This window comes from Phreatobacter cathodiphilus, assembly GCF_003008515.1.
GTDB lineage: Bacteria > Pseudomonadota > Alphaproteobacteria > Rhizobiales > Phreatobacteraceae > Phreatobacter > Phreatobacter cathodiphilus.
In genome coordinates this window covers 4,354,715-4,410,145 of the sequence record NZ_CP027668.1, presented here as the reverse complement: position 1 = coordinate 4,410,145, position 55,431 = coordinate 4,354,715, and the positions used below count along the sequence as shown (strand labels likewise).

Below are 55,431 nucleotides of genomic sequence, written 5' to 3'. Positions count from 1 at the left end.
GTGGGCCGGGAAGAGCTCGATGGTGTCGCCGCGCACCCGGAACGTGCCGCGGGAGAAGTCCATCTGCGTGCGCTTGTACTGGAGCGCGATGAGGTCGGCGATGAGCTGGCGCTGGTCGAGGCGCTCGCCGACCTTCACGCCGAAGGTCATGGCCGTGTAGGTCTCGACCGAGCCGATGCCGTAGATGCAGGAGACGGAGGCGACGATGATGACGTCGTCGCGTTCGAGCAGGGCGCGCGTCGCCGAGTGGCGCATGCGGTCGATCTGCTCGTTGATGGAGGATTCCTTCTCGATATAGGTGTCCGAGCGGGGAACGTAGGCCTCCGGCTGGTAGTAGTCGTAGTAGGAGACGAAATACTCCACCGCATTGTTGGGGAAGAAGCTCTTGAACTCGCCGTAGAGCTGGGCGGCGAGCGTCTTGTTCGGCGCCAGCACGATGGCGGGGCGCTGGGTCTCGGCGATGATCTGCGCGGCGGTGAAGGTCTTTCCCGAACCGGTGACGCCGAGCAGGACCTGGTCGCGCTCGCCGGCGCGGATGCCGGAGACGAGCTCGGCGATGGCCTGGGGCTGATCGCCGGCGGGGGTGAAGTCGGAGACGATCTCGAAGCGCTTGCCGCCCTCCCACTTTTCCGGGCGCGGCGGCTTGTGCGGCACCCAGGTGCGGCCGTCGACCTCGGGCCGGCCCTCCTGGATCAGCTTCTCCAGCGCCTTGACGGTGGCGGTGACGCCGGAGGCGCCGATCTCGCTCTCGATGTCGAGGGCTTTCGCCTGATCGACGCCGATGCCGAGGCGGTGGGCGAGGGCCTTGTCGGCCATGGTCGCCTCGCCGGCGAAGGCGGCCTGCGGGGCCTCGGCGAAGCCGCCGGTGGGGCCGGTGCCGGAGCCGAGGCCGGCCGTGCCGCGGTTGATGGCGGGGTTGAGCAGCTCGGCCAGCGCCGGCCCGAGGGGCTGCAGCTCCGGCTTGGAGGCTTTGGACTTCGGCGCGCGCGCCGGCTTCGCGGAGGGAGACGCGGAGGCTTTGGGGCTTTTCGGCATCCCGGCAATATGGGCGCGCCGGGCCGGACGGGAAAGGGCGGCGAGGGTCTTCCCGCCATGCTGCTGCCAGCCTGTGGCAGCGGGGCGGCGCTCAGGCCGCCCGGCGCGCCACCGCCTCGCTGATCGGCACGTCGAACTGCAGGCCGCTGGAGCCCTCGCGGCTCCAGACGACGCGGCCGCCGATCTCCGCGCCGTCGGAGAAGCGCAGCGTGACGCGCTGCCCATCCTGCAGCGGCGCGACGCCCTGCACCCTGGCGCCGGTCTCCGAGATGTCGGCGAGGCGGGCGTTCATGCTGCGGCCGTCGCTGAGGACCAGGATGGCCCGTGTGCTGCGCCGGCGCACCGCGCCGCGGCGGTCCTTCACGTCCTTGGCGAGGTCGACCAGGAAGCCGTCGACGCTGTCGATGAGGCGGCGCGTCGCCCCGGACAGGAGCTCGCCGGCGGCGCCGACCTTGCGGGCCTCCTCGTTGGTCTCGCCGACCACGCCGGAGACGTCGGTGATGGCGCGGAGGACGCGGTCCGAGCCGCCGGAGGCGCGGGCGATGGCGGCGGCGATCTCCTGGGTGGCGGCGGTCTGTTCCTCCACCGCGGCGGCGATGGAGCCGGTGAGGTGGTCGATCTCCGAGACCGTGCTGCCGATGCCGCGGATGGAGGCGACGGTGCGCTGGGTCGCCGCCTGGATGGCGTTGATCTGGGTGGCGATCTCGTCGGTGGCCGAGGCCGTCTGGCCGGCGAGCGCCTTCACCTCGGAGGCGACGATGGCGAAGCCGCGGCCCGCCTCGCCCGCCCGCGCCGCCTCGATGGTGGCGTTGAGGGCCAAGAGATTGGTCTGTTCGGCGATGCCGCGGATGATGTCGACGATGGTGCCGATGCGCTGGGCGAGCTCGGCGAGGCCGGAGACCTCCCGGTCGGTCTCGGTGGAGCCGGCGGTGGCGCGGCCGATGCAGCTGCTGGTGGTGTGGATGCGGCTGGAAATCTCGCTGATCGAGCTGATCAACTCCTCCGCCGCGGCGGAGACCGACTGCATGTCGGAGGAGGAGGTGGCCGAGGCCTCGCGGCCGACGTCGACGCCCGTCGTCGCCTGGCCGGCGACGCCCTTCAGCGCCTCGGCCGTGCGCTGCATGCCGGAGATCTCGGTGTTCACGGTCTTCACCACGTCGCCGACCGTGCCGCGGAAGGAGACGATCATCTCGTCGAGGACCGACTGGCGCTGCAGCTCGCGCTGGCGCTCCACCTCGGCCTCCTGCTCCAGCCGCTCGCGGGCGATGGCATTGTCGCGGAAGACGGCGACGGCGCGAGTCATGGCGCCGATCTCGTTGGTCAGTTCGGCGCCCTCCAGCTCGCCGCCGGTGTCGCCCTCGGCGAGCTTCTCCATGTGCAGGGTGAGGGCGCGCAGCGGACGGGTGATGGAGCGGGCGGCGAGGAGCGCGGCCAGGGCGGCGAGAAGCGTCACGCCGAGGACGAGGCCGGAGGCGATGACGAGCCTGTTGCGGGCCTCGTCCGCAGCGGCGCCGACGATGACGGTGAGATCGCGGGCGAACTGATCCTCGACGGCCTTCATCGCATTGACGCGGGCGGTGGCGGTGCGGAACCATTCGAGGCCCTCGACGCCGCCCTCCCCCGCCAGGGCGGCCCGCGCCGCCAGCACGCGCAGGCGCTGCACGGCGGCCGTCTCGGCCGAAGTGACCAGCGCCTCGATCTGCCGGGCCTGCTCGGGCGAGCCGTAGCGGCGGGCGACGGCGAGATAGCTGTCCTGGACGGCGGCGAGTTCGGCGAAGCGCTGGAAGCGCTCCTTGGCGAAACCCGACGGCGAGAAGGCGCCGCCGCCGGTGGCGCGCTCGAGGCCGGCGGCCTCCTTGGCGCGTAGGATGCTCGCATAGGCGACGACGGCCCGCGCCGTGGCGCCGACCCGGCCGTGGCGGGCGAGGTTCTCCACCGGCTGCATGAAGGCGTCGATCATGGCGGTGTAGCGGGCGACCGCCGCCTCCGCCGTCACGCTGCGCGCCTGGACGGCGGCGCGCAGGGCCGCGAGGTCGTCGGCGCGGGCGACGGCCTCGCGGGCGGCGGCGGCGTCCTGCGGTGCCCCGGCTGAGACCTGGGCCACCGCCTCGCGCAGGGCAGAGAGGGCCACGTCGACCTTCGGCAGCTGCGCGGCCCGGGCCTCGGCGGCGCTCTGGTTGCCGGGATTGTTGAGGACGGTGTTGGTGAGGCCGCGCTCGGCCTGGAGTTCATGAACCACGGCGCCGAACTGCGGGCCGGAGGCGGCAACCGTCGCCATCTGGCGGGCCGAGCCCGCCTCGAACCAGCTTTCGATCACGATATCCCCGCCGAAGCCTATGGCCGCGAGCAGCGGCACGATGACGGCGACGGCGATGCGCTGGCTGATGGTCGCGTTGCGGACAAAGGACATGATTGCACCCCTCGGGCTCTGCAACCCTTGTCGGTGCTCCATCCCTAATTTCACGTTAACTTTAAGTCTAATTCGCACTTTTGACGGACCCGGAGAAGGTCATGGTACTTTTTTACCTGATACATGCCGCAGTACCGGGTCCGAATGTGCTGCTGAAGAATATTTCTCTACTACGGCTGCGGTGCGCCGGATCGCCTCCTGAAGAGGAACGCGGGCCGGAGAAGGCACCGCATGCCGTCGCCGGCAGTTCCCGCAAGCAAAACGCCCGGCCGCGGGCCGGGCGTTTGGAGGGTCGGAGGGCGGGAGGGCGGCCCGCCGTCGGCTGTTCAGGCCCGCTTCGCCGCCATCCGCTCGATGGTGACGAACAGCGCCACCGCCACCGCCGCGAGGACCGCGAAGATCGCCCAGGGGCTGACGCCGAGCAGGGTGTGGAGCTGCACCCTGCCCATGGCGCCGACGGGCAGGATCACCGCCTTCACCCAGTCGAAGACCAGGGCATAGAGGATGCCGCCGACCAGCATGCCGCCGGCGCCGACCAGCGCGTGGAGGCTGCCGCCGCCGATGGCGGCCAGCGCCGTGCCGGGGCAATAGCCGTAGAGCACCATGCCGACGCCGAAGAGCGCGGCGCCGAGGGAGACGGCGAGCAGATCGGCCGGCTTGATGTGGAACTTCACCCAGCCGAACTGCGCCATGAGGAAGACGCCGACGCCGCCGACGACGATGGCCGTCATCATGATCTTGAGGACGGTGAAGTCCTCGAACAGGAACTGCCGGACGATGGTGTTGTAGTCGGCGACCCGGCCGCGGTGCAGCAGGAAGCCGAAGGCGAAACCGAAGACGAGGGCGAGAGCGAGAGCGGCGGTGCCGGTGACGGGAAGGGTCATGGCGGGTGTCCTGATCAGCGGGCGGTGCGGAACATGGCGAAGGCGGTGGCGGTTCCGGTGGCGAACATCACGGCGAGGAAGACCCAGCCGCTGAGCGCCAGTTGCAGGCCGCCGGAGATGCCGTTGCCGCTGGTGCAGCCGTTGGCGAGGCGGGCGCCGACCATGGCGACGATGCCGCCGAGGAAGGCGACGGCGTAGCGCTTCATCGGCGAGGGGCCGAAGCGCCCGGCCCAGACCTCCGGCACCTGCTCGATGCGGAAGGTGCCTGCGAGAAGGGCCGAGCCGAGGCCGCCGAACAGGGTTCCGACGAGGAACAGCGTGCCGTAGTCGAGGGCGGGCAGGTTGCGCGCCCAGTAGCTGTTCTTCGCCACGGCCTCGGCGCCGAGGAGGGGCGTGGCGACGGCGCCCGACACCTGCGACAGGGCGGTGGTGATGCCGAGCGGATTGTTGACGACGAGGAAGACGATCCAGCTCAGCACGCCGATGCCGACGCCGATCGCATAGGGCGTCCAGTCGATGCGGGCGGCGGCGCCGGCGGCGGGGCGGGCGCCGTCATAGGTGGCCTGAAGGGTCATGGTGCCATCTCCGAGGGCGCGGGACCACCGCGCCGGATGGCATTATCATATTCGCATTTTTCTATGTTTCAAGATGGGGCGGCGACGACCGCTTCAGGTCCCGTGGTGCGCCCCGCGTCGTGAACACCGGAAGCGGGGTCCCACCCGCACCGGGCGCCGGGGCCGAAGGGCCCCACCCGCACCCTCCCCGCGCTGCGCGCAGGGAGGATGACGTCGATCGCGCGCCAGGCTTCGATGGTCGGACCAGGCGCCAGGGCTGAGGTCGAGCGGGGGACTTCGACCGCGCCAAAACCTCATCGGTCGGGCCAGGCGCGGAGGGCGGAGGCGGGACGGGCGGTGGAAGTCCCCCTCCCCTCGCCCCGGCGAGGGGAAGGTTCAGGTGGGGCATGGGCCCGATACCTCACGCCGCGGCGAGCTCGCGGATGCGCCTCATGTCCTCGCAATACCGGCGGAACCCCTCCTCGCGCGCCTGCGGATCGGGCTCGCGCAGCAGCGAGGAGGGGTGGACGGTGAGGAAGCCCGGCCGGTCGCCGAAGCGGAAGAGGCCGCGGTTGCGGCCGACCGGTACGGCCTTGCCGGCGAGTGCCAGCGCGGCGGTGGCGCCGAGCGCCACGACGAGGCCCGGCCGGACGAGATCGAGCTCGCGCTCCAGCCACCAGCGATAGTGCTTCACCTCGCCGGCGGTGGGCGATTCATGGATGCGGCGCCGGCCGCGCTGCACGAACTTGAAGTGCTTCACCGCATTGGTGAGATAGGTGGCGGACCGCTCGATGCCGGCCTCGGCCAGGGCGCGGTCGAGAAGCTGGCCGGCGGGGCCGACGAAGGGGCGGCCCTGGAGGTCCTCCTGGTCGCCCGGCTGCTCGCCGACGAAGGCGATGGCGGCGCCCACCGGCCCCTCCCCCAGCACGGCGCGGGTGGCGCCCGGCACGAGCGGCTCGGAGCCCGATATGATGCGGTTCAGCTCCTCGAGCGAGTGGGGCCCCGCCTCCTGCATGGCGGCGACGGCCTTGTCCGGATTGCGTCTCGTCGGCATGGCGGGCTCCCTCTCCATCATGCCGTCAACGCGCGAGAGGGCGGCGCGCACCATGCCAGGGATGGCCGCCGTCTCCGGCATGTTGCGCCAGTATTTCTTCGGCATCTCGGCGCGCATCGCCGTGGTGTTGAGGCGGGCGGGGTTGAAGGTGCTCTCGTAATAGTCGCGCCAGCCCTCCTCGAAACCGTCGCCGGCCGCCGCCTCGTCGCGGGTGGCGGCCGGGCCGAAGACGAGCGCGCCGCCGGTCCAGCTCACCCGGCCCTCGGGGGTGAGGATGGTCCAGTCGAGGCTGCCGAAGCGGTTGCGGAAGAAGGGCGCGGCGGCGGCGAGGATGTGGTGGTCGGGCTCGAACCAGGCGACGAAGCGCTCGCCCTTCGCGGTCTCGACGCGGCGGAAGCGCAGGAAGGCGTGCATCTTGTGGAGGTCGCGGCGGATGGCCTTGCCCATCATGGCGAGGCGGTGGACGAGCGGGTCGCTCATCACCTCGAGCAGCGCCTTCTCGCCGTGGGTGAGGCGCCAGATCAGCCGGTAGAGGAGGCCGAAGCGCTCGGGATCGCGGTGGCAGACGACGAGCTGGACGAGGTCGGCCGCGGCCCGCGGCAGGCTGAGCGGCGGCCCGTCGGGAAGGACCGGCGCGCCGAAGAGATCGGCCGCCCCGCCCTGCGTCCAGACCACCGCCTCCGGCGGGGTCCCGGCGGCGACGAGGCTGCGGGCGGCGGCGCGGAAGCCGTCGAGATCGGCGCCCGGCCCAAGACGGATCTGCACCATGGAGGCGGCGTTCATGAGCATGGCGGGTCAGCCGAAGAGTTCGAGCTGCGCCGGCTTCGGCGCGATGCGGGCGCGCAGGTCCTGCCGGTCGATGAGCCGGGTCGGCCTGTGGTCGGGGGTGACGAGGAAGGGCCGCGCCCGTTTCAGGCCGGGAGTGAGCCGCGCGAGATCGTCGAGCCGCAGCGTGGTGTGGCGGCGCGCGGCGACGATGCGGTCGACGACGCGGGTGCCGAGGCCGGGCACGCGCAACAGCAGCTCGCGATCGGCGGTGTTGACGTCGACGGGAAAGCTTTCCCGGTGCTTGAGCGCCCAGGCGAGCTTCGGGTCGATGTCGAGGTCGAGCATGCCGGCATCGCCCCCGGCCGCCACCTCGTCGACGGAGAAGCCGTAGAAGCGCAGCAGCCAGTCGGCCTGGTAGAGGCGGTGCTCGCGCTGCAGCGGCGGCGCCTTCAGCGGCAGCACCTTGCTCGGCTCGGGGATGGGGCTGAAGGCGGAATAGTAGACGCGGCGCAGGGCGTAGCGGCGGTAGAGCCCGTCGCTGGTTCGCAGCACGCCCTCGTCGGTGGTGGCGTCGGCGCCGACGATCATCTGCGTGCTCTGGCCGGCGGGGGAGAAGCGGCGCTTCTCGGCCTTGGCCTCGACGATGCGCTCGTGCATCTGGCCCATGGCGGCGCGGATGGTGCCGCCGTTCTTCTCCGGCGCCAATTCCTCGAGGCTCTGCTGGCTCGGCAGTTCGAGATTGATCGAGAGGCGGTCGGCCCAGAGCCCGGCCTGCTCGACGAGCCAGGGGCTCGCCTCGGGGATGGTCTTGAGGTGGATGTAGCCGGCGAAGAGGTGGTCGCGGCGCAGGCGCTTCGCCACCTCGATCATCTCCTCCATCGTGTGGTCGGGGTTCTTCACGATGCCGGAGGAGAGGAACAGGCCCTCGATGTAGTTGCGCTTGTAGAAATTGACGGTGAGGTCGACCACCTCCTGCACGGTGAAGCGGGCGCGCCGCACGTTGGAGGAGCGGCGGTTGATGCAATAGGCGCAGTCGTAGAGGCAGTAGTTGGTCAGCAGGATCTTCAGAAGCGAGATGCAGCGCCCGTCCGGCGTGTAGGCGTGGCAGATGCCGGCCCCCGTGGTGGAGCCGAGGCCCTTGGCGCCGGCCGCCCGTTTCGGCGCCCCCGAGGAGGCGCAGGAGGCGTCGTATTTGGCCGCATCGGCGAGGATGCGGAGCTTGGCGGCGACCTTGGTGTCCATGGGACCTCTCGTGTTCCCTTTATGTTCACATCTGCACCATGGCAATTCAAGGGCGGCGGCCTGCCGCAGGCGGCAACGCTTGATCCATGACATGGCAGGGCGCGGCCTTTCGCCGTCTCCTCACCCCACCGCGATACGGGAGGGAGAGCCATGATGCAGGACGCCATTCACCCCGAAGGATCGGCTCCGACGGAGCCGCAGACGGCCGCGGCGCCGCCCGCTCCCGCCGAGATCGCGACCCCGGAGGGCGCGGCGGCCATCGCCCAGGCGGCGGGGGAGACGGAGGCGGAGGCGAAGCCAGGCCGCACGGCCCGCGGCCGCCACCAGCTCGCCCAGATGAAGCGCGACCCGGCGACCATCCGCCGGCTCTTCGAGAGCGGCGAATACCCCTATGTGACGCGCATGGCGGCCAAGCCCTACGAGGCGCACATGGTCCAGCTCCAGCGCGAACTGCTGAAGGCGCAACGCTGGATCGAGGAGACGGGCGAGCGCATCGTCGTGCTGTTCGAGGGTCGCGACGCCGCCGGCAAGGGCGGCACGATCAAGCGCTACATGGAGCATCTCAATCCGCGCACGGCGCGGGTGGTGGCGCTCGCCAAGCCGAGCGAGCGGGAGCGCACGCAATGGTACTTCCAGCGCTATGTCGCCCACCTGCCCTCGGCCGGCGAACTCGCCCTGTTCGATCGCTCCTGGTACAACCGGGCGGGCGTCGAGCGCGTCATGGGCTTCTGCTCGCCCACCGACTATCTCGAATTCATGCGCCAATGCCCGGAGCTCGAGCGCATGCTGACCCGCTCCGGCATCCGCCTGTTCAAATACTGGTTCTCGGTGTCGCGGGAGGAGCAGCGCCTGCGCTTCGAGGCGCGCGAGACCGACCCGCTGAAACAGTGGAAGCTGTCGCCCATCGACCGCGCCTCCCTCGACAAGTGGGACGCCTATACGGAGGCGAAGGAGGCGATGTTCTTCTACACCGACACCGCCGACGCGCCCTGGACCATCGTCAAGTCCGACGACAAGAAGCGGGCGCGCCTCGCCTGCATGCAGCACTTCCTGTCCTCCCTGCCCTATCCGAACAAGGACGCCTCCGTGGCGGTGGCGCCCGATCCGCTGATCGTCGGGTCGACCAGCCACGTCATCGGCCGCGACGGCGGCATTCTCGGCAAGACGGTGCATCCGGAGCTCAGGCGCAGCCCCTCGCCATCCTGATCCCGCAGGGGGGCCATGCGTCGGCTGCCCGGACGGCTTGACGCGGGCCGCCGCGCCATGTGCAGGAAAGCGGCGATACCGCCCCTCTCTGGAGCCCAGCATGAACAGTCTCAGCCGCCGCACGACGCTCGGCCTGATCGCCTCAGGCCTCGCCGCCCCCGCCTTCGCCCAGGCCGACTATCCCTCGCGGCCGGTCACGGTCATCGTCCCGCAGGCCGCGGGCGGGGCCAACGACATCATCGGCCGGCTGGTGTCGGAGAAGCTGTCCGAGGTGATGGGCCAGCGCTTCGTGGTGGAGAATCGCGCGGGTGCCGGCGGCAATCTCGGCTCGCAGGCGGCGGCCCGGTCGACGCCGGACGGCTACACGCTCCTCGTCACCATTTCCGCGAGCCAGGCCATCAACCCGGCGCTCTATGCGCGCACCGGCTTCGACCCGGTGAAGGACTTCGCGCCGGTCTCGCTGCTCGGCACCGTGCCGAACGTGCTGGTGGTCAACCCGTCCTTCGAGGCGAAGACGGTGGCCGACCTCATCCGCATGGCGAAGGAGAAGCCGGGCTTCTACCACTACGCCTCGGCCGGCAACGGCACGCTGAACCACCTGGTCGGCGAGATGCTGAAGTCGCGCGCCGGCATCGACCTCAAGCACATCCCCTATCGCGGCATCGCCCCGGCGCTGTCGGACGTCATCGCCGGCCACGTGCCGATCACCTTCGCCAATCTGCCGGCCGCCATCAGCCAGATCCAGGCCGGCACGGTCAGGGCGCTCGGCGTCTCGACGCTGAAGCGCAACAGCTTCGTGCCCGACGTGCCGACCATCGCCGAGACGGTGCCGGGCTTCGACGCCGAGCTGTGGATCGCCCTCTACGCCATCGCCGGCACGCCGCAGCCGATCATCGACAAGCTGGTGGCCGGCACGCACCGGGCGCTGCAGGCCCCCGACATCAAGGCGAAGTTCGCCCAGCAGGGCGCCGAGGTGGTGACCTCCACCCCCGCCGAGCTGGCGGCCAAGCTCGACGCGGACCTCAAGGTCTGGGCCGAGATCGTCAAGGCGTCGGGTGCCCGCATCGAGTGATCGCCCGGGGCGGGTGAAACAGGGCCGGTGATTCTCCCGTAGATGCTGGGAGCGGGAGAGCGGGATGGTCGCCCGGCGCCTTGCGTCGGCGCCAAGCTCCGTCCGCTCTTTCTGCCCCGGATGAGGAAACGCCATGGCTCCCGTTTCGACCACCCGCCGCACCCTCCTCGCCGGTTTCACCGCCGCGCTGGCCTCCCCCGCCCTGGCGCAGCCGGCAGCGCCGCGGCTGCCCGACACGGAGACCACCCGCGCGGGCGGCCTGACCGCCTGGCTGATCGACCCGACCACGCGCTATGCCCACGGCGTGCTGGGCGATGCCATCGAGGCCGGCGGTTTCGTGGTCGAGCGCGGCGGAAGGAGCCTGCACCACCGGCTCGGGCCCGATGCCGTGTTCGAAGACCGGCGCGTGCGGCTGGTCGATCTCGGCGGCGGCTCGCCCGCCGCCCTCGTGGTGAAGTCCTATCTCCGTCGGGGCGCGGCGCTCGCCGCCTATGCGATCGGCGCGGAGCCATCACGCCGCTCGCCGAGAGCGAGGCGATCGGCACGCCGAACCGCTGGCTGAACCCGGTCGGCGTCGCCGACTTCACCCGGACGGGCAGGCCGCTGGTGGCGGCGGTGGTGACGCCGCACATCGCCGGCTCACTCCGGCTCTACCGGCGCGAGGGCGCGCGGCTGGAGGAGGTCGCCAGACTCGACGGGGTGACGAACCACGTCATCGGCTCGCGCGACCTCGACCTCGGCCGCATCAGCGACATCGACGGCGACGGCGCCCCGGAGATCGTGCTGCCCTCGCTCGACCGCCTGCGCCTCGTCGCCGTCAGCTTCGCCGGCGGGTCAGGCCGCATCGTCGCGTCCGTACCGCTGCCGGCGCCGCTCATCCGGCTGGAGCCGATGAACGACGCGTGGGCGGTGGTGCATTTGCAGGACCGCCGGACCCTGACGGTCGACCTGAAGCGATCCTGAGCCGCCTCAGTTGGTGATGCGGATGCCGGCGCGCTCGATGACCGGCTTCCAGCGGTCGCGCTCACGGCCGACCATGGCCTTCACCTCGTCGGGGCTGGAGCCGACCGCCTCGAAGCCGGCGCCGCGCAGCCGGTCGAGCGCCGCCGGGTCCCTCACCGCCGCCGCGGCGGCGCGGTGGATCTCGGCGACCGTCGCGGCGGGGACGGCGGCGGGCACCATCAGCACGAACCACGAGGACATCGAGAGGTAGGGCACGCCGGCCTCCGCCGCGGTGGGCACACCCGGCAGCATGTCGGCGCGGGTGGCGCCGGTCTGGACGAGTGCGCGCAGGCCGCCGGAGCGGATCTGGGCCGCCGCCAGGGGAATGGAGAAGAAGGAGCCGGCCGTCTGGCCGCGGGCGATGTCGCCGATGCCGTCGGCCACCGCGCGGTAGTGGACGGGCTCGCCCTTGAAGCCGGCACTCTGGGCGAAGAGCTCGGCGGCGATGTGGCCGGGGCTCGTCACGCCGAAGGTGCCGAGGAGGGTGCGGTCGGCCTTCTTCGCCGCCTCGATGAAGGCGGCGATGGAGGCGGGGCCGCCCTGGTCCGGCACGACGAAGGCGAAGTTGGTGCGGGCGACCTCGCTGACATAGGTGAAGTCCTTCGCCGGGTCGTAGGGGAGCGAGGCGAAGGCGAAGGGCGCAATGGCGACCGAGCCGACCTCGCCGAGGAGGACGACCGAGCCGTCGGCCGCGGCGCGGGCGACGCGGGCGGAGGCGACCTGGCCGCCGGCACCCGGCACATTCTCGACGACGACATTCGTATTGCCTGCCCGCTGCATGGCGTCGGCGAGGATGCGCGCCAGGGTGTCGGGGGCGGTGCCGCCGGCAAAGCCAACCACGAGCGTGATGGTGCGGGGCGTCTGGGCGAGGGCCGGCGCGATGCCCGCGGCGGCCATGATGGTGACGGCCATGACGGCGGCGGCGGCCAGGGCCGCCCGGATCACTCTCTTCACGATAACCTCCCTGCGGCTGTTGTTGATGGGTGCGGCGGCCGCTCGCCTGAAAACGATGGTGGCGCTACTCCAGTTCGTAGACGTCGAGCAGCACCCGGTCGGGCAGCCGCGTGCCGATGCAGACGAAGATCGAGCGCATCAGCCAGAGATGGTCGGGCGAGGCGGTCTCGAAACGCGGCACGGTGCGGAAATAGATTTGCGACGCGTCCACGGTCTCGCCGCGGCGGAGCCGCGCCACGAGGTCCGGCGGGCCGCGGCGGATGCCGGTGTTCTCGACATAGATGCGGGCGCCCTCGGGCGTCTCGACGACGTAGCGGGCGTGGATGTCGGCGAGGCCGGGGTCGCGGATCGACTGGTAGTCGGTGCCGCCGGGCAGGACCCTGCCGGTGAGGCGCGGGCCGGTGACCTCACCGCCGAGGATGGGGATGAGTCGGCGCTCGCCGAGCGGCGTCGGGCCGACCTCGAGGGCGGGCGCGACCTCGGCGGCGATGGAAAAGGCGGGGACGAGAGAGGGCGGGGGCATGGGCGTCTCCGGCGCGGGGCGAAGCTCACCAACGCGCTTGGTTATTGTCAATAACCATTTCTGACGCGGGGCTGCGAAACACCCTGTCACCTTTCCAAACTGTCACGTGAGCCCGCGCGGGACCCGTGATAGAAGAGCCTCATGATACCGGGCTTCCTGTGACCATGCGCCGCTGGCTCCTCCTCCTTCTCCTCGTCTCCGCCCTCGGCGCCGGCGCCTGGTGGTTCACCGGCCCGGGCTCGCTGGCGGTGGCCGACCAGCCGGCCTGGCGGACGGCGCGGGCCGACCGCGGCGACGTGGTCGCGGCGGTGAACGCCACCGGCACGATCAACCCGATCTCGACCGTGGTGGTGGGCTCGCAGGTCTCCGGCCAGGTGCTGGAGATCCTCGCCGACTACAATTCGCAGGTGGAGGCGGACCAGGTGCTCGCCCGCCTCGACCCGACGCAGGTGAAGGCGAAGCTCGACGGCGCGCGCGCCGATCTCGCCAACGTGCGCGCGGCGCGCCAGGTGCAGCTCGCCCAGATCGAGCAAGCGCGCTCGGAGATCAACAGGGCGGAGGCGGTGCGGCTCGACGCCATCGCCAAGCTCGCGCAGGTGGAGGCCCAGCTCGCCGAGGCCGAGCGCAACTTCGTGCGCCAGCGCGAGCTCGGCGTGCGCGGCGCGGTGGCGCAGGCGGTGATCGACACGGCGCGGGCCAATGCCGAGGGCCAGCGCGCCGGGCGCGATTCGGCGAAGGCGCAGATCGCCTCGGCGGAGGCCTCCAAGCGCTCGATCGAAGCGGCGCTCCGCGTGGCGGAGGCGCAGGTCGGCACGATCGACGCGCAGATCGCCCAGCGCGAGGCGGTGGTGCGGCAGATCGAGGTCGATCTCTCCAATACCGAGATCCGCTCGCCGGTGAAGGGCACGGTGGTGCAGCGCCAAGTCGAGCTCGGCCAGACGGTGGCGGCCTCGCTGCAGGCGCCGACCCTGTTCCTGGTGGCGCAGGACCTGCGCTCCATGGAGATCTACGCCAATGTCGACGAGGCGGACGTCGGCCGGGTGCGCCCCGGCCAGACCGTCACCTTCACGGTGAACGCCTATCCCGGCCGGGAATTCCGCGGCGAGGTGAAGCTCGTCCGCCTCGGCTCGCAGACGGTGCAGAACGTCGTCATCTACACGGCCATCATCTCCTTCCAGAACCCGCGCATGGAGCTGATGCCAGGCATGACCGCGACGCTGCGGGTCATTTCCGACCGCCGCGAGGGCGTGCTGCGGGTGCCGAACGCGGCGCTGCGCTGGCGCCCGGTCGGCACGGGCGCGCCTGAGCGTCCGGCGGGGCCGACGCCGGCCGCCAATCCCTTCGCCCCGCCCGGCCCCGGCATGGGGCGCGGCGGCGGCGGCCAGCAGCAGGGCGGCGGCCGCCAGATCGGCGAATTCGTCGAGACGCTGAAGACCGAGCTGTCGCTGACCCCCGCGCAGAAGGAGCAGCTCGACGCCATCGTGGCGGAGGCCCGTCCGCAGTTCCGCAGCCTCATGGACCCGTCGATGGACCGCGCCCAGCGGGTGACGCGGGTGCGCGAGATCCGCGCCGAGATGGGCCGCAAGATCGCCGCCATACTGACGGAGGACCAGCGAAAGGCCTTCGCCGACATCAGCGCCCGCTTCGACGGCACGCGCAGCGCCGACGGCGGCCTGCCCGGCCGCGTCTTCGTGGTGGGCGCGGACGGCCAGCCGCAGGCGGTGGCGCTGCGCCTCGGCATCACCGACGGGGCCACGACCGAGGTGATCTCGGGCGATCTCGAACCCGGGCGCGAGCTCATCGTCGGCACCGGCCAGGGGCCCGGGGGAGCTGCGCCGGCACGCCGCGGCTTCCGGATGTTCTGATGGCGCTGATCGACACCAGCGACCTCGCCCGCCACTACACGCTCGGCGACCAGGTGGTGACCGCGCTCGCCGGCGTCTCGGTGACGGTGGACGAGGGCGAGTTCGTCGCCGTCATGGGGCCGTCCGGCTCGGGCAAGTCGACCTTCATGAACCTCGTCGGCTGCCTCGACCGGCCGACGGCCGGGCGCTACGTGCTCGACGGCGAGGAGGTCTCGGGCCTCTCGGCCGATGCGTTGGCCGACGTGCGCAACCGCAAGATCGGCTTCGTCTTCCAGCAGTTCAACCTGCTCGACCGCCAGGACGCGCTGGCCAATGTGGCGCTGCCCATGGTCTATGCCGGCGTGCCGCGCCGCGAGCGCCGGACCCGCGCCGAGGCGGCGCTGGCGAAAGTCGGGCTCGCAGGCCGCGTCCACCACCTGCCGACGCAGCTCTCGGGCGGCCAGCAGCAGCGCGTCGCCATCGCCCGGGCGCTGGTCAACAACCCGAAGGTGCTGCTAGCCGACGAGCCGACCGGCGCCCTCGACAGCCGGACGTCGCTGGAGATCATGGCGCTGTTCCAGGACCTCAACCGGCAGGGCATGACGGTGCTCATCGTCACCCACGAGACGGACGTGGCGACCTTCGCCGGCCGGGTGGTGCGGTTCCGCGACGGCAAGGTGCTGTCCGACACGCGGCAGGCGCCGCTCGATGCGGAGAAGGCGCTGGGGGAGCTGGTGGACGAGGTGGCGTGAGGGGGGAAGAGGCGGAACTGTCCAAAGTCCCATCACCCTTCCTTCACCACCCCATCCCCGGACATAAAGAAATCTTTATGTCTTTATTGCCTCCCGCGGGCGCCCATGCTACAGCCCCGCGCGACAAGCCGGTCATTCCGCCGGCCCGCCTCCGCCTGCGCGCACTTCCGAGGAACCCATGGCTCTCGACCAAGGCAATGACTTCATCGTCAAGGACATCTCGCTCGCTCCCTTCGGCCGCAAGGAGATCGAGCTGGCCGAAACCGAAATGCCGGGCCTCATGGCCATCCGCGCCGAATACGGCCCGGGCCAGCCGCTGAAGGGCGCGCGCATCGCCGGCTCTCTGCACATGACCATCCAGACGGCGGTGCTGATCGAGACGCTGAAGGCTCTCGGCGCCGACATCCGCTGGGTGTCCTGCAACATCTTCTCGACCCAGGACCACGCCGCGGCCGCCATCGCCGCCGCCGGCATCCCGGTCTTCGCCTACAAGGGCGAGAGCCTGGAGGAGTACTGGGACTACACCGCCAAGCTGTTCGACTGGCACGGCGGCGGCGTTCCCAACATGATCCTCGACGACGGCGGCGACGCCACCATGCTCGTCCACTACGGCCTGAAGGCCGAGCAGGGCGACACCGGCTTCCTCGACAAGCCGGGCTCGGACGAGGAGGTCATCTTCTTCGCCCTCATCAAGCGCCTGCTGGGCGAGAAGCCGAAGGGCTGGTTCGCCGAGGTCGCCAAGGCGATCCGCGGCGTCTCGGAAGAGACCACCACGGGCGTGCATCGCCTCTACAAGCTGGCCGAGGAAGGCAAGCTGCTGTTCCCGGCGATCAACGTCAACGACTCGGTCACCAAGTCGAAGTTCGACAACCTCTACGGCTGCCGCGAGTCGCTGGTGGACGCGCTGCGCCGCGGCACCGACGTGATGATGGCCGGCAAGGTCGCCTTCGTCGCCGGCTTCGGTGACGTGGGCAAGGGCTCGGCCGCCTCGCTGCGCCAGGCCGGCTGCCGCGTCGTCGTCTCGGAAGTCGATCCGATCTGCGCCCTGCAGGCGGCCATGGAGGGCTACGAGGTCGCCACCATCGAGGACGCCCTTCCGCGCGCCGACATCTACGTCACCGCCACCGGCAACAAGGACATCATCACCGTCGAGCACATGCGGCAGATGAAGGACCGGGCCATCGTCTGCAACATCGGCCACTTCGACAACGAGATCCAGGTCTCGGGTCTGAAGAACTTCAAGTGGACCAACATCAAGCCGCAGGTCGACGAGATCGAGTTCCCGGCCGGCAACCGCATCATCCTCCTGTCGGAGGGTCGCCTGGTGAACCTCGGCAACGCCATGGGTCATCCGAGCTTCGTGATGTCGTCGTCGTTCTCGAACCAGACGCTTGCCCAGATCGAGCTCTGGCAGAACCGCGACAACGGCAAGTACGACAAGAAGGTCTACACCCTGCCGAAGTTCCTCGACGAGAAGGTCGCCGCGCTGCACCTCGAGAAGCTCGGCGTGAAGCTGACCAAGATGACCAAGGACCAGGCGGACTACATCGGCGTTCCCGAGAAGGGCCCGTTCAAGCCCGACCACTACCGCTATTGATCGCAGGCTTCGGCTTTGCGAGAGGAAGGCCCGGCATCGCGCCGGGCCTTTTCCGTTCGGGGCGACCTGCACGGGACAAGTGCGTCCTTCGAGGCTCGCCTCCGGACGATGCTGGCGCATCGCCGGGGCCTCGCACCTCAGGATGAGGCCGATGGGTGAATCGCACAAAGGTCCCATGAAGCGGAACCGTCACGCTTCCTCGACCGCGCTGCCAAGCACGACCACCCTCATCCCGAGGTGCGAGAGAGCGAAGCGAACGAGCCTCGAAGGACGCAATTTTCTCATGCAGCGCTCCCTCACCCATAAATCCAAGCCATGCCCCTGACCCTCTCCACACTCGCCGCCGGCATCGTCGCTCCCCTCGTCGGTTTCGCCGGCACGGTGGCGCTGGTCATCGCCGCGGCGCAGGCGGTGGGCGCGACGCCGGCCGAGACCATATCCTGGCTCGCCGCCATCTCGCTGGCCAAGGCGCTCGGCGGCATCGCGCTGACCTGGCGCTACCGCATCCCCGTCGTGCTCGCCTGGTCGACGCCGGGCGCGGCGCTGATCGGTGCCTCCTCCGGCATCGCCTTTCCGCAAGCCGTCGGCGCCTTCGTGCTGGCGGCGGGGCTGATCATCCTCACGGGCCTCGTCAAGCCGCTCGGCGACTGGGTGGCGAAGCTCCCCGCCGCCATCGCCTCGGCCATGCTGGCGGGCATCCTGGTCAAGTTCGTCATGGACGTCGCCCTGGCAGCTCCCGGCGCGCCCTGGCTCGTCCTGCCGCTGGTGGCGATCTTCCTCGTCATGCGCCTCGCCCATCCGGCGAGCGCCATGCTGGCGGTGGTGGCGGCGGGCGTGGCGCTGACCTATGCGCTGGGCCTCGCAGGGCCGCTGCCGACCGATCTCGGCCTCGCGCATGTCGTCTGGACGACTCCCGTCTTCGATCCCGCCGTGCTGATCGGCCTCGGCGTGCCGCTCTATCTCGTCACCATGGCGGGGCAGAACCTGCCGGGCATCGCCGTGCTCAGGGCGAACGGCTACGACCCCAAGGTCGGCCCGATCATCGCCACGACCGGCTTCGTCTCGCTGCTCTCGGCGCCCTTCGGCGCGCACCCGTCGAACCTCGCCGCCATCACGGCGGCCATCGCGGCCGGGCCCGATTCCCATCCCGATCCGGCGAAGCGCTGGCCGGCCGGCATCGTCTATGGCATCGCCTTCCTCTTCTTCGCCGCCTTCGCCGGCCCCTTCGTGGCGCTCTTCGCCGCCATGCCCAAGGCGCTCATCGCGACCATCGCGGGCCTGGCGCTCAGCGGCGCGCTGATGGGCTCGCTGGCGGTCGCCATGGGCGACGTGCAGACCCGCTTTCCCGCCCTCCTGACCTTTGCGGTGGCGGCGTCGGGCGTGACGGTCGCCGGCATCGGCGCCGCCTTCTGGGGGCTTGCCGCCGGCCTCGTCGCCTTCGCCGTGGAGCGGGCCTGGCAGGCGTTCGCGGGGCGCCGGGCTGCGTCACGAGGCGGTGAACATCCTCGCTCGTCGCCTTGAACCGGCGGCGCCCGACGCCTACCTTGACGGCAACTTTCCGATTCCTCCCGACCGCCAGGAGAACCACCATGGGCGCCGTCGCCGCCACCACCGACGCATCCTTCGACACCGACGTCATCAAGTCCGACACGCCGGTCGTGGTCGATTTCTGGGCCCCCTGGTGCGGCCCCTGCCGCATGATCGCGCCGGCCCTCGACGCCATCTCGGCCGAGATGGGCGACAAGGTGAAGATCGTGAAGGTCAATGTCGACGAGAACCCGAAGATCGCGTCGAACTACGGCATCATGTCCATCCCGACGCTGATGATCTTCAAGGGCGGCCAGATGGTCGACCGCAAGACCGGTGCGGCTCCGCAGGCTGCGCTGAAGCAGTGGATCTCCGGCCACGCCTGACCGGCATTCGCCGTCCCTGCTCGCGAAAGCCGCCGGTTTCCGGCGGCTTTTTCGTGGGCGGCCCCGGATTCGTCCGACTGCCGGGGCCCCGGCGGGCGTGACAGCATGACGGCGTGACCGGCGAGAGCGACACAGAGACCGACACCCGGACTGCCGTCCCCATCCGCCGGCGCCTCGCGCAGGGCGGCGCGCGGCTGTTCGACTGGCTGCTGCCGCCGCTCTGCCTCGCCTGCCGCAACCCGGTTGGGAGCCACCACGCGCTCTGCCCCGCCTGCTGGAGGGACGTCGCCTTCATCACCGCGCCGGTCTGCGAGAGGCTCGGCACGCCGCTGGCCTTCGACCTCGGCCCCGGCGCCCTATCTCCGGCCGCCATCGCCCAGCCGCCGGCCTTCGACCGGGCGCGCGCCGCCTTCCGCTTCGACGCGGTGGGGCGGGCGCTGGTGCACGCGCTGAAATACGGCGACCGGCTGGAGGTGGCGGTGGCGCTCTCCGCCTGGATGGCGCGCTCCGGGCGCGAGCTGCTGGCCGATGCCGACGCGCTGGTGCCGGTGCCGCTGCACTGGACGCGGCTCGTCTCCCGCCGCTTCAACCAGGCCGCCGAGCTGACGCGGCACCTCTCGGCCCTCACCGGCGTCGCCAACGAGCCGCTGCTGCTGAAGCGCGTGCGCCGCACCCGCCATCAGGTGGGGCTGACGCGGGCGCAGCGGCTGGAGAACGTCACCGGCGCCTTCCGCATCGCCGAGGATCAGAAGGGCTGGGTCACCGGCAAGCGGCTGGTGCTGGTGGACGACGTGCTGACGACCGGCGCCACCCTCGAGGCCTGCTGCCGGGTGCTACGGCGGGCGGGCGCCGCGCGCATCGACGTGCTGACCGCGGCGAGGGTTGTGGAGGGGCACGGCGCGGTCCATATCTGAAGGCCTGTGACAGCGCCAACGGATGCCGCGATGCCGGAAATCACCGTCTACACCAAGGACTATTGCCCCTATTGCCACGCCGCGAAGGAGCTCCTTCGCAAGAAGGGCGCCGCCTTCACCGAGGTGGACATCCAGAAGCATCCCGAGCGCCGGGCCGAGATGATCCAGAAGGCCGGCGGCCGCACCACCGTGCCGCAGATCTTCATCGGCGGTCAGCACGTGGGCGGCTGCGACGACATCCACGACCTCGACGGCGCCGGCAAGCTCGACCCCCTGCTGAAGGCCTGATCCATGGCCGGAGCGGGCAGCGGAACCTTCACGGCGGCCTGCGTGCAGATGCGCGCGGATGTCGAGGTCAGGCCGAGCGTCGATCAGGCCATCGCCCTGATCCGCGAGGCCGCGAGGTCCGGCGCGCACTACGTGCAGACGCCGGAAATGACCAACATCCTGCAGCCGGAGCGGCCGAAATTCTTCGAGGCCATCCGCTCGGAGGCCGAGGACCCCTCCATCCCGCTGTTCCAGGCCGAGGCCATGCAGCTCGGCATCTGGCTGCACGTCGGCTCGCTCGCCATCAAGGTGGGCGAGAGGCAGGCGGCGAACCGCGGCTATGTCATCTCACCCGACGGCGAGGTGGTGGCGGCCTACGACAAGATCCACATGTTCGACGTGGATCTGCCCAACGGCCAGACCTACCGGGAATCGGCCGCCTATGCGCCCGGCGACGTCGCGGTGATGGCCGAGCTGCCCTGGCTGCGCCTCGGCGTCACCATCTGCTACGACCTGCGCTTCCCGCACCTCTACCGGCGCCTCGCCGAGCAGGGGGCGGGGCTGATGGCCATTCCCTCCTCCTTCACCGTGCCGACGGGCGAGGCGCACTGGCACGTGCTGATGCGCGCCCGTGCCATCGAGAACGGCGCCTTCGTGGTGGCGGCGGCGCAGGGCGGCCAGCATGCCTGCGGCCGGGCCACCTATGGCCACAGCCTCATCGTCGACCCGTGGGGCCGGATCCTCGCCGAGGCGGACCACGACGAGCCGGCGGTCATCCTCGCGGAGATCGATCCGGGCAAGGTCGGCGAGACGCGCGGCCGCATTCCCTCGCTCGCCAACGGGCGGGTGTTCCGGGTGGCGGAGACGCCATGATCCGCTACGCCCTCCATTGCGACAAGGCACATGAGTTCGAGAGCTGGTTCCCCTCCTCCGACAGCTACGAGGCGCAGCGGAAACAGGGCTTCGTCGCCTGCCCGGTCTGCGGCTCGACCAGGATCGACAAGGCGCTGATGGCGCCGCAGGTGGCGCGCAAGGACCGGGCTCCGGTCGCCGAGCCGGCGACGCCCACGCCGCCGCCCTCGCCCGTGGCGGTGGTCTCGCCGGTGGAGCAGGAGCTGCGCGCCAAGCTGCGCGAACTGCGCGAGCACATCGTCAAGACCGCCGATCCCGTCGGCGAGCGCTTCGCCGAGGAAGCCCGCAAGATCCATTACGGCGAGACCGAGCACCGCTCCATCTACGGCCAGGCGACGCCGGAGGAGGCGCGCGAGCTCGCCGAGGAAGGCATCGAGTTCCACGCCCTGCCGGTGCTGCCCGACGACCGCAACTGATGCGGCAAGAAGCGGCTTTGCGCGACGCCCGCCGCCTGCTAGGCGAGGGGCCGAGGAGCCCCTGAATGATCCGTCTGCTCGCGCTCGCCGCCCTTGCCGCCCCCCTTCTGTCCCCCGCCGCTCTCGCCGCACCCGCCAGCGTCCGCATCGCCAACGAGAGCGTGCCGACGCTCTGCGCCGAGGAGGACAATGTCGACCTCAGGCTGCACGGGTCCGCCGTGCGGCGCTTCCGGGTGGAGGCGCTGCATCCGGCCGCCATCGGCACCATCGTCTCCGACATCACGGCGCCGGACTTCACCGACTGCACCATCACCGACAAGGCGGATTTCCGCTTCACCCCGCGCGACGTCGTCCTGCATGAGGACGAGCGCATCAAGGTGCTCGGCATCACCTTCGACAAGTTCTGGCGGCCGGACCGGGTGCCCTTCACCGTGGGCAGCCGCACCGAGGACGATTTCCACCTCGTCCAGCTCTACCACAAGGAGCCGGGCAAGGCCCCTTACGAGTTCCTCGTCATCTATCCGGTCGACGGCTACTGGCGGCTGAAGCCGCAGCCGCCGGCGCATCTCACCGACATCGTCTACGGCACCTCGATGCTGGTCGGCCCGATCGAGATGATGCAGCGCCCGATCGTCAACATGAGCGCCATCCGCTTCGATCCCGCGACCCTGACCTTCCACCTCTCCTTCAAGCTCGGCGGCTCGGCGGAGGTGAAGGTCGCCGGCCTCGACCGCAACCGCGTCGCGCTGGACGTGGTCTTCTCGCAACCGGTGACGGGGCGTCCCTTTGCCGGCCTGCGCTCCATGTACGTCACCGAGACCAATGCCGACGGCGCCCGCGTCGAATGGCGGGCGGCCGGCGCCAACCGCTGGCAGGAGGCGCCAGTGATGGATTTCCGCGGCGGCGAGGGCATCGAGATGAAGCTGACGCGGGCGGTGCCGAGCCGGCACAACACCTCGGCGCCGGATTACCGATTCATGGGCTTCGCCGACTGAGACAACGAAAGAGCGGCAGGGCCGCGGGGGAGGAACGCCATGCAGGCCATCGTCATCGAGGGGTTCGGCGATCCCGCCGCCACCATTCGTCTGCGCGACATGCCGGAGCCGCCGCCGCCCGCCCCCGGCGAGGTGACGGTGGAGATGCTGGTGCTCAACATCAACCCCTCCGACCTCCTGCAGATCCAGGGGCTCTACGGCACGTCGCGGCCGCCGCTGCCCTTCATCCCCGGCGGCGAGGCGGTGGGCCGCGTCGCGGCGGTGGGAGAGGGCGTGAGCGGGCTCGCGGTCGGCGACATCGTCTCGCCGATGATCCTCAACTGCTGGGTGGAGCGGGTGAACCTCAAGGCGGCCCTCGCCATGAAGCTGCCCGCCGACATCGACCTCGCCCAGGCGGCCATGCTGAAGGGCAATCCCGCCACCGCCGAGGCGCTGCTGTCGGACCAGGTGGCGCTCCAGCCAGGCGACTGGCTGATGCAGAACGCGGCGAACTCCGCCGTCGGCACCTTCCTCGTCCGGCTGGCGAAGCAGCGCGGCATCAACACGCTCAACGTCGTGCGCCGCGACAGCGCCGTGGCGGGGGTGCTCGAAGCGGGCGGAACGGCGGTGCTGGCCGATGCGCTGGATGATCCCCGCGCGTTCCGGAAAAAGGTGCAGGAGGCGACCGGCGGGGCGCCGGTGAAGCTCGCCATCGACGCCATCGGCGGCGCGGCGACCGGCGTCATGGCGGGAGCGCTCGCCGACGGCGGCACCATCGTCAATTACGGCCTTCTTTCCGGCGAGCAGTGCCGCATCGACGCCCAGCACCTGATCTTCCGCAAGATCAGCCTCAAGGGCTTCTGGCTGATCCACTGGTTCCAGGACGCGGGACGGGCCCGCATCGCCGAGACCTATGGGCGGATCGCCCGCGGCATGGCCGACGGGACGCTGACGACGCCGGTGGCGGATGTGGTGCCGATGGCGGAGGCGGCGCGCGCCATGGCGCTCGCCGGCGCGGGCGGCCGGTCGGGCAAGGTGCTGATGGTGACGCCGGCCGGGGTCGAAGCGGGGGTCGGCTGACGTTCAGCCTCTCCTCCTCCCTCCTCCGTCCCGATTGACCTCGCCCCCGCCCCGCGCGATGGATCGCGGGAAGGGCCGCCGACGAGCCCGCATGACAGTGCCGGAGGGGAGCCATGGCCCGCAATCTCGAGGGTGAGTGGGACTACATCGTCTGCGGCGCCGGCACGGCCGGCTGCCTGATGGCGAACCGGCTGTCGGCAGACCCGAAGAACCGGGTGCTGCTGCTGGAAGCCGGCGGCAAGGACGACTGGATCTGGTTCCACATCCCCGTCGGCTATCTCTTCGCCATCGGCAATCCGCGCGCCGACTGGATGTTCCGCACCGAGGCCGAGCCCGGCCTCAACGGCCGCTCGCTCATCTATCCGCGCGGCAAGGTGATCGGCGGCTCCTCCGCCATCAACGCCATGATCACCATGCGCGGGCAGGCCGCCGATTACGACCACTGGCGCCAGCTCGGCCTGACCGGATGGGGCTGGGACGACGTGAAGCCGGTCTTCCGCAAGCTCGAGGACCATTTCCTCGGGGACAGCGAGCATCACGGCACCGGCGGTGAATGGCGGGTGGAGGCACCGCGGGTGCGCTGGGAGCTGCTCGACCGGGTGCGCGAGGCCGCGGTGCAGATGGGCGTGCGCCCGCTCGACGACTTCAACACCGGCGACAATGAGGGCACCGCCTATTTCCACGTCAACCAGAAGAAGGGCCTGCGCTGGTCCTCCGCCCGCGGCTTCGTCAAGCCGGTGATCGACGAGCGCGACAATTTCGACCTCCTCTCCGGCGTGACGGTGGAGAAGGTCATCGTCGAGGGCGGCCGCGCCACCGCCGTGCAGTTCCGCCAGGGCAACGAGAGCGTCGTCGCCCGCTGCCGCGGCGAGGTGGTGCTCACCGCCGGCTCCATCGGCACGACCCAGATCCTCGAGCTCTCCGGCATCGGCCACGGCGACGTGCTGCAGCGCCACGGCATTGCCGTGGTGAAGGAGAAGCCCGGCGTCGGCGGCAACCTGCAGGACCACCTGCAGATCCGCGCCATCTACAAGGTCCACGGCATCAAGACGCTGAACGAGACCTACCACAACCTGTTCAAGCGCGGCCTGATGGGCCTCGAATATCTCGTCCGCCGCACCGGGCCGCTGACCATGGCGCCGAGCCAGCTCGGCATCTTCACCCGCTCGGACCCGTCGCAGGAGCGGGCCAACATCCAGTTCCACGTCCAGCCGCTGTCGCTCGACAAGTTCGGCGATCCGCTGCACCGCTATCCCGCCGTCACCGTGGCGCCCTGCAACCTCCGGCCGACCTCGCGCGGGCATGTGCACATCCGCTCGGCCGACCCGGCGGACAAGCCCGTCATCGCGCCGAACTATCTCGCCACCGAGGAGGACCGGCAGGTGGCGGCGGATTCGCTGCGGGTGACGCGGCGGCTCATGGGCCAGGCGGCCCTCGCCCCGTACCGGCCCGAGGAGGTGCTTCCCGGCCCGGTGATCGGCGACGACGCCGAGAGCCTGGCGAAGGCCGCCGGCGACATCGGCACCACCATCTTCCACCCCGTGGGAACGGCGAAGATGGGCCTTTCCTCTGACCCGCTCGCCGTGGTGGACGAGCGTCTCCGGGTGATCGGGGTGGAGGGGCTGAGGGTGGCGGATGCGTCCGTCATGCCGACCATCACCTCCGGCAACACCAACACGCCGACGCTGATGATCGCCGAGAAGGGCGCGCGGATGATTCTGGAGGATGGGCGGGGCTGAGAGTGTCTTGCGCCGGGAGCCTCGCCCTGCATCGGGCAAGTGCGTCCTTGGAGGCTCGCTGCCGCTCGCACCTCAGGATGAGGACCGGTGTGTCTGGCTCAGCTGTGTCTCACTCATCGGCCGGGAGCCGCGGCTTTACCCCGCAGTGCCATTCTCAAACCTCCTCATCCTGAGGTGCGAGCTCCGGCGATGCGAGAGCATCGTCCGGCAGCGAGCCTCGAAGGACGCACTTCGATCGTGCCGATGACCCGCACGGCATAACCCGACGCGTCGGATCGGCTTCGCGTCGTCGCCGGCCCCCCCACCCCTGACCCCTCCCCGCCGCAAGCGGGGGGAGGGGAATGGCGGCCATCCTTGCAGCCTCTGCGCCGCCCGTCCCCAGCAGAAGACTTACATCCCCTCCCCCCGCTTGCGGAGGGGAGGGGTCAGGGGTGGGGGGCGTCCTTAGCTCGGGCGCAGAAACCGTCTCAACGCGCCCGCGACGCCAGGATCGCCTCCACCGTCTCCTGCACCTCCAGCGCCTCGGCGAGGGTGGCGAGGTGGTGCGGTTCGCCGCGCACCAGCGCCGCGACGCCCTCGAGCTGGCGGCGCAGCACCAGCGGGCGCATCTTTTCGTTCGGCAGGGCCTCGGGGTCGGGCTGCCAGGACCCGTCCGCCATCCGCCGCTCGGCGATCGACCAGTCGCGCAGCCGGACGGCGCCGGCATCGCCCTCGATCATCCAGATGTTGTGGTCGTCCTTCGCCGTCGTGCCGACCGCGCCGGTCAGCGTCACCGGGAGGCCTCCCGCCGTCAGCGTCGCGGCGATGCGGCGCTCCGACTTGCCCGGCTCCGGATAGTCCGCCGTCGCCTTCAGCTCCGCCAGCGGGCCGCCGAGGCGGCGCGACAGGAAGAGGAAATGCGACACCACCTCGCGGGTGATGCCACCCTGCGCGGTCCCGTCCAGCCAGCCCGCCGCATCCCGCTGCCAGGAGCGCGGCCAGGTGGCGAAGGCGACCTCGACGGTGATCCGGTCAGGCGTTCCCACCACCCCCTCGCCGATCCAGCGGTTGAGCGTCGCCACCCCGAAGGAGGAGGCGAAGGGGAAGTTCACCGCGCCGCGCCCGCCGGCTTCCGCCACGAAGGCGCGGGCGTCGGCGACGTCCACCGCCAGCGGCTTCTCGCAGAAGACGGACTTGCCGGCCGCCAGCGCCGCCCGGGCATGAGCCAGATGCGAGGCGGGCGGCGAGGCGATGTAGAGGCAGTCGCAGGCGGCGATCACCGCCGCCGCGTCGGGCAGACGCGGCACGCCGGGAAAGGCCGCGGCGATGCGCGCCATGGCCTCGGCCGAGGGGTCCCAGATGCCGGCGAGGCGCACCACATCGGCGGCATGGCCAAGGGCGGCGCCGGCAAGGCGCTCGCCCATGATGCCCGCGCCGACAATGCCGAGCGCGACGGGCTTCGCGGTCACGCCCGCGCTCACGCCGGCATCGCCGTCTCGACGACCTTGGCGAGATAGCTCGTCCCCGCCGGAATGGCGTTGTCGTCGAAATTATAGGCCGGGTGGTGGCAGGCGGCGGTGTCGCCGTTGCCGAGGAAGATGTAGCAGCCCGGCCGCTCGTTCAGCATGTAGGAGAAGTCCTCGGCGCCCATCAGCGGCGGCGTCTCCGGGTCGACCTTGTCCGCGCCGACCACGGACTGCGCCACCTTCACGGCGAAGTCGGTCTGGTCGGCGTGGTTGAAGGTGACGGGATAGCCGCGCTGGTAGTCGAGCCGGCCGACGCAGCCCATGCCCTTCGCCATGCTTTCCACCAGCTCCTTCATCCGGGCTTCCACGAGGTCCTGGATCTCCGGCTTGAAGGTGCGCACCGTGCCGAGCATGCGCAGGGTCTGCGGGATGACGTTGAAGGCCTCACCCGCCTTCACCGAGGTGATGGAGACCACCGCGCTCTCGATGGGGTCGACGTTGCGCGAGACGATGGTCTGCATGGCGAGGCCGATGGCGAAACCCGCCTGGACCGGGTCGACGCACAGATGCGGCATGGCGCCGTGGCCGCCCTTGCCCTCGATCTCGATGATGAAGCGGTCGGCGGCCGCCATGGCCGGGCCCTTGCGCACGGCGAAGGTGCCGAGCGGGATGCCCGGCATGTTGTGAAGGCCATAGACCTCCTGGATGTTCCAGCGGGTCATCAGGCCGTCCTTGACCATGGCGTCGCCGCCGCCGCCGCCCTCTTCCGCCGGCTGGAAGATCATGATGGCGGTGCCGTCGAAATTGCGCGTCTCGGCCAGGTATTTGGCCGCGCCCAGCAGCATGGCGGTGTGGCCGTCGTGGCCGCAGGCGTGCATCTTGCCCGGCACCTTGGACTTGTAGGGCAGGTCGGTCGCCTCCTCGATGGGCAGCGCGTCCATGTCGGCGCGCAGGCCAACCACCTTGCCCGAGCCGTTCTTGCGGCCCTTGATGACGGCGACGACGCCGGTCTGGCCGATGCCGGGCACCACCTCGTCGCATCCGAAGGCCTTCAGCTTCTCCGCCACGATGCCGGCGGTGCGGTGCACGTCGTAGAGCAGCTCCGGATTTTCGTGGAAGTCGCGGCGCCAGGCGGTGATCTCGTCGTGAAGGTCGGCAACGCGGTTGATGACGGGCATGGAAATCTCCGGAAGGGCAGGCGAAAGCGGGAGGCTAGCGCGGCGGCGGCGCGGAAGCGAGGGGGCCGGCGGGATCGCTGGAATGCCGGGAGGTCATGAGGTCGCGCGTCAGACCCTGTCATGCTAGGGTGACACTCCGCACCACGAGGTGTCACCATGGCGGCAGGCAAGGCCACGACGACGCTGAAGCTGGACGAGACGCTGAAGGAGCGCGTCCGGCAGCTGGCCGAGGCGCGCCAGCGAACACCCCACTGGATCATGCGCGAGGCCATCGCGGATTATGTCCAGCGCGAGGAGGCGCGTGAAGCCTTCCAGCGCGAGGCGATGGACTCCTGGCGGGCCTTCCGCGAGACGGGAGAGCATCTGACAGGCACCGAAGTCGATGCCTGGCTGGCCGGCTGGGGCACAGAAGACGAGGCCGAGGCTCCCGTTTGCCACGAGTGATCATCGCAGCGGGCGCGGTCGCCGGCCTCGAACGATGCCGGCGCTTCCTCGCGGCCCGCGATCGCCGGGCCTCGCAGCGGGCCGCGGCGGAGATACGCCGGCATTTCTCGGCGCTCGAGCGGTTGCCTGGCATGGGGCGGCCGGTGGGTCGCGAGGGGCTTCGTGAACTGGTCATCCCCTTCGGAGCCGCAGGCTACGTCGCTCTCTATCGTCACGAGCCGGATGAGGATCGGGTGCTGATCCTGGCATTCCGCCACCAGCGGGAAGCCGGATACTGACAGGACATCACCCGCCCGGATTGATCGGCCGGTTGAGCGTCCAGTCGAAGGTGCCGGCGTCGCGCTCGCGCACCGCCTGTTTCCAGCCGACCTGCTCTGCCCTCGTCTTGAAGTTGATGCCCTCCGGCGAGTGGCGGGTGATGCCGTCGAAGATGGTGGCGAACATCTGCGTCTGCTTCAGGCCCATGGCCTCGATCGCCTGGTTGACGACGAGCTTCTGCATCATGAGCTGGTTGACCGGCACGGTCGCCATGCGGCCGGCGAGCGCCTCCACCTCGGCGTCGAGGTCGGCGGCCGGCACCGCCTTCAGCACGAGGCCGAGCTTTTCCGCTTCGCGTCCGTCGATCTTGTCGCCGGTGAAGAGCATGCGCTTGGCCTTTTCCGGCCCCAGCCGGTAGACCCACATGGCCGTCGTCGGGCAGCCCCAGACGCGCACCGGCATGTAGCCGATGCGGGCCTCCTCGGCCATGACGATGAGGTCCGAGCACATGGCGATGTCGGAGCCGCCGGCCACCGCGAAGCCATGCACCTTGCAGATCACCGGCCGGTAGGACCGCCACAGCGACATGAACAGCTCGGTGTTCCGCATCATGAAGGCGTAGTCCTTCATGGGGTCCCAGGGCATGTCCTGCGTCGCCTGGCCGTTGCCGTTGCCCTCGGCGTAATAGGTGAGGTCGTAGCCGGCGCAGAAGGCCTCGCCCCTGCCGGAGAGCACGATGACGTGGACGCCGGGATCGCCGTTGGCGCGGGCGACGCAGTCGGCCAGCTCCTGCGGCACCTCGTCGTCGATGGCGTTCATCACCTCGGGCCGGTTGAGGGTGATGCGGCCGATCCGGCCGTCCTTCTCGTAGGTCACCTTCGCCATGCCATCCTCCCCGCTGCGGCCGGTCCTCAGGCGGCGATGCTAGCCGCCGTCCGGCCGCGGGCGGAGTCGGCCGTTGCGCAGGCGGCACCCGTCAGACGAGGGTGATCAACCGGTCGGCGGTGGCGAGATTGCAGGCCATGGGCACGTCGTAGACCACCGCGAGCCGCGTCAGCGCCTTCACGTCCACGTCGTGGGGATGGGGCGAGAGCGGGTCGACCAGGAAGACGAGGAGGTCGATCCGCCCCTCGACGATGAGCGCGCCGATCTGCTGGTCGCCGCCCAGCGGTCCGCTCTTCATCAGGGCGATGTCGAGGTCGGGCATGTCGGCCTTGAGCAGCGAGCCCGTCGTGCCGGTGGCCACCAGCCGGCGGCGGACGAGCCGGTCGTGGTGACTGCGGGCCCAGGCCAGCATGTCCGGCTTCTTCTTGTCGTGGGCGATGAGGGCGATCAGGGGCCTCGTGTCGTCCGTCATGCGATGTCCTTCCGGCGGCCCCGCCCGGTCAGTTCAGGCGGTCGAGCGGTGTGATCTTCAGGGCGGAGATGCGGTTGCGCTGGCGGCGCAGCACCTGGAAGCGGAAGCCGTGGAATGTGAAGGTCTGGCCGCTCTCGGGGATGGAGCGCGCCTCGTGGATGACCAGGCCGGCGATGGTGGTCGCCTCCTCGTCGGGCAGGCGCCAGTCCATGGCGCGGTTGAGGTCGCGCACCGGCACGGAACCGTCGACATTGACCGACCCGTCCGGCTGCGGGCGCACGCCGGTCACCTGTACGTCGTGCTCGTCCTTGATGTCGCCGACGATCTCCTCGATGATGTCCTCGAGGGTCACGAGGCCCATCACCTCCCCATATTCGTCCACCACGAAGGCGAAATGGGTCTTGCGGCGCAGGAAGGCCTTGAGCTGGTCCTGGAGGCTGGTGGAATCCGGCACGAACCAGGCCGGCAGGGCGAGGGCGGCGGGATCGATCCTGGCGAGGTCGCCGTCGGCGGCGGCGAGCGCCCTGAGCAGGTCCTTGCCGTGCAGCACGCCGATGATGTTCTCCGGCGAGTCGCGCCACAGCGGGATGCGGGTATAGGGCGCGGCGAGCACGTCGCGGACGACCTTCTCCGGCGCGTCGCCCGCGTCGATGGTCACCATCTTGGTGCGGTGGACCATGACGTCCTCCACCGTCAGGTCCTTCAGGTCGAGGATGCCGCCGACCATGTCGCGGTCGTGCTTGGCGAACGAACCTTCTTTGTGCATCAGCTCGACCGTGCTGCGCAGCTCCTCGGCGCCGGTCAGCACGTTCTGGTTCTCGTTGATGCGCATGCCGAAGAGCCGGAGAACGACGCGGACCAGGGCCTCCACCGCCACCAGGATCGGGCCGAACAGGGCGACGACCAGCGCCACCGGGCGGGCATAGATGAGCGCCATCCATTCGGGCCGCGAGATGGCGACGGTCTTCGGCAGCACCTCGGAGAAGACGATGAGCAGCACCGACATGACGGCGGTGGCGTAGATCACGCCCTCGGCGCCGAGGACGGCGACGAAGAGCGAGGTCGCGAAGGCGGCGACGCCGGTGTTGACGATGTTGTTGCCGACCAGCATGGCGCCGATGAGCCGCTCGCGGGTGTCGAGCAGGCGGCTGACGATGCCGGCACGCTTGTCGCCCGCCCCTTCGAGCGCCAGCATCCGCGCCTTGGACGCCGCCGACATGGCGGTCTCGGCACTCGAGAAGAAGGCCGACAGCAGCAGGCAGACGGCGATGAGCGCCAGCGCCAGCCAGGGATTGATTGCAAGTTCGTCCATGGTCCTCGTGGGCCGCTCGGGGCCTCGTCCCTGTGGAGATCGGTCCGTGTCCGGTTCTAGACCTAAAGCCTTTCGGCGGGGAGGCAAGGCACGGCCGGCCCGCCTCAGTCTCTCGCGAGCTCCTCCGCCAGGAATTCGCGGACGGCGGCGGGATCGACGTCCCGGGCGATGAAGCTCTCGCCGATGCCGCGGGCGAGGATGAAGGTCAGCTTGCCGCGCGCGACCTTCTTGTCCTGGCCGATGGCGGCCATGAGGCGGTCGACGTCGCCGACGCCGCCGGGAATCTCGGACAGCTCGGTGGGCAGGCCGACGGCCTTCAGGTGGTTTGCCATGCGCACGGCGTCCATCGGTGCGCAGAGGCCGAGCTTCGCGGAGAAGCGGAAGGCCTGGCACATGCCGATGGCGACGCCTTCGCCATGGACGAGGCGGGCGCCGTCGTAAGCCGTGGCGGCCTCCAGCGCGTGGCCGAAGGTGTGGCCGAGATTGAGCAGGGCGCGGTCGCCGGTCTCGGTCTCGTCGCGGGCGACGACGGCGGCCTTGGCGCGGCAGGAGGTGGCGATGGCGTGGACGCGGTCGCGGCCGCCCTGGAAGACGCCGCGCCAGTTCGTCTCCAGCCAGGCGAAGAAGCCGGGATCGTCGATGAGCCCGTACTTCGCCACCTCGGCATAGCCGGCGCGGAACTCGCGGGTGGAGAGGGTGTCGAGCACGTCGGTGTCGGCCAGCACAAGGCCGGGCTGGTAGAAGGCGCCGATCAGGTTCTTGCCGTGGCGCGAATTGATGCCGGTCTTGCCGCCCACGGACGAATCGACCTGGGCGAGCAGGCTCGTCGGCATCTGCACGAAGCCCATGCCGCGGCGCACGATGGCGGCGGCGAACCCTGCAAGGTCGCCCACCACGCCGCCGCCGAGAGCGAGGACGATGTCGCCGCGCTCGAGACGGTGGGCGAGGATCTGGTCCACCACCTCCTCCAGCACGGCGAAGCGCTTGGTGGCTTCGCCCGGCGCGACGGTGATGCGGTGGTGGCGGATGCCGGCGCCGGAAAGGCTCGCCTCCAGCGCCGGGCCGTGGATCTCGCCGACATGGGCGTCGGTGACGATGGCGACGGCGCGGCCGGGAAAGCGTTCGGCGAGCGTCGCCCCAGCGCCGCGGACGAGGCCCGAGCCGATGAGGATGTCGTAGGAGCGCTCGGCGAGGGCGACGGGCACCCGCGTCAGGCCCTGGGGATCGGCGGCAGGGGTCACGGCAGGCGTCACGGCGCGTCTCGTTCGGCGGGCGGCAGGATATGGGCGGCGAGCGCCCGGATGACGTCCTCGACCACGTCCTCGTGGGTCGCCTCGCGGGAGAGGACGGTGAGCGCGGCTTCGGCATAGACGGGATAGCGCTCGTCCATCAGCCGCTTCAGCACCGCCTGTGGGTCGTCGGCCTTGAGCAGCGGCCGGTCGCCGCGCCGCTTGACGCGTTTCATCAAGACGTCGAGGTCGGCCTTGAGCCAGATGGAGATGCCGCGCTCGCGGATGCGGGCGCGGGTGTCGGCGTTCATGTAGGCGCCGCCGCCGGTGGCGAGCACCTGCGGCCCCGCGTCGAGGATGCGGGCGACGACACGGACCTCGCCGGAGCGGAAATAGGCCTCGCCGTGCTTGTCGAAGATCTCGGGGATCGTCAGGTCCGCCGCCTTCTCGATCTCGGTGTCGGCATCGACGAAGGGCAGGCCCAGCCGGTGAGCGAGGCGGCGGCCGATGGAGGACTTGCCGGCGCCCATCAGCCCGACGAGCACGATAGAGCGCCTGCCCAGCGCCTCGCGCAGCCGCTTCACGTCGATGGCGGCCGGAGCCGCCGAGGATACCTCACCCGCCATGACGCCCGTGTCTCACGGATTGGGGCGGCAGGGCAACCGAGCGGATGGGAGGAGATCAGGCCGCCGTTTCGCGCGCCGCGATGGCGTCGGCGATGGCGACGAGCTTGCGCGCCATTTCCGCGTGCAGGCGCTCCACCATGCGGCCCTCCACCTGGATCGCGCCCTTGGCGGCGTTCTCCGGCTGGTCGAAGGCGGCGATGATGGTGCGCGCCCAGGCGACCTCCTTCTCGGCGGGGGAGAAGGCGGCGTTGCAGGGCGCGATCTGGCTCGGATGGATCAGCGTCTTGCCGTCGAAGCCCATGTCGCGCGCCTCGGCGCATTCCCGCGCGAAGCCGGCCTCGTCGGCGATCTCGTTCCAGACGCCGTCGAGGATGGCGAGGCCGTGGGCGCGCGCCGCGGCGAGCGAGGTCATCAGCCAGGCGTTCATCGGCGCCCGTCCCGGCACGATGCGCGCGCCGGTCTCCTTGGCGAGGTCGTTGGTGCCCATGACGAAGCCGGAGAGCCGCGTCGTCCGGTCGGCCGCGGCGGCGGCGATGGCGCCCGCGTTCAGCATGGCGAGCGGCGTCTCCATCATCGCCCAGACGGCGGTGCGCTCCGGCGCGCCGGCCGCCGCGATGGCCTTGCCGGCGGCGAGGAGATCCTCCGGCCGGCTCACCTTGGGCAGGAGGATGACGTCGGCGCCGGAAGGGGCGAGCGCCTTCAGGTCGCCTTCGCCCCAGGCGGTGTCGAGCCCGTTGAGCCGCACCACCACCTCGCGCGGCCCGAAGCCGCCCTCGCGCACCGCTTGCGCCACCTGGCCGCGGGCGATCTCCTTGGCGTCGGGCGCCACCGCGTCCTCGAGGTCGAGGATGACGACGTCGGCGGGCAGCGTGCGGGCCTTCTCGAGCGCGCGGGCGTTGGAGCCGGGCATGTAGAGGACGGAGCGGCGGGGACGGATCGGCATGGCGTTCGGGTCCGGAGGTGGGCTATGTGCGGCAAGGCTAGCTGCATCGCAGCATGCATGCCATCGTCCTTCCGAACGAGACGATAAATCCGAAAGAGACAAGACGCGTGACACACGCTGATGTGCTGATCGTCGGCGGCGGAATCATGGGTTCCTGCACCGCCTATTTCCTCAAGAAAGAGCTCGGCTATGCCGGCACGGTGCGCGTCATCGAGCGCGACCCGACCTATGCGCAGGCCTCCACCACGCTCTCGGCCGCCTCCATCCGCCAGCAGTTCTCGACGCCTGAGAACATCCGCATGAGCCGCTTCGGCATCGAGGTGATCCGCGGCCTGAGGGAGCGCTTCGGCGCCGACGCCGACATCGGCTTCCGCGAGGGCGGCTATCTCATCCTCGCCTCGGAGGGCGGGCGCGCCGTGCTGGAGGCCAACTGGACGACGCAGGTCGCCGAGGGCTCCGACATCCTGCTGCTCGGCCCGGCCGAGTTGAAGGCGCGCTTTCCCTGGCTCTCCACCGAGGACATCGCCCTCGGCGCCTTCGGCCGCACCGGCGAGGGCTGGTTCGACGCCGCCATGCTGCTCGACCTGTTCCGCAAGGCCGCGCGGGATGCCGGCGCGATTTACGAGAAGGGCGACGTCGCCTCCCTCACCCGCGAGGGCGACCGCGTCACCGGCGCGGTGATGCAGGACGGCTCCACGCGCTCCTGCGGCACGCTGGTGCTGGCGGCCGGCGCCTGGGCCGGGCGGCTCGCGGCGGGCATCGACGTGCCGCTTCCCGTGGAACCGCGGAAGCGCACGGTCTTCGTGGTGAAGTGCCCGGAGACCTTCCCCGACATGCCGCTGATCGTCGATCCCTCGGGCGTCTGGATGCGGCCCGAGCGCGACCTCGTCATCGGCGGCTGGGGGCCCGGCGGGGGCGATCCCGACCCGGCAGCCTACGGCGATTTCGAGCCGGCCCACGACGAGTTCGAAGCCCATGTCTGGCCGGCCTGGGCGACGCGCATCCCGGCGATGGAACAGCTCCGCCAGATCCGCGCCTGGGCCGGGCACTACGACTTCAACACCCTCGACCATAACGCCATCATCGGCCCCCATCCGGGCGTCGCCGGCCTGATGTTCGTCAACGGCTTCTCCGGCCACGGCCTGCAGCAGGCCCCCGCTGCCGGCCGGGCCCTGGCAGAACTCATCGTCCACGGCGGCTGGCGCAGCCTCGACCTCTCCGTCTTCGGCTTCGACCGCATCCTGCGGAACGCGCCGGTCCTCGAACTCAACGTGATCTGACCCCGGAGCCTCCCCCATGAAGATCTGCATTTTCGGCGCCGGCGCGGTGGGCGGCAACGCCGCGGCCCGGCTGATCGCGGCGGGCGATTCCGAGGTCTCCATCGTGGCGCGCGGCGCCCATCTCGCCGCCATCCGCGACAAGGGCATCACGCTCCACAGCGAGGGCCAGACGCTGGGCGGCAAGCCCTTCGCCGCCACCGACGATCCCGCGACACTGCCGCCGCAGGACCTGGTGGTGGTGACGCTGAAGGCGCACTCCCTGCCGGCCATCGCGGCGCCGCTGAAGGCGCTTCTCGCGCCCGGCGCCGCCGCCCTGTTCTTCACCAACGGCGTGCCGTGGTGGTGGAACCACGGCATCGACGAGGAAGGCGGCTCGCTCCCCCTCCTCGACCCCGAGGGCAAGCTGTGGCGCGAGCTCGGGCCCGAGAGCGTGCTCGGTGGCGTCGTCTATTCCGCCAATGCGGTGACCGAGCCCGGCCTCATCACCCATTCGGCCGGCAACCGCTGGATCATCGGAGAGCCCACCGGCGACGCCTCGCCCCGCGCCGACGCCGCGGCGGATGTCTTCCGCAAGGCCGGGCTCAACGGCGAGGTCTCCACCGACATCCGCAAGGCCATGTGGGAGAAGCTCGTCCTCAACATCGCCGCCAACCCGCTCTGCGCGCTCACCCGCCTGCCGCTCGGCCGCTGGCACGAGGTTCCGGCCATCGCCGATCTCGGCGTCACGCTGATCCGCGAGCTGCTCGAAGTGGCGAAGTCCCTCGGCTGGGACCTGACCCACACCGTCGACCCCGCGGCTTCCGTGCCGGCGAAGCCCGGACGTCCCGGCGGCCGGCCCTCCATGCTGCAGGACGCGGAAGCAGGCCGGCCCATGGAGGTCGAGGCCATCGTCGGCCAGTTGCAGGCCTTCGGCCGGGAGAACGGCGTCGCCACGCCGGCCATCGACGTGGTGCTGCCGCTGCTGCGCGCCCTCGACGCGTCGAGCCGCGAGGCGATGAAGATCTAACGGCCGGCGCGGGCGCATTCCAGCAATCCGCCGGCGCTCTCCCATCCACCCTGTCCAGGCGCTAGCCTTTCCGCCTCGCCTGCAGTCCGGAGCCCGTCCATGCCCATCGTCAACCGCATCTCCGCCCTCCACGAGGAGGTCACCGCCTGGCGCCGCGACATCCACGAACATCCGGAGCTGCAATTCGAGGTGCACCGCACCGCCGGCATCGTCGCCGACAAGCTGCGCGAGTTCGGCTGCGACGAGGTCGTGCCGGGCATCGGCCGCACCGGCGTCGTCGGCATCATCCGCGGCAGGACGAACAGGTCGGCCAACGTGGTGGGCCTGCGCGCCGACATGGACGCGCTGCCGCTGACCGAGATCACCGGCCTGCCCCACGCCTCCAAGGTGCCGGGGAAGATGCACGCCTGCGGCCACGACGGCCACACCGCCATGCTGCTGGGCGCGGCGAAGTACCTCGCCGAGACGCGCAATTTCGACGGCACCGTCGCCGTCATCTTCCAGCCGGCGGAGGAGGGCGAGAAGGGCGGCGAGGCCATGGTCCTCGACGGCATGATGGAGCGATTCGGCATCCAGGAGGTCTACGGCATGCACAATGCGCCGGGCCTGCCCGTCGGCCAGTTCGCCATTCGTCCGGGCCCGATGCTGGCGGCGGTGGACAATTTCCGCATCCATGTCGAGGGCAAGGGCGGCCATGCGGCGCGCCCGCATCAGTCCATCGACACGATCCTCGTCGCCTCGCACATCGTCGCGGCGGTGCAGTCCATCGTCGCCCGCAACGTCGACCCCCTGAAGAGCGCGGTGATCTCCATCTGCGCCTTCAACGCCGGCTTCACCAACAACGTCATTCCGCAGACGGCGGAGCTGCGCGGCACGGTGCGCACCCACGACGCGGAGGTGCGGGACTTCATCGAGGTGCGGCTCCGCGAGGTGGCGGAGCGGACCGCCGCCGTCTTCGGCGCCACCGCCACGGTGGAGCACGAGCGCGTTGTGCCGGCCACCGTCAACGATCCCGCCCACACGCCCCATGCGGTGGCCGCCGCGGCGGCGGTGGTGGGCGAGAAGGCGGTGAACGACGACGCGCCGCAGATCATGGGCGGCGAGGACTTCTCCTACATGCTCCAGGCCCGCCCCGGCGCCTTCATCATGATCGGCCAGGGCGACACGGCCTCGGTCCACCATCCGGCTTACGACTTCAACGACGAGATCATCCCGATCGGCATGAGCTACTGGGCCAAGCTCGTCGAGACCCGCATGCCGGCCTGAGGGCGCGGCGCCGGCCTATTCCCCCGGCGCCTTCGTCTCCATGGCGAGGGCGTGGACGCGGCCCTTCAGCTCGGCGTCGAGGGTCTGGTTGACCATCCGGTGGCGCTCCACCCGCGACTTGCCGGCGAAGGCCGCCGAGACGAGCCTGACGCGGAAATGGGTCTCGCCGCCCTCGCGCCAGCCGCCGTGGCCCTCGTGGTGGTGGCTCTCGTCGATCACCTCCAGCGCCGTGGGGGCGAAGGCGGCGGTGAGCTTCTCGGTGATGGTGTCGCGAACGGTCATGGTCGTCTCCCGATCCGCCATATCGGCCGGCGGGCCCGGCACCGCAAGCCCGGCGGGCGATGCTCAGCCCCGCCGTTCCAGCGCCGCGAAGGTCTCGCGCAGGATGTCGCCGACGGGCCGGGCGCCGCCCTCGCGGCCGAAGGCCTCCAGAGACAGACGAAGGGCGCCGATCGCCATCATCGCGACGAGGCGCAGCGACGGCTCGCGCTCGGGCGCGGGCCATTTCTCGCGCATGACGGCGAACAGCGTGCGCTCGTGAGCGACATAGCTCGCGAGCTTGCGCGCCTGCACTGCCGGGTTCGACCGCATGAGACGGTCGATGGCGATCATCTCCCCGGCGGGGTAGCGCGCCAGTTCCGCGACGATGGCGTCGCGCACCGCCTCCAGCGGGTCCTTGTCGTCGGGCTCGGCGAGAACCCGCGCAGCGAGCCGGTCCCCCGTCTCGCTCTCGAGCGACAGCAGGATGTCGTCCTTGGAGGCGAAGTAGTTGAACACCGTCCGTCGCGAAATGCCGGCCGCCGCGGCGATCTCGTCCAGCGTCGTCGCGTCGTAGCCCTGGCGGATGAACAGACCGACGGCGGTTTCGACGATCCGCTTCGCGGTCTCGCGACGCTTGCGCTCCCGAAGGCCGGGCGCGCCGTCCCCATCGCCCATTGAAATTTGCCCTTGATGCAAGATTGCACTTGGTGCATATATTTTTGCACCAAGTGCAGTTTTACGGAAGGATGACGGGATGGCAAGGTGGACCACGGCGGACATGCCCGCCCAGCACGGCCGCAAGGCGCTGGTGACGGGCACGGGCGGGCTCGGCTTCGAGACGGCTCTCGCTCTCTCCAGAGCCGGTGCCGACGTGGTGATCGCCGGCCGGAACGGAGCGAAGGGCGCCGAGGCCGTCGCGGCGATACGGAGCGCGCTGCCCTCCGCGGCGATTCGGTTCGAGCGGGTCGATCTCGCGAGCCTTGCCTCCGTCGCCGATTTCGCCCGGCGCTTCGTCGGCCGGGAGGAGCGGCTCGATCTCCTCGTCAACAATGCCGGCGTCATGGTGCCGCCGCAGCGGCAGGTGACGGTCGACGGTTTCGAACTTCAGCTCGCCACGAACCATCTCGGCCATTTCGCCCTGACGGCCGGGCTGATGCCGCTGCTCAGGCGCGGCCGCGAGGCGCGCGTGGTGTCCCTGTCGAGCATCGCGGCGCGACAGGGCGCGATCGCCTTCGACGACCTCAACGCCGAGCGCTCCTATCGCCCGATGCAGGCCTACGGCCAGTCCAAGCTCGCCTGCCTGATGTTCGCCCTCGAGTTCGAGCGGCGCAGCCGGGCGGGCGGATGGGGTATCGCCGGCATCGCCGCCCATCCCGGCGTCGCCCGCACGGACCTCCTGCACAACGCACCGGGGCGGCACAGCCCCATGGGCCTCGCGCGCAGCCTGCTCTGGTTCCTGTTCCAGCCGGCCGCGCAGGGCGCCCTGCCGACCCTCTATGCCGCCACGTCGCCCGCGGCGACCGGCGGCGGCTATTACGGCCCGGACCGGCTGAACGAAACCAGAGGCCATCCGACCGCGGCGACCCTTCCGCCGCCGGCGCTGGACGAGGAGGCTGCCGCCCGGCTCTGGACCGTGTCGGAGGACCTGACGGGGACGAGGTTCTGACGCGGCTTCCGCAAGCCCGCGGCCCGCTCGGCCGCCTTGCCGGGAGTGTCACCCCTCTGATACATCCCGGCCAACGAGCCGTGAGGGGGAAACCCATGCAGAAGTTCACCGTCCTGACCGGGGTCGCCGCGCCCATGCGCACGATCAACGTCGACACCGACATGATCATCCCCAAGCAGTACCTGAAGACCATCAAGCGCACCGGCCTCGGCAAGGGGCTGTTCTCCGAGGCGCGCTACAAAGACGACGGGTCGGAGAACCCGGATTTCGTGCTCAACAAGCCGGCCTACCGCAACGCCCAGATCCTCGTCGCCGGCGACAATTTCGGCTGCGGCTCGTCGCGCGAGCACGCCCCCTGGGCGCTGCTCGATTTCGGCATCCGCTGCGTGATCTCCACCAGCTTCGCCGACATCTTCTACAACAACTGCTTCAAGAACGGCGTGCTGCCGATCAAGGTCTCGCCGGAGGACCTCGAAAAGCTGTTCGAGGACGCCGATCGCGGCTCCAACGCGACGCTCACCGTCGATCTCGAGGCGCAGGAAATCCGCGGCCCCGACGGCGGCACGATCACCTTCGACATCGACCCGTTCCGCAAGCACTGCCTGCTCAACGGCCTCGACGACATCGGCCTGACCATGGTCAAGGAGAAGTCGATCGACAGCTTCGAGAAGACGGTGTCGACGGCGCGTCCCTGGCTCTGAGGCAGGGCGAGGGCTCGAAGTCGTCATGCCCGGGACAAGCCCGGGCATGACGTGCTGAGGTTCGCGCGGGTCCCCCGACGAGCCGACGGTCCACCGAACCACCATCACGAGGACACCGCCATGGAACGCCGCCTGATCTCCACGGGCTCCCCCTTCGAGAAGACGGCCGGCTATTCCCGCGCCGTGGTCCAGGGCGGCTTCGTCTTCGTCGCCGGCACCACCGGCTACGACTACGCCACCATGACGCTGCCGGCCTCGGTGGAGGAGCAGACGCGCAACTGCTTCAAGACCATCGCTGCGACGCTGAAGGAGGCCGGCACCTCCATGGCGAACGTCGTGCGCGCCACCTACTACATCACCGACGCCGCCGATGCCGAGACGGTCTTCCCGATCTTCGGCGAGGTCTTCGGCGACATCCGCCCGGCCTCGACGCTCCTCGTCGTCGCCGGCCTGTTCAAGCCCGAGATGAAGGTCGAGATCGAGGTCACCGCCGCCCTGCCGGGCGGGGCCACCGACACCCTCTTCTCCTGACGCCGCCACCGGCCGGACCTGCCATGACCGATCCCACCCTGCCGAGCCTTGCCGACCTGCGCGGCGAGATCGACCGCATCGACGCCGCCATGCACGGCCTCCTGATGGAGCGCGGCCAGATCATCGAGCGGCTGATCGAGGTGAAGAAGACCGCCGAGACCGGCTCCGCCTTCCGCCCGGCGCGCGAGGCCGACGTCGTCCGCCGCCTCGTCGACAACCACAAGGGCCGCCTGCCGGTGGAGCTCGTGGTGCAGATCTGGCGGCAGATCATCTCCACCTTCACCTATGTCCAGTCGCCGCACTCCGTGCACGTGGTCATGGGGCCGGAGCAGGAGAACGCCCGCGAGCTCGCCCGCTTCCATTTCGGCTTCGGCGTGCCGCTGGTGAAGCACTCGAGCCCGGCCTCCGTCGTCGCCGCCATCGCCCGCGACCGCGGCGATCTCGGCCTCATCGGCCTCGGCCCCGCCCGCGAGCCCTGGTGGGAGAAGCTCGGCGGCTCCGGCCAGCCCATCGCCATGGCCACCGCCCCGGCCATCGCCCGCGCCGCCAGCCCGCGCCCGCCGCAGGCCCTCGTCATCGGCCATCCCTCCATCGACACGGCGGGCCTCGACACCCGCCTCGTCGCGGTGACCCTCGCCGGCCGCCCGGCCGTGGAGGTCGACGCCGTGCTGGCGAGCGCCGACGAGGGCGGCCGCCATCACCTCCTCGCCTGGGGCCCGCGCGAGGCCTCCGAGGCCGAGATCGCGCAGGACGCGGCTTCGGGCATGGCTGTTGAAGCCGCCCGCACGGTCGGCTACACCGCAAGGCCGATCGCCGCCTGACGGCGATGGCAGGCCAGCCCTTCCTTTCCGGTGCCGACATGACCCTCGAAGCCACGCGTCCCGTTCCCCGTCCCGGTGTGATGGCGATCGACGCCTATGTGCCCGGCAAGTCCGGCGCGCCCGGCGTCGCCAAGGTCTACAAGCTCTCCTCGAACGAGACGCCGCTCGGCGCCAGCCCCAAGGCCATCGAGGCCTACGGCAAGCTCGCCAGCAAGCTGGAGCTCTATCCCGAGGGCTCCTCGGCCGAGCTGCGCGAGGCCATCGCCAAGCTCTACGGCCTCGACGCCGACCGCATCCTCTGCGGCTCGGGCTCGGACGAGCTCCTGTCGCTGCTGACCAACGCCTATCTCGGGCCCGGCGACGAGGGCGTGTTCACCGAGCACGGCTTCCTCGTCTACAAGATCGCGATCCTCGCGGCCGGCGGCACGCCCGTCGTGGTCAAGGAGAAGAACCTCACGGCCGACGTCGACGCCATCCTGGCGGCGGTGACGGAAAAGACGAAGATCGTCTATCTCGCCAATCCCAACAATCCGACCGGCACCTACCTCCCCTTCGACGAGGTGAAGCGCCTGCACGCCGGCCTGCCGAAGTCGGTGCTGCTGATCCTCGACGCGGCCTATGCCGAGTATGTCCGGCGCAACGACTACGAGAGCGGCCTGGAACTGGTGGCGTCGAACGAGAACGTCGTGATGACGCGCACCTTCTCGAAGATCTACGGCCTCGCCGCGCTGCGCATCGGCTGGATGGTCGGCCCCGCCCATCTCATCGACGCGGTGAACCGCATCCGCGGGCCCTTCAACGTCAATGCCGCGGCGATCGCCGCCGGTGCCGCCGCCATCGCAGACCAGGCCTTCGTCCAGAAGGCCATCGATCACAACGAGACCTGGCTGCCCTGGGTCACCGCGGAGATCGAGAAGCTCGGCCTGAAGGTCACGCCCTCGGTCGGCAATTTCCTGCTGATCCACTTCCCGAAGGATGCCGGCAAGACGGCGGCCGATGCCGACGCCTATCTCGTCTCGAAGGGCCTGGTGCTGCGCCGCGTCGCCGCCTATGGCCTGCCCGACGCGCTGCGCCTCACCATCGGCGACGAGGAGGCCAACCGCCATCTCGTGGCGACCCTCGCCGAGTTCATGAAGCGGTGACCGGCCAGCCTCTCTTCGGCAAGGTCGCGCTGATCGGCATCGGGCTCATCGGCTCGTCCATCGCGCGCGCCCTGCGCAACGTGCCGCTTGCCGGCACGGTCGTCGCCGCCGACCGCTCCGAGGCGGTCATCGCGCGCGTGCGCGAACTCGCCATCGCCGACGATGCGACCACCGACATGGCCGCCGCCGTGACGGACGCCGATCTCGTCATCGCCTGCGTGCCCGTCGGCGCCATGGGGGCGGTGGCCGAGGCCGTCGGCCCGCATCTGAAGCCAGGGGCCATCGTCTCCGACGTCGGCTCCACCAAGGGCTCGATCGTGGCGCAGATGGCGCCGCACATGCCGGCGGGCGTGCACCTGATCCCCGCCCACCCCGTGGCCGGCACGGAGCATTCGGGACCCGATTCCGGCTTCCCCGAGCTCTTCCACGGCCGCTGGTGCATCCTCACCCCCGTGCCGGGCACCGACCCGGAAGCCGTCGAGCGCCTCGCCGCCTTCTGGCAGGGGCTCGGCTCGAAGACCGAGGTGATGGCGCCCGACCACCACGACCTGGTGCTGGCCATCACCAGCCACGTGCCGCATCTCATCGCCTACAACATCGTCGGCACCGCCTCGGACCTGGAAAAGGTCACCGAGAGCGAGGTCATCAAGTTCTCGGCCGGCGGCTTCCGCGACTTCACCCGCATCGCCGCCTCCGACCCGACCATGTGGCGCGACGTCTTCCTCCACAACAAGGAGGCGGTGCTCGAGGTGCTCGGCCGCTTCACCGAGGACCTCATCGCCCTCCAGCGCAACATCCGCTGGGGCCAGGGCGACCAGCTCTTCGACCTCTTCACCCGCACCCGCGCCATCCGCCGCTCGATCATCGACCAGCGGCAGGACACGGCCGATCCGGACTTCGGCCGGAACAGGAAGTGACGGGTGACCGGATGACGGCCGACGAGATCATCGCGCTGCTCGGCCTGACGCCCCATCCCGAGGGCGGCTATTTCCGCGAGACCTTCCGCGACGCGCCCGGCGCGGACGGGCGCTCGGCGTCCACCGCCATCTATTTCCTGCTGAAGCGCGGCGAACGCTCCCACTGGCACACGGTGGATGCGGTGGAGATCTGGCACTGGCATGCCGGCGCGCCCTTGCGGCTGTCGCTTGCGGCGGGCGACGCCGGCCCGGTCAGCCACCTCGTCCTCGGCGCGGACCTCGCGGGCGGCCAGCGCCCGCAGGGCATCGTGCCGCCGCACCACTGGCAGGCGGCCGAGACGCTCGGCGACTGGACGCTGGTCGGCTGCACGGTGGCGCCCGGCTTCGATTTCGCCGGCTTCCGGCTGGCGCCTCCCGGCTGGAACCCGGGCACCCGACAGGCAGAACCATGAACGATCCCGTCCTCGCCCGCATCCTCGAGGAGCGCCTCTTCAACGCCTGGCCGGCCATGCAGACCGTCTATGTCGACGGCTGGATGCTGCGCATGGCCGGGGGCCACACCAAGCGCTCCAATGCGGCGAGCCCCTTCTACCCCTCGTCCATCTCGGCCGAGGAGCTGATCCGTACGGTGAAGACGCTCTACCGCAAGGCCGGGATCGAGCCGATGGTGCGCATCACGCCGCTGGCGGGAGAGGGCATCGATCAAGGCTTCGCCGAGGCCGGCTGGACCGTCTACGACGAGACCGACGTGATGGTCGCCCCGCTCGCGAGCCGCGTGAAGATGGAGGGCGCGCCGGACGCGGCGGTCGTGCTCTCCGAGGAGCCGACGGAGGCCTGGGTGACCGGCGCGGCGGAGGCCTATGAGCTCGCCGACTGGCAGCAGGAGATGCTCGGCCGCATCGTCGGCGCCATCCGCGTCGAGACCGCCTTCGCCACCGTCTATGTCGACAGGAAGGCGGTGGGCTTCGGCCTCGGTGTCGCCGATCGCGGCTATGTCGGGCTCTACGATCTCGCCGTCACGCCGGCCGCGCGCGGCTCGGGGGCGGGGCAGCGCATGATCGGCGCGCTGCTGCATTGGGGCCGCTCGCACGGCGCCCACACCGCCTATCTGCAGGTGCGCAAGACCAATGTGAAGGCCCACGCGCTCTACGAGCGGCTCGGCTTCACGGTGGCCTATGACTATCACTGCCGGCGGATGGCGCAGGGGTGAGGGGGCGACGCGCCTTGCACCGCGCAAGTGCGTCCTTCGAGGCTCGCCTTTCAGGCTCGCACCTCTTGATGAGGGAGGTTGGCGGCTGGCAAACAGCTCGACGCGACCTGCCCGTTCATGCTGGGCCGGTTGCAGGTCTCACCATTCCTCATCCTGAGGTGCGAGGGAGCGCAGCGACCGAGCCTCGAAGGATGCACTTGCGCTGTGCAGGGCGCCCTACCGCCTGAACATCTCCTTGGCCGCCACCACCGACCCCGCGACGATCAGCGCCACCGACACGCCCAGCACCAGGCTCGCCTGCGCATGGCCGAAGGCGACCAGCGCCAGGGTGGAGATGACCGGCGCCGCATAGCTCGCCGCCCCCAGCACCTGGATGTCGCCCAGCTTCATGCCGCGGTCCCACAGGTAGAAGGCCGCCCCCACCGGCCCGAGGCCGAGGGCGAGGATCGCCAGCCATTCGGTGACGGCGGCCGGCCAGACCGTCGTCTCCAGCGCCAGGTGGCAGAGGAGGGCGAGAACCGCGGTCATGAGGCAGAAGCCGGCGACGGCTTCGGTCGGCACGTTCGGCAGGAGCCGCGCCGTCACCGAATAGACCGACCAGACCAGGGCGCAGCCGAGCGCCGCCGCATAGCCGACGAGATGGCCGGCGGCAAAACCCGCCCCGAGACCGCCGCGCGAGGCGATGAGCAACACCGTGCCGGCGAGGCCGAGCAAGGCCCCGAGCACGTGGTGGGCTTTGAGCCGCTCCCCCGGCAGCAGGGCGGAGAAGACGACGATGAGCAGCGGCCAGAGATAGTTGAGGAGGTTCGCCTCCGCCGCCGGCGCATAGCGCAGGGCGGTGAAATAGAGCGCGTGATAGCCGAAGAGGCCGGCGATGCCGTGCAGCCAGACCCGCGGCGGCTGGGCAAGGAGGGACAGGCCGCCGGGGCGCGTCGCCACCACGGCGAGGCCGATGCCGCCGCCGATGGCGAAGGTCATGGCGGTGAGCTGGAAGGGCGGGACCGTGCCCGAAGCCGCCGTGAACAGGGCCAGGAGGCCCCACAGGCCGATGGCGCCGAAGCCGGCGAGCGTCGCGGGACGGGAGGGGGCGGGGCGGCCGGACATGCAAGGCCCATAACGGCAAGCGGCGACCATCGGGTCGCCGAGGCGGGCACCGTCGGGCGCGGAGGGCTCCGCGCCGGGAGAAACCGGCTCAGCGCCGGCGCTGCGGACCGCCGGGACGGGCGCCGCCGGGGCGCGGACCGGGGGGCGGGGCATCGCCCTTGTGGCGGAAGACGAGACGGCCCTTGTCGAGGTCGTAGGGCGTCATCTCGACCGTCACGCGGTCGCCGACCAGGGTCTTGATGCGGTTCTTCTTCATCTTGCCGGCGGTGTAGACGACGACCATGTGCCCGTTGTCCAGTTCCACGCGGAACCGGGCGTCGGGCATGACCTCCGTCACCTTGCCTTCGAAATTGAGGACGTCTTCCTTCGCCATATGCGTGGCTTCTCCGTCGTTGCGCCGCGGCCCGGGCGCAGAAAACCCCGGCGAAGCGGATCTTCCGCTCGATGCCAGGGTTCGCGTCATACAGAATTTGTCGACGCGGGACCACCCTCTTGCCGCCGTTACATCCGCGGTCGGCTGGATGAGGTGATCTCGCGTCAGGCTGAGATGCTCGCCGGATCGTCGCGCCGCCGGTCGGCAGCGCATGACGTTCACGGGAGAACCGCCGTGCCTCTCAAACGTCGCAGCGGGGGGATGGTTCCCTTTGCAGGGAGACATCCGCGCCGAACAGCGCCGGAAGGGCAGGCCTCGTCAGCCGGTGAGCCTGAGATGGGGAGCCTTTCGCCGATTGCAAGGGCGGACGTCGCGGATTGGCGCATCAGGCGCCGAAGAGGCCGCGGGCGACGATGAGGACGCCGCCGACGACGATGACGGCCTCCAGCATCAGCGTGTGCAGGCGCACCGGCAGGCGGTCGAGAAGGGCGCGGGCGACGAAGGCGCCCGGCAGGGTGGCGAGCCCCACCAGCAGCGCGAAGAGGAGCAGGGGCGTCGGCAGGGCCTCGTTCCAGCCGAAGGTGCCGGCCTTGGCGATGCCGATGACGATGGAGATGGCGGCGTCCGTGGCGATCACCGCCTTCCCCGTCAGCCCCGCCGCCATGAGGAAGGAGACGAGGATGACGCCGGCGCCGCTGGAGGCGCCGGTGACGAGGCCGTAGACGCCGCCCGCCGGGGCGAGCTGCCAGCCGGCGAGGCGAAAGCCCATGCGCACCAGCTTGCGCCTGAGCGGCACGAGAACGATCAGCATGAGGCCGATGACGAGGGAGGCGCCGCGCGTGTCGAGCCGCGTGAAGCCGTAGGCCGAGAGCATGACGAGGGGCACGGCGAGCGGCAGCATCGTCGCCGCGACGCGCCAGTCCACCGCCTCGCGCATGGCGACGAAGCGGCCGACATTGGTGAACATGGAGGATACGGCGATGACCGGCACCACGTTCTCGGCGCCGATCACCGGCACCAGCACCAGCGGCAGCAGGAGGCCGGTGCCGTAGCCGGCCATGCCGCCGACGACCGCCGCACCGAAGGCCGTGCCGGCGACGAGGACCGCCTGGACGAGGGAGACGTCGGCGAGGGCGAAGGCCATGGATGCGCTCGGTCGGCCGGTTCGGCGTGGACGCGGGCAGCCGGGCGTTCTAGCTTCCGGCCGATCCCGATCCACCTCTCTTAGAGCGATTCGCCTCCATGCGCGCGGGCGCCGCCCCGTCCTCCGACAGCCCGCTGGAGACCCTGACGGGCACCATCGAGCGCGTCACCTTCCATTCCCCCGCGACCGGTTTCGCGGTGCTGAAGGTGCGCGTGCGCGGCAAGCCGCAGCCGGTCTCCATCGTCGGCACCACCTCGGCGGTGGCGGCCGGCGAGATGATGACGGCCGAAGGCTCCTGGGTGAACGACCGCACCCACGGCCTGCAGTTCAAGGCGGCGCGCCTCGTCACCGCCCCGCCCGCCTCCAAGGACGGCATCGAGCGCTACCTCGCCTCCGGCGCCATCAAGGGCATCGGCATCGCCACCGCCCACAAGATCGTCCAGGCCTTCGGCAAGCGCACCTTCGAGGTGCTCGACACCGAGCCGCACCGGCTCAAGGAGATCGTCGGCCTCACGGATGCCCGCATCCGCCGCATCACCGAGAGCTGGACCGAGGACCGCATCGTCCGCGACCTCGGCGTCTTCCTGCAGGAGCACGGCCTCGGCCTCGGACAGGCGGCCCGCGTCTTCCGGGCGCTCGGCACCGAGGCCATCGGCCTCATCCGCCAGGACCCCTACCGCCTCGCCCGCGACGTGCGCGGCATCGGCTTCCTCACCGCCGACCAGGTGGCGGTGTCGCTGGGGCTTGCCCGCGACGCGCCGGAGCGCCTGCGCGCCGGCATCACCTATGCCCTCCAGGAGGCGCGCGACGACGGCCATACCGGCCTGCCGCGCGAGGAGGCGGTGGCGCTGGCCGCCCGCCTGCTCGACGGCGACACCGCGCGGATCGAGGAGGCGGCCGCAGCCGAGGTGGCCGCCCGCAACCTCGTCGCCGACACCATCGGCGGCGAGCCGCACCTGTTCCTCAAGGACCTGCACCGGGCCGAGAAGATCATCGGCGAGCGGCTGCGCGACCTCGCCAAGGGATCGCCGCCCTGGGGGAAGATCGATCTCGACACCGAGGTGCCGCGCGTCGAGGCGCGCACCGGCAAGGCCCTCGCGCCCTCGCAGCGCGAGGCGCTGGCGACCATTCTCGCCGCCAAGGTGTCCGTCATCACCGGCGGCCCGGGCGTCGGCAAGACGACGCTGCTCGATACGATCCTGAAGCTCCTCACCCGCCAGGACGTGTCGGTCGTGCTCGCCGCCCCCACCGGGCGCGCCGCCAAGCGCATGACCGAGCAGACCGGCATCGAGGCGAAGACCATCCACCGCCTGCTGGAGATCGATCCGGAATTCGGCGCCTTCTCCCGCGGTCGCGAGAACCTCATCGACTGCGATCTGCTGGTGGTCGACGAGACCTCCATGGTCGACGTGCCGCTGATGCTCGCCCTCGTCGAGGCGCTGCCGGCCGATGCCGGCCTGCTGCTCGTCGGCGACGTCGACCAGTTGCCCCCCGTCGGACCCGGCCAGGCGCTCGCCGACATCATCGCCTCGGGGCTGGTGCCGGTGGCACGGCTGACGGAGGTCTTCCGCCAGGCGGAAGCCAGCCGCATCATCGCCACCGCCCACCGCATCAACCGCGGCGAGATGCCGGAGGCCGTGCCGGCGGGGGCGGAGAGCGATTTCTATTGGGTCGAGGCCTCCACGCCCGAGAGCGGCCTCGCCAAGATCATCGAGATGGTCAAGGAGCGCATCCCGCGCCGCTTCGGCCTCGACCCGATGCGCGACGTGCAGGTGCTGGCGCCGATGAACAAGGGCGTGCTCGGCGCCCGCAACCTCAACGTCGAGCTGCAGAAGGTGCTCAATCCCCCGGCCGGCCGCTCCATCGAGCGCTACGGCTGGACCTATGCTGCCGGCGACCGCGTCATGCAGACCGCCAACGACTACGACCGCGACGTCTTCAACGGCGATCTCGGCCAGGTGCTGCGCATCGACCAGGAGGAGGGCGAACTCGTCGCCCTCTTCGACGGCCGGCAGGTCTCCTATTCCTTCGGGGACCTGGAAAACCTCATGCCCGCCTATGCCACCACCATCCACAAGAGCCAGGGGTCGGAATATCCGGCGGTGGTGATCCCGGTGACGACGCAGCACTACGCGATGCTGGCGAGGAACCTCATCTACACGGCGGTGACGCGCGGCCGGTCCCTCGTCGTCATGGTCGGCGAGACCCGCGCCCTGCGCATCGCGGTGGATGGCGGCCGCATGAAGCCGCGGGTGACCAAGCTCAGGGAATGGCTGGAGGGGTAGGCAAGCCCTGCATCCGCCGCGTGCGTCCTTCGAGGCTCGCTCGCTGCGCTCCCTCGCACCTCAGGATGAGGAGGGTGGTGTGTGGCCCTTCGGGACGCGATGCCCGCCCCGACGCGCCTTTCTGCAGGTCTCTCCCCTCCTCATCCTGAGGTGCGAGGGCCCCTGGCCCGAGCCTCGAAGGACGCACTTCCTCTGTGCAGCGCATGGGATACGGACACAGCTCTCTCGGTCCTGCCCGGGCTTGTCCCGGGCATGACGCGGTGAGGTTTGTGCGCCTCCCGAGGCCGCCCTCGACACCCGGGCTGTGCCATGTGCCCGCGCCCGCCCGACCCTCCGCCGTCATCCCCGGCCGAGCGCAGCGAGGGGAAGGGGATCCAGGGTCGGTAACCCACACCTCGACGGCACCTCCTGCCAGCCCTCGCCGCCGGCTTCAGTCCGTGGCCCCTAGCCCCCCTTCCCTCGGCCTTCGGCCTCGCCGGGGGTGACGGACGACGGGGCCATTGCCCTCACAGCAGCGGCTTCACCGCCAGATGGGCGCCGAGGAGCATCAGCCCGATCATGAACCAGGTGCGGAACGCCGCGGGGCTGATGCGCGAGCGGATCGCCTGTCCCAGCGCCATGCCGAGGAGCGCCGGGGCGAGCATCCACAGCGAGGTGAGCGCCGTTCCGCCCGCCAGCACCCCCTCGCTGAACAGGCCGACGCCGAGCGCCACGGTGGCGACGAGGAAGGTGATGCCGAGGGCCTGGACGAGGTCGTCCTTCTCCAGCCCCAGCGCCTGCAGATAGGGCACCGAGGGCATGACGAAGATGCCGGTGCCGGCCGAGACGACGCCGGTCATCAGCCCCACCAGCGGCGACAGGAAGGGCTCGGCGCCCGCCGGCACCCGCGGCCGCAGCGGCGAGAGGCCCAGCCCGGCATAGAGGATCAGCACGAGGCCGAGGGCCACCGAGGCATGGCCGGCGGAGGCGCCGGAGATGACGCCGCTGCCGAGCCAGGTTCCGGCCGCGATTCCCGCGAGGAGGGTGGCGAGGCGGCGGGTGAGCGGCCAGAGGTTCGGCCCCGCGGCCACCTGCCAGACATTGGTGAGGAGCGAGGGCACCAGCATCCAGGAGGCCGCCTGGGCCGGCGTGACGAAGAGGCTGAGCAAGCCGACGGCGATGGTCGGCAGGCCGAGGCCGATGACGCCCTTGACGAGGCCGGCGAGGACGAAGACGACGGTGGCGACGGCGAGGATGGCCATGCGGGGGTCCTGGTTGCGGAGACGAGGGCCGCGACGATCCACCGGTTCGGGGGGCCGACGTTTCGGTGCGCGCCGAAGCAATCGCACCGCGTCCGGTGTAGCCTGTCCGAGGCTGCGGGACATCCCGCGACCGAAGGAGACGTCCCATGAAGGAAGGTCCGTCCATCGCCACCGTCGCCGCCCTGATGGGCGACCCCGCGCGCGCCAACATGCTCGGCGCGCTGATGGCCGGTCGCGCCCTCACCGCCGGCGAACTGGCGCGCGAGGCGGGCGTCAGCGCGCCGACCGCCAGCGGTCATCTGGCGCGGCTCGGCGAGGCGGGCCTCGTTCTCGTCGAGGCCCAGGGCCGCCATCGCTATTTCCGCCTGTCGGGTGCCGACGTCGCCCATGTGCTGGAGGGGCTGATGGGGCTCGCCGCCCGAACGGGGCGCCTGAGGACGCGCCCCGGCCCGCGCGACCCGGCCCTGCGCCAGGCCCGCACTTGCTACGACCACATGGCGGGCGAATGGGCCGTGCGCCTGTTCGACGCCTTCGCCGCCGACGGGCGCCTGGCGGCCGCGGAGGGCGGGGTGAGCCTGACCGAAGCCGGCCGCAGCTTCTTCCGCGCCGAGGGCATCGACACCGGGGCGCTGGAGGCGAGCCGCCGGCCGCTCTGCCGCGCCTGCCTCGACTGGAGCGAGAGGCGGCCCCACCTCGGCGGCGCGCTTGGCCGCGCGATCCTCGACCATGCGCTCAGCCGGGGCTGGGTGAGGCGGGCGTCGCAGGGTCGCGCCCTGCACGTGACCCCGCCGGGGCACCGGGCCTTCCGCGCCTGGACCGGCGCGGCCGAGGCCGCCACGGCAGAAACAATCGGCTACGCCCGCGGCTGAATCGGCAACATTTCCGTCCGGAATGCCGCCACAAACCCACGGCCAACTGGCGCCGGGTTCGGTATCCAGCGGAGTCTCCCCCTTGAGTTCTGGAAAGCTTGCAATGGTTGCGCGGGGTGGCCGCCGCCTGGCCGCCCAGGTGGTCGTCTCGGTCTTCGCCACGGCCTGCGCCGCCGTCGCCGTGCCGAAGATGCTGGCGACCCTCTCCCCTGCCCCGGCAGCCGCCCCGCAGGAGAAGGCGGTCCTGGTGAGCCGCCCCGCGACACCCGTCGATTTCGATGCCGCCTTCGTCTGGCCGACCCAGGCGCCCGCAGCCAGGGCCGAGGATCTCGTGCCCCCGGCAGCGCCGCTGCCGGCCGTGGTGCCGGTGCCGCCCGTCCGACGGGCCCAGCAGGTTCAGCAGGTCCAGCAGGCCCAGCGTGGCTGCGCGCCCCGCTGCCCCCCCGTTCGCCCCGCCGCCCCGGCGGCGGCCTCCCCGCCCGGGGAGCCCCTCCAGCTCGTCGCCATGACGGCGACCGCCGCTCCGGCGCCCTCCCCGGCGCGACGCTCCGTCTTCGGCATCCCGCTGCCGCGCCTGCCCTACGAGGAGACGGTCACCGGCTCGCTCGTGCGGGCCCGCGACACCCTGCGCAGCCTGTTCTGAGGCCTCAGCGCGGCGGCTTCGCCTGAGCCGGCTCGGCCTTCGCCGGCGGCTCTCCCTTCGCGGATGCCGAAGGCGCCGCCGCCTCTTGCGGCAGGTCCGGCTTCGTCTGCACGCTCTGCACCGGCGGCGCGATGATGATGCCGTGCTGGCGGAAGCGGGAGAGGATCGCGAGCTGCAGATCGGAGCGGGTCGTCAGCGCATATTCGACATTGGTCACCACGCCGCGCAGCTCGAATTCGAGGCCGTTGTCGCCGAACCGCATCAGGAACACCCGCGGCGGCGGATCCTGCACGAGGTAGCGGCTCTCGCAGGCGGCGGCGATGAGCTGGTCGCGCACCATGTCGGGGTCGGAATCATAGGCCACGCGCACCGGGATCGCGATGCGGCTCAGCGTGTTGGCCAGGGTCCAGTTCTTCACCACGCCGGTGATGAGCTCGGCGTTCGGCAGGATGACCGTGGCGCGGTCGAAGGTCTCGATCTCGGTGGAGCGCACCGAGATCTTGCGGACATGGCCTTCCTCGCCCTTCACCACGATGGAATCGCCGACCCGAATCGGCCGCTCGGCCAGGAGGATGAGGCCCGAGACGAAGTTCTGCACGATCGACTGGAGGCCGAAGCCGATGCCGACCGACAGGGCGCCGGCGATGATGGTGATGTTGGAGAGGTCGAGCCCGATCTGCCGCAGCACCAGGCTCGCCACCAGCGCGAAGGCGGCGTAGCCGACGATGGTCGCCACCGAGTTCTGCAGGCCGGAATCCATGCCGGTGCGCGGCAGCACCTTCTCGCGCAGCCAGCCCATGACGGCGCGCACCAGCAGAATGCCGATGGCGAGGATGACGCTGGCGCCGAGCATCGTCACGGCCAGCGACCTGATCTCGGCGAAGCGCACGCCGAAGAAGGCGTCCTCCAGCGAGGCTCCCGCGCCGCCGAAGCCCCAGGGGCCGAAGACGGCCAGGGCCGAGGTGGTCAGCACGATGACGTGCAGGGCGCCGGCGAAGAGCGTGCCGATCAGGTCGAGCCTGTCGGGCCGGATGCCGATGGCGGCGGAGAGCGAACGGCCGCGCACGGTCGTCGGGCCGAACCATTCGGCGATGACGGCGTCGAGAAAGGCGAGCACCATCACCGTCACCGCGGCGATCACCACGGCGGCGGCGATGCGGCTGGCTAGGAAGGCGGCGAGCGCCGTGAAGCCGGCGACGAGCGCCACCGTGATGGCCGTGATGGCGATCCACAGGGCCGGCCGCGTCCAGGCCCAGGGCTGCGGCGTGATCGCCGGGCTCGCCTCGGGCACGCCGCCGTCCTCGCTCTCGACGGGGTGTTCGGTGGTGCCGCGCAGGAACAGGAAGACCACGACGCAGATGCCGATGGCGGTCAGCCCGGTGATGAACACCGTCACCGCGACCGGGGCGATCATCACCCGTGCGAAGGCCAGCGCGACCGTGGTCGTGGCGAGGATCCAGGCCGCCATCCGCACCGAGGAGAACACCGCCTCGGCGAAGGGATCGGGGAGCTTCACCAGACGATAGGCCGGAGCCCCCGGCGCCATCACCGCCTGCATGACCCCGCGGGTGACGGAGACGATCAGCACGGCGACGAAGAGCGCCCAGGGAATGGGCTGGGCGCGGGGCAGGATGAGGTCGAAATTCTCGATGATGAGCAGCGGGCTCGCCGCCAGGATGGGCAGCACCAGCGAGCGCTCCAGCGCGGTGCGGATGGCCGCCTTCACCGCCGCCAGGCGCGAGGCGGGGATGTCCGCCGGCGTGGCGTAGAGCCCGTAGCGGCGGGCCTGGCGGTAGATCCAGAACAGCACGAAAGCGACGATGACGCCGAGCCCGAGGGCCGCGGCGATGCGGCTGTAGCCGGCGACCTCGGTGAGGTGATGCCACCAGTCCTCGGCGAGATAGCGCGCCGACAGGCCGAGGCGCGGCAGGGCCTCGGAGAGCTGAATCCAGAAGCGCGGATCGACGATGGGCACGGAGCGCTCGAAGAGCTGCGCCGTGAAGAGCTGGCGTCGCCGGTCGGTGATGCGTTCGACGAGCTGGTCGAGGCGCACCTGCTGCACCTTCAGCGCCTTCACCCGCGAATCAAATTCGCCGACGATGCGGGTCTGCTCCTCCCGCTGCTGGCGGGCATCGGCCGATTCGGTCGCCCCCTCGGCGGGCTTCGGCCCGAGCTGGTTCAGACGGTCGCGCGCCTCGGCGAGGCGCGGCTCGAGCTGGCGGACGGCCTCGCCCAGCGCCTCGCGTACCGGCTCCAGGCGGCCGCGCAGGGAGGAGAGCTCGCCGTCGCCGAGCTGGCGCTCCAGCGCGGCCTCCACCTGATCGAGCACCGTGCGCGCCGAATCGAGCGCCGCCTGCGCGGCGGCGGCAGCCGGCAGGAGCGGTGCCGGAGCGGCCTGCGTCGTGGCCGGCGGGCTCGCCGGCTGGGCGAGGGCCGCGGGCCCGGCGCCGAGGGCGAGCCCCGCGAGAACCACGGCCAGGGCGAGCAGCCGGAGGCCGGTCGCGCGGAAGGCCTGGCGCGAAGGGAAGGACGGAACGGGAGCAGGAGGCATGGCGACTCAGGCAGGCTTGGGGCAGCAGAGCTTGGCACAGCTCCACGCCGCAGTGGAGCTAGCCGGCGTCAGTTCCGCGGCCGCAGCGGGGGATAGGGGGCGTAGGAGGAGCTGGACGGCACCGGCGCCGGGTCGCCGTCGAAGCCCGCCTGCCGGTTGATGGCGTCGAGCACGGCGCGCAGCGCGTCGCGGTCGCGGGTGATGTCGCGCAGCGGCGCGGCGGCACCGGACCGGCGGATCAGGATCTGCGGATCGGGCAGGATGAAGGGATCGTCCCACGACCCCTGCACGACGAAGGGCAGTTCGAAATCGCCCTCCCCCGGACGCGGCGTGGCGCTCGCCGTGCGCTTCAGCGTGGCGATGCCGCGCATCTCGAGTTCGCGTGTCGGCAGTTGCGCCGAGCCTTCCACGTTCACCCGCACCATCTGCCCGTCGAGCGTCATGTCGGTGGTCGTGGCGACGCCGCCCACCACCCGCACCGTGGCGGCGATGCGCTCGTAGGGGGTCCGTCCGGAG

General features: G+C 70.8%; 56 protein-coding genes (2 of these 56 only partly in view). 32 read left to right on the top strand and 24 right to left on the bottom strand.

Going from position 1 to position 55,431, the window contains the following annotated elements:
- From uvrB to C6569_RS21175, 6 genes are all read right to left on the bottom strand, one after another.
- Positions 1–1,035: the start of an excinuclease ABC subunit UvrB gene (gene uvrB, locus C6569_RS21200; RefSeq protein WP_106750725.1), read on the bottom strand. It extends 1,587 nt beyond the left edge of the window; only the first 1,035 of its 2,622 coding nucleotides appear in the window; it begins with the start codon at positions 1,033–1,035; its stop codon lies beyond the left edge, outside the window.
- Between the two features lie 91 nt (positions 1,036–1,126).
- A complete protein-coding gene (locus C6569_RS21195; RefSeq protein WP_181313848.1) occupies positions 1,127–3,445 on the bottom strand; it encodes a methyl-accepting chemotaxis protein in 2,319 nt (772 codons plus the stop codon).
- 326 nt (positions 3,446–3,771) lie between these two features.
- Entirely contained in the window at positions 3,772–4,329 is a 558-nt protein-coding gene (locus C6569_RS21190; RefSeq protein ID WP_106750723.1) for a YeeE/YedE thiosulfate transporter family protein, read from the bottom strand.
- A gap of 14 nt (positions 4,330–4,343) precedes the next feature.
- On the bottom strand, positions 4,344–4,904 hold the full coding sequence (locus C6569_RS21185; RefSeq protein WP_106750722.1) for a YeeE/YedE thiosulfate transporter family protein: 561 nt from the start codon (positions 4,902–4,904) through the stop codon (positions 4,344–4,346).
- A gap of 400 nt (positions 4,905–5,304) precedes the next feature.
- Positions 5,305–6,726, bottom strand: a complete 1,422-nt coding sequence (locus C6569_RS21180; protein WP_215905773.1) for a UdgX family uracil-DNA binding protein — start codon at positions 6,724–6,726, stop codon at positions 5,305–5,307.
- Positions 6,727–6,732: 6 nt separating this feature from the next.
- Positions 6,733–7,947: a putative DNA modification/repair radical SAM protein gene (locus C6569_RS21175; protein WP_106750721.1), complete on the bottom strand. Its 1,215-nt coding sequence runs from the start codon at positions 7,945–7,947 to the stop codon at positions 6,733–6,735.
- 153 nt (positions 7,948–8,100) lie between these two features.
- On the opposite strand from C6569_RS21175, the gene ppk2 reads away from it, so the two are divergent.
- The 4 genes from ppk2 (at position 8,101) to C6569_RS21155 (ending at position 11,188) form a co-directional block, all read left to right on the top strand.
- Positions 8,101–9,153: a polyphosphate kinase 2 gene (ppk2, locus tag C6569_RS21170; protein WP_106751183.1), complete on the top strand. Its 1,053-nt coding sequence runs from the start codon at positions 8,101–8,103 to the stop codon at positions 9,151–9,153.
- 100 nt (positions 9,154–9,253) lie between these two features.
- Positions 9,254–10,225, top strand: coding sequence for a Bug family tripartite tricarboxylate transporter substrate binding protein (locus C6569_RS21165; protein WP_106750720.1), 972 nt, complete (start codon positions 9,254–9,256; stop codon positions 10,223–10,225).
- A 133-nt stretch (positions 10,226–10,358) separates the two neighbouring features.
- The gene (locus tag C6569_RS21160) at positions 10,359–10,787 is read left to right on the top strand and encodes a hypothetical protein (RefSeq protein WP_106750719.1); all 429 of its coding nucleotides are present in this window, start codon (positions 10,359–10,361) and stop codon (positions 10,785–10,787) included.
- 56 nt (positions 10,788–10,843) lie between these two features.
- The gene (locus tag C6569_RS21155; RefSeq protein ID WP_146144864.1) at positions 10,844–11,188 is read left to right on the top strand and encodes a hypothetical protein; all 345 of its coding nucleotides are present in this window, start codon (positions 10,844–10,846) and stop codon (positions 11,186–11,188) included.
- 6 nt (positions 11,189–11,194) lie between these two features.
- On the opposite strand, the gene C6569_RS21150 is transcribed toward C6569_RS21155, so the two are convergent.
- Positions 11,195–12,181 carry a Bug family tripartite tricarboxylate transporter substrate binding protein gene (locus C6569_RS21150; RefSeq protein ID WP_146144863.1) on the bottom strand — a complete coding sequence of 329 codons (987 nt, stop codon included), beginning with the start codon at positions 12,179–12,181 and terminating at the stop codon, positions 11,195–11,197.
- Positions 12,182–12,245: 64 nt separating this feature from the next.
- Positions 12,246–12,704: a DUF3237 domain-containing protein gene (locus C6569_RS21145; protein ID WP_106750716.1), complete on the bottom strand. Its 459-nt coding sequence runs from the start codon at positions 12,702–12,704 to the stop codon at positions 12,246–12,248.
- A gap of 164 nt (positions 12,705–12,868) precedes the next feature.
- On the opposite strand from C6569_RS21145, the gene C6569_RS22065 reads away from it, so the two are divergent.
- The 12 genes from C6569_RS22065 (at position 12,869) to C6569_RS21085 (ending at position 25,112) form a co-directional block, all read left to right on the top strand.
- Complete coding sequence (locus C6569_RS22065; RefSeq protein WP_181313847.1) at positions 12,869–14,569, top strand: Spy/CpxP family protein refolding chaperone; 1,701 nt, start codon at positions 12,869–12,871, stop codon at positions 14,567–14,569.
- The gene (locus C6569_RS21135) at positions 14,569–15,300 is read left to right on the top strand and encodes an ABC transporter ATP-binding protein (protein WP_106750715.1); all 732 of its coding nucleotides are present in this window, start codon (positions 14,569–14,571) and stop codon (positions 15,298–15,300) included. Before C6569_RS22065 ends, C6569_RS21135 begins: the two co-directional genes overlap by 1 nt.
- A 178-nt stretch (positions 15,301–15,478) precedes the next feature.
- The gene (gene ahcY, locus C6569_RS21130; protein WP_106750714.1) at positions 15,479–16,897 is read left to right on the top strand and encodes an adenosylhomocysteinase; all 1,419 of its coding nucleotides are present in this window, start codon (positions 15,479–15,481) and stop codon (positions 16,895–16,897) included.
- 315 nt (positions 16,898–17,212) lie between these two features.
- Positions 17,213–18,418 carry a benzoate/H(+) symporter BenE family transporter gene (locus tag C6569_RS21125; RefSeq protein WP_215905772.1) on the top strand — a complete coding sequence of 402 codons (1,206 nt, stop codon included), beginning with the start codon at positions 17,213–17,215 and terminating at the stop codon, positions 18,416–18,418.
- 68 nt (positions 18,419–18,486) lie between these two features.
- Positions 18,487–18,810, top strand: coding sequence for a thioredoxin (trxA, locus tag C6569_RS21120; RefSeq protein WP_106750713.1), 324 nt, complete (start codon positions 18,487–18,489; stop codon positions 18,808–18,810).
- 113 nt (positions 18,811–18,923) lie between these two features.
- Positions 18,924–19,724, top strand: coding sequence for a ComF family protein (locus tag C6569_RS21115; protein WP_106750712.1), 801 nt, complete (start codon positions 18,924–18,926; stop codon positions 19,722–19,724).
- Positions 19,725–19,754: 30 nt separating this feature from the next.
- Entirely contained in the window at positions 19,755–20,012 is a 258-nt protein-coding gene (gene grxC, locus C6569_RS21110; protein WP_106750711.1) for a glutaredoxin 3, read from the top strand.
- A 3-nt stretch (positions 20,013–20,015) separates the two neighbouring features.
- Complete coding sequence (locus C6569_RS21105) at positions 20,016–20,864, top strand: carbon-nitrogen hydrolase family protein (protein WP_106750710.1); 849 nt, start codon at positions 20,016–20,018, stop codon at positions 20,862–20,864.
- Positions 20,861–21,319 carry a DUF1178 family protein gene (locus C6569_RS21100; RefSeq protein WP_106750709.1) on the top strand — a complete coding sequence of 153 codons (459 nt, stop codon included), beginning with the start codon at positions 20,861–20,863 and terminating at the stop codon, positions 21,317–21,319. The genes C6569_RS21105 and C6569_RS21100 overlap by 4 nt, the downstream gene beginning before the upstream one ends.
- A 65-nt stretch (positions 21,320–21,384) precedes the next feature.
- Entirely contained in the window at positions 21,385–22,314 is a 930-nt protein-coding gene (locus C6569_RS21095) for a hypothetical protein (RefSeq protein ID WP_106750708.1), read from the top strand.
- Between the two features lie 39 nt (positions 22,315–22,353).
- Positions 22,354–23,373: a zinc-dependent alcohol dehydrogenase family protein gene (locus tag C6569_RS21090; RefSeq protein WP_106750707.1), complete on the top strand. Its 1,020-nt coding sequence runs from the start codon at positions 22,354–22,356 to the stop codon at positions 23,371–23,373.
- Positions 23,374–23,486: 113 nt separating this feature from the next.
- Entirely contained in the window at positions 23,487–25,112 is a 1,626-nt protein-coding gene (locus tag C6569_RS21085) for a GMC family oxidoreductase (protein WP_106750706.1), read from the top strand.
- A 467-nt stretch (positions 25,113–25,579) separates the two neighbouring features.
- Here the strand turns inward: C6569_RS21085 and C6569_RS21080 are convergent, their stop codons facing one another.
- On the bottom strand, positions 25,580–26,560 hold the full coding sequence (locus C6569_RS21080) for a Gfo/Idh/MocA family protein (protein WP_106751181.1): 981 nt from the start codon (positions 26,558–26,560) through the stop codon (positions 25,580–25,582).
- Between the two features lie 8 nt (positions 26,561–26,568).
- Positions 26,569–27,735, bottom strand: coding sequence for a M20 aminoacylase family protein (locus C6569_RS21075; protein ID WP_106750705.1), 1,167 nt, complete (start codon positions 27,733–27,735; stop codon positions 26,569–26,571).
- 156 nt (positions 27,736–27,891) lie between these two features.
- On the opposite strand from C6569_RS21075, the gene C6569_RS21070 reads away from it, so the two are divergent.
- Positions 27,892–28,179 carry a CopG family ribbon-helix-helix protein gene (locus C6569_RS21070; RefSeq protein WP_106750704.1) on the top strand — a complete coding sequence of 96 codons (288 nt, stop codon included), beginning with the start codon at positions 27,892–27,894 and terminating at the stop codon, positions 28,177–28,179.
- Positions 28,176–28,457 carry a type II toxin-antitoxin system RelE/ParE family toxin gene (locus tag C6569_RS21065; protein WP_245898185.1) on the top strand — a complete coding sequence of 94 codons (282 nt, stop codon included), beginning with the start codon at positions 28,176–28,178 and terminating at the stop codon, positions 28,455–28,457. The genes C6569_RS21070 and C6569_RS21065 overlap by 4 nt, the downstream gene beginning before the upstream one ends.
- A 7-nt stretch (positions 28,458–28,464) precedes the next feature.
- Here the strand turns inward: C6569_RS21065 and C6569_RS21060 are convergent, their stop codons facing one another.
- From C6569_RS21060 to C6569_RS21035, 6 genes are all read right to left on the bottom strand, one after another.
- Complete coding sequence (locus tag C6569_RS21060; protein ID WP_106750702.1) at positions 28,465–29,322, bottom strand: crotonase/enoyl-CoA hydratase family protein; 858 nt, start codon at positions 29,320–29,322, stop codon at positions 28,465–28,467.
- Positions 29,323–29,413: 91 nt separating this feature from the next.
- Positions 29,414–29,794 (bottom strand): methylglyoxal synthase, encoded by a 381-nt coding sequence (locus tag C6569_RS21055; RefSeq protein ID WP_106750701.1) that lies wholly within the window; start codon positions 29,792–29,794, stop codon positions 29,414–29,416.
- A 28-nt stretch (positions 29,795–29,822) separates the two neighbouring features.
- The gene (locus tag C6569_RS21050; protein WP_106750700.1) at positions 29,823–31,106 is read right to left on the bottom strand and encodes an HlyC/CorC family transporter; all 1,284 of its coding nucleotides are present in this window, start codon (positions 31,104–31,106) and stop codon (positions 29,823–29,825) included.
- Positions 31,107–31,210: 104 nt separating this feature from the next.
- Entirely contained in the window at positions 31,211–32,347 is a 1,137-nt protein-coding gene (gene aroB / locus C6569_RS21045) for a 3-dehydroquinate synthase (protein ID WP_106751180.1), read from the bottom strand.
- A gap of 8 nt (positions 32,348–32,355) precedes the next feature.
- A complete protein-coding gene (locus C6569_RS21040) occupies positions 32,356–32,961 on the bottom strand; it encodes a shikimate kinase (protein WP_106750699.1) in 606 nt (201 codons plus the stop codon).
- A gap of 55 nt (positions 32,962–33,016) precedes the next feature.
- Positions 33,017–33,904 carry an HpcH/HpaI aldolase/citrate lyase family protein gene (locus tag C6569_RS21035; RefSeq protein WP_106750698.1) on the bottom strand — a complete coding sequence of 296 codons (888 nt, stop codon included), beginning with the start codon at positions 33,902–33,904 and terminating at the stop codon, positions 33,017–33,019.
- A gap of 146 nt (positions 33,905–34,050) precedes the next feature.
- Between C6569_RS21035 and C6569_RS21030 the strand changes: the two genes are divergently transcribed.
- The 3 genes from C6569_RS21030 to C6569_RS21020 all read left to right on the top strand — a co-directional run bounded on the left by C6569_RS21030 (position 34,051) and on the right by C6569_RS21020 (position 37,456).
- Positions 34,051–35,184 carry an NAD(P)/FAD-dependent oxidoreductase gene (locus C6569_RS21030; protein WP_245898369.1) on the top strand — a complete coding sequence of 378 codons (1,134 nt, stop codon included), beginning with the start codon at positions 34,051–34,053 and terminating at the stop codon, positions 35,182–35,184.
- A gap of 16 nt (positions 35,185–35,200) precedes the next feature.
- Positions 35,201–36,190: a ketopantoate reductase family protein gene (locus tag C6569_RS21025; RefSeq protein ID WP_106750696.1), complete on the top strand. Its 990-nt coding sequence runs from the start codon at positions 35,201–35,203 to the stop codon at positions 36,188–36,190.
- A gap of 99 nt (positions 36,191–36,289) precedes the next feature.
- The gene (locus C6569_RS21020; protein ID WP_106750695.1) at positions 36,290–37,456 is read left to right on the top strand and encodes a M20 aminoacylase family protein; all 1,167 of its coding nucleotides are present in this window, start codon (positions 36,290–36,292) and stop codon (positions 37,454–37,456) included.
- Positions 37,457–37,471: 15 nt separating this feature from the next.
- Here C6569_RS21020 and C6569_RS21015 read toward each other — a convergent pair whose 3' ends face one another.
- Together C6569_RS21015 and C6569_RS21010 are read right to left on the bottom strand one after the other, a co-directional pair.
- Positions 37,472–37,738, bottom strand: a complete 267-nt coding sequence (locus tag C6569_RS21015) for a BolA family protein (RefSeq protein WP_106750694.1) — start codon at positions 37,736–37,738, stop codon at positions 37,472–37,474.
- A gap of 63 nt (positions 37,739–37,801) precedes the next feature.
- Positions 37,802–38,392, bottom strand: coding sequence for a TetR/AcrR family transcriptional regulator (locus tag C6569_RS21010; RefSeq protein WP_106750693.1), 591 nt, complete (start codon positions 38,390–38,392; stop codon positions 37,802–37,804).
- Positions 38,393–38,471: 79 nt separating this feature from the next.
- Between C6569_RS21010 and C6569_RS21005 the strand changes: the two genes are divergently transcribed.
- The 8 genes from C6569_RS21005 (at position 38,472) to C6569_RS20970 (ending at position 44,705) form a co-directional block, all read left to right on the top strand.
- Positions 38,472–39,383, top strand: coding sequence for an SDR family oxidoreductase (locus tag C6569_RS21005; protein ID WP_106750692.1), 912 nt, complete (start codon positions 38,472–38,474; stop codon positions 39,381–39,383).
- A 95-nt stretch (positions 39,384–39,478) separates the two neighbouring features.
- Positions 39,479–40,084, top strand: coding sequence for a 3-isopropylmalate dehydratase small subunit (gene leuD / locus C6569_RS21000; RefSeq protein WP_106750691.1), 606 nt, complete (start codon positions 39,479–39,481; stop codon positions 40,082–40,084).
- Between the two features lie 120 nt (positions 40,085–40,204).
- On the top strand, positions 40,205–40,615 hold the full coding sequence (locus C6569_RS20995; protein WP_106750690.1) for a RidA family protein: 411 nt from the start codon (positions 40,205–40,207) through the stop codon (positions 40,613–40,615).
- A gap of 23 nt (positions 40,616–40,638) precedes the next feature.
- Positions 40,639–41,436, top strand: a complete 798-nt coding sequence (locus C6569_RS22455; protein WP_106750689.1) for a chorismate mutase — start codon at positions 40,639–40,641, stop codon at positions 41,434–41,436.
- Between the two features lie 38 nt (positions 41,437–41,474).
- Complete coding sequence (gene hisC / locus C6569_RS20985) at positions 41,475–42,578, top strand: histidinol-phosphate transaminase (RefSeq protein ID WP_106751179.1); 1,104 nt, start codon at positions 41,475–41,477, stop codon at positions 42,576–42,578.
- Positions 42,575–43,495, top strand: coding sequence for a prephenate/arogenate dehydrogenase family protein (locus C6569_RS20980; RefSeq protein ID WP_106750688.1), 921 nt, complete (start codon positions 42,575–42,577; stop codon positions 43,493–43,495). The genes hisC and C6569_RS20980 overlap by 4 nt, the downstream gene beginning before the upstream one ends.
- A gap of 11 nt (positions 43,496–43,506) precedes the next feature.
- On the top strand, positions 43,507–43,947 hold the full coding sequence (locus tag C6569_RS20975) for a cupin domain-containing protein (RefSeq protein WP_106750687.1): 441 nt from the start codon (positions 43,507–43,509) through the stop codon (positions 43,945–43,947).
- A complete protein-coding gene (locus C6569_RS20970) occupies positions 43,944–44,705 on the top strand; it encodes a GNAT family N-acetyltransferase (protein ID WP_106750686.1) in 762 nt (253 codons plus the stop codon). The genes C6569_RS20975 and C6569_RS20970 overlap by 4 nt, the downstream gene beginning before the upstream one ends.
- Before the next feature lie 216 nt (positions 44,706–44,921).
- On the opposite strand, the gene yddG is transcribed toward C6569_RS20970, so the two are convergent.
- From yddG to C6569_RS20955, 3 genes are all read right to left on the bottom strand, one after another.
- On the bottom strand, positions 44,922–45,809 hold the full coding sequence (gene yddG / locus C6569_RS20965; RefSeq protein WP_106750685.1) for an aromatic amino acid exporter YddG: 888 nt from the start codon (positions 45,807–45,809) through the stop codon (positions 44,922–44,924).
- Positions 45,810–45,897: 88 nt separating this feature from the next.
- Complete coding sequence (infA, locus tag C6569_RS20960) at positions 45,898–46,182, bottom strand: translation initiation factor IF-1 (protein ID WP_106750684.1); 285 nt, start codon at positions 46,180–46,182, stop codon at positions 45,898–45,900.
- A 385-nt stretch (positions 46,183–46,567) separates the two neighbouring features.
- Positions 46,568–47,326, bottom strand: a complete 759-nt coding sequence (locus tag C6569_RS20955; RefSeq protein WP_106750683.1) for a sulfite exporter TauE/SafE family protein — start codon at positions 47,324–47,326, stop codon at positions 46,568–46,570.
- A gap of 98 nt (positions 47,327–47,424) precedes the next feature.
- Between C6569_RS20955 and recD2 the strand changes: the two genes are divergently transcribed.
- Positions 47,425–49,611, top strand: coding sequence for an SF1B family DNA helicase RecD2 (recD2, locus tag C6569_RS20950; RefSeq protein WP_106750682.1), 2,187 nt, complete (start codon positions 47,425–47,427; stop codon positions 49,609–49,611).
- Positions 49,612–50,117: 506 nt separating this feature from the next.
- On the opposite strand, the gene C6569_RS20945 is transcribed toward recD2, so the two are convergent.
- A complete protein-coding gene (locus C6569_RS20945; protein WP_106750681.1) occupies positions 50,118–50,852 on the bottom strand; it encodes a sulfite exporter TauE/SafE family protein in 735 nt (244 codons plus the stop codon).
- A gap of 146 nt (positions 50,853–50,998) precedes the next feature.
- On the opposite strand from C6569_RS20945, the gene C6569_RS20940 reads away from it, so the two are divergent.
- Positions 50,999–51,721: an ArsR/SmtB family transcription factor gene (locus tag C6569_RS20940; RefSeq protein ID WP_106750680.1), complete on the top strand. Its 723-nt coding sequence runs from the start codon at positions 50,999–51,001 to the stop codon at positions 51,719–51,721.
- A gap of 103 nt (positions 51,722–51,824) precedes the next feature.
- Positions 51,825–52,364 (top strand): hypothetical protein, encoded by a 540-nt coding sequence (locus tag C6569_RS20935; RefSeq protein WP_106750679.1) that lies wholly within the window; start codon positions 51,825–51,827, stop codon positions 52,362–52,364.
- Positions 52,365–52,368: 4 nt separating this feature from the next.
- On the opposite strand, the gene C6569_RS20930 is transcribed toward C6569_RS20935, so the two are convergent.
- Both C6569_RS20930 and C6569_RS20925 read right to left on the bottom strand, forming a co-directional pair.
- Complete coding sequence (locus tag C6569_RS20930) at positions 52,369–54,915, bottom strand: DUF3772 domain-containing protein (RefSeq protein ID WP_106750678.1); 2,547 nt, start codon at positions 54,913–54,915, stop codon at positions 52,369–52,371.
- 68 nt (positions 54,916–54,983) lie between these two features.
- Positions 54,984–55,431, bottom strand: the final stretch of a protein-coding gene (locus tag C6569_RS20925) for an AsmA family protein (protein ID WP_181313846.1). Its footprint extends 1,520 nt past the window's final position; only the last 448 of its 1,968 coding nucleotides appear in the window; the start codon falls outside the window, past its right edge — the gene reads right to left on this strand; its stop codon occupies positions 54,984–54,986.

Bases quoted from the DNA above. Each gene is read 5' to 3' on its own strand.
- C6569_RS21195 (WP_181313848.1), bottom strand. From the start codon at position 3,445: ATGTCCTTTGTCCGCAACGCGACCATCAGCCAGCGCATCGCCGTCGCC.
- C6569_RS21190 (WP_106750723.1), bottom strand. From the start codon at position 4,329: ATGACCCTTCCCGTCACCGGCACCGCCGCTCTCGCTCTCGCCCTCGTC.
- C6569_RS21185 (WP_106750722.1), bottom strand. From the start codon at position 4,904: ATGACCCTTCAGGCCACCTATGACGGCGCCCGCCCCGCCGCCGGCGCC.
- C6569_RS21180 (WP_215905773.1), bottom strand. From the start codon at position 6,726: ATGCTCATGAACGCCGCCTCCATGGTGCAGATCCGTCTTGGGCCGGGC.
- C6569_RS21175 (WP_106750721.1), bottom strand. From the start codon at position 7,947: ATGGACACCAAGGTCGCCGCCAAGCTCCGCATCCTCGCCGATGCGGCC.
- ppk2 (WP_106751183.1), top strand. From the start codon at position 8,101: ATGCAGGACGCCATTCACCCCGAAGGATCGGCTCCGACGGAGCCGCAG.
- C6569_RS21165 (WP_106750720.1), top strand. From the start codon at position 9,254: ATGAACAGTCTCAGCCGCCGCACGACGCTCGGCCTGATCGCCTCAGGC.
- C6569_RS21160 (WP_106750719.1), top strand. From the start codon at position 10,359: ATGGCTCCCGTTTCGACCACCCGCCGCACCCTCCTCGCCGGTTTCACC.
- C6569_RS21145 (WP_106750716.1), bottom strand. From the start codon at position 12,704: ATGCCCCCGCCCTCTCTCGTCCCCGCCTTTTCCATCGCCGCCGAGGTC.
- C6569_RS22065 (WP_181313847.1), top strand. From the start codon at position 12,869: ATGCGCCGCTGGCTCCTCCTCCTTCTCCTCGTCTCCGCCCTCGGCGCC.
- C6569_RS21135 (WP_106750715.1), top strand. From the start codon at position 14,569: ATGGCGCTGATCGACACCAGCGACCTCGCCCGCCACTACACGCTCGGC.
- ahcY (WP_106750714.1), top strand. From the start codon at position 15,479: ATGGCTCTCGACCAAGGCAATGACTTCATCGTCAAGGACATCTCGCTC.
- C6569_RS21125 (WP_215905772.1), top strand. From the start codon at position 17,213: ATGCCCCTGACCCTCTCCACACTCGCCGCCGGCATCGTCGCTCCCCTC.
- trxA (WP_106750713.1), top strand. From the start codon at position 18,487: ATGGGCGCCGTCGCCGCCACCACCGACGCATCCTTCGACACCGACGTC.
- grxC (WP_106750711.1), top strand. From the start codon at position 19,755: ATGCCGGAAATCACCGTCTACACCAAGGACTATTGCCCCTATTGCCAC.
- C6569_RS21105 (WP_106750710.1), top strand. From the start codon at position 20,016: ATGGCCGGAGCGGGCAGCGGAACCTTCACGGCGGCCTGCGTGCAGATG.
- C6569_RS21100 (WP_106750709.1), top strand. From the start codon at position 20,861: ATGATCCGCTACGCCCTCCATTGCGACAAGGCACATGAGTTCGAGAGC.
- C6569_RS21095 (WP_106750708.1), top strand. From the start codon at position 21,385: ATGATCCGTCTGCTCGCGCTCGCCGCCCTTGCCGCCCCCCTTCTGTCC.
- C6569_RS21090 (WP_106750707.1), top strand. From the start codon at position 22,354: ATGCAGGCCATCGTCATCGAGGGGTTCGGCGATCCCGCCGCCACCATT.
- C6569_RS21085 (WP_106750706.1), top strand. From the start codon at position 23,487: ATGGCCCGCAATCTCGAGGGTGAGTGGGACTACATCGTCTGCGGCGCC.
- C6569_RS21075 (WP_106750705.1), bottom strand. From the start codon at position 27,735: ATGCCCGTCATCAACCGCGTTGCCGACCTTCACGACGAGATCACCGCC.
- C6569_RS21070 (WP_106750704.1), top strand. From the start codon at position 27,892: ATGGCGGCAGGCAAGGCCACGACGACGCTGAAGCTGGACGAGACGCTG.
- C6569_RS21060 (WP_106750702.1), bottom strand. From the start codon at position 29,322: ATGGCGAAGGTGACCTACGAGAAGGACGGCCGGATCGGCCGCATCACC.
- C6569_RS21055 (WP_106750701.1), bottom strand. From the start codon at position 29,794: ATGACGGACGACACGAGGCCCCTGATCGCCCTCATCGCCCACGACAAG.
- C6569_RS21050 (WP_106750700.1), bottom strand. From the start codon at position 31,106: ATGGACGAACTTGCAATCAATCCCTGGCTGGCGCTGGCGCTCATCGCC.
- C6569_RS21040 (WP_106750699.1), bottom strand. From the start codon at position 32,961: ATGGCGGGTGAGGTATCCTCGGCGGCTCCGGCCGCCATCGACGTGAAG.
- C6569_RS21035 (WP_106750698.1), bottom strand. From the start codon at position 33,904: ATGCCGATCCGTCCCCGCCGCTCCGTCCTCTACATGCCCGGCTCCAAC.
- C6569_RS21030 (WP_245898369.1), top strand. From the start codon at position 34,051: ATGGGTTCCTGCACCGCCTATTTCCTCAAGAAAGAGCTCGGCTATGCC.
- C6569_RS21025 (WP_106750696.1), top strand. From the start codon at position 35,201: ATGAAGATCTGCATTTTCGGCGCCGGCGCGGTGGGCGGCAACGCCGCG.
- C6569_RS21020 (WP_106750695.1), top strand. From the start codon at position 36,290: ATGCCCATCGTCAACCGCATCTCCGCCCTCCACGAGGAGGTCACCGCC.
- C6569_RS21015 (WP_106750694.1), bottom strand. From the start codon at position 37,738: ATGACCGTTCGCGACACCATCACCGAGAAGCTCACCGCCGCCTTCGCC.
- C6569_RS21010 (WP_106750693.1), bottom strand. From the start codon at position 38,392: ATGGGCGATGGGGACGGCGCGCCCGGCCTTCGGGAGCGCAAGCGTCGC.
- C6569_RS21005 (WP_106750692.1), top strand. From the start codon at position 38,472: ATGGCAAGGTGGACCACGGCGGACATGCCCGCCCAGCACGGCCGCAAG.
- leuD (WP_106750691.1), top strand. From the start codon at position 39,479: ATGCAGAAGTTCACCGTCCTGACCGGGGTCGCCGCGCCCATGCGCACG.
- C6569_RS20995 (WP_106750690.1), top strand. From the start codon at position 40,205: ATGGAACGCCGCCTGATCTCCACGGGCTCCCCCTTCGAGAAGACGGCC.
- C6569_RS22455 (WP_106750689.1), top strand. From the start codon at position 40,639: ATGACCGATCCCACCCTGCCGAGCCTTGCCGACCTGCGCGGCGAGATC.
- hisC (WP_106751179.1), top strand. From the start codon at position 41,475: ATGACCCTCGAAGCCACGCGTCCCGTTCCCCGTCCCGGTGTGATGGCG.
- C6569_RS20975 (WP_106750687.1), top strand. From the start codon at position 43,507: ATGACGGCCGACGAGATCATCGCGCTGCTCGGCCTGACGCCCCATCCC.
- C6569_RS20970 (WP_106750686.1), top strand. From the start codon at position 43,944: ATGAACGATCCCGTCCTCGCCCGCATCCTCGAGGAGCGCCTCTTCAAC.
- yddG (WP_106750685.1), bottom strand. From the start codon at position 45,809: ATGTCCGGCCGCCCCGCCCCCTCCCGTCCCGCGACGCTCGCCGGCTTC.
- infA (WP_106750684.1), bottom strand. From the start codon at position 46,182: ATGGCGAAGGAAGACGTCCTCAATTTCGAAGGCAAGGTGACGGAGGTC.
- C6569_RS20955 (WP_106750683.1), bottom strand. From the start codon at position 47,326: ATGGCCTTCGCCCTCGCCGACGTCTCCCTCGTCCAGGCGGTCCTCGTC.
- recD2 (WP_106750682.1), top strand. From the start codon at position 47,425: ATGCGCGCGGGCGCCGCCCCGTCCTCCGACAGCCCGCTGGAGACCCTG.
- C6569_RS20945 (WP_106750681.1), bottom strand. From the start codon at position 50,852: ATGGCCATCCTCGCCGTCGCCACCGTCGTCTTCGTCCTCGCCGGCCTC.
- C6569_RS20940 (WP_106750680.1), top strand. From the start codon at position 50,999: ATGAAGGAAGGTCCGTCCATCGCCACCGTCGCCGCCCTGATGGGCGAC.
- C6569_RS20935 (WP_106750679.1), top strand. From the start codon at position 51,825: ATGGTTGCGCGGGGTGGCCGCCGCCTGGCCGCCCAGGTGGTCGTCTCG.
- C6569_RS20930 (WP_106750678.1), bottom strand. From the start codon at position 54,915: ATGCCTCCTGCTCCCGTTCCGTCCTTCCCTTCGCGCCAGGCCTTCCGC.